Consider the following 57,513-nt stretch of genomic DNA (forward strand, 5'->3'; position numbering starts at 1 on the left):
GCGACGCCCTCGGGGAGCCCGGCCTCGACGAGCAGGTCGATGAGCGCGATCGTCGTCATCGGGGTGATCTCGCTCGGCTTGATGACGAAGGTGTTGCCGGCGGCGAGGGCGGGGGCGATCTTCCAGCTGGCCTGGAGCAGCGGGTAGTTCCAGGGCGTGATCATCGCGCAGACACCGATCGGCTCGTGCACGACGACGCTGTGGACGTCGGCCGAGCCGGCGTCCACGACCCGGCCGGGGGCCTCTCCGGCGACCAGGTCGGCGAAGTAGCGGAAGGCGTCGGCGACGCAGTCGATGTCGACGCGGCCCTCCTCGACGGTCTTGCCCGCGTCCTGGGCCTCCAGCCGGCCGAGCTGCTCGCGGTCCCGCACGAGGAGATCGGCGACGCGGCGCAGCAGCGCGGCCCGCTCGGGGACGGGCGTGTGCGGCCACGGCCCCTCGTCGAAGGCGCGCCGGGCGGCGGCGATCGCCAGGTCGGTGTCCTTCTCGTCGCCCTCCGCGACCACGGCGAAGGGCAGGGCGTCCGCGGGGTCGAGGATCTCGCGGGTGGCCCCGGAGGTGGCCGCCCGCCACTCTCCTCCCGCATGGATGGTTTCGCGTGCCTGAAGTTCGGTACTTTCCGCCATGATCGCTCTTCGCCTTCCAATCCTGATCAGCGCCCCTGTGTCACATTCGTGTCACTAAGAGACCGAGTTCGCCTGCCCGACTCCCTCGGATGCATGCGCGTCGATGGCCGAAAGTGCGCTGTGTCACGGGAGATGTGGACAAACAGGAACAAAAGGTGCGGAGAGTCGGCTCGCCGGCCCGTACAAAGCCCGCAGGCCCCGCACCGGACAACCGGTGCGGGGCCTGCGTACGGAATTCCGAGCGGCTCGGGTCAGATGAGGCCGAGGCCGCGGACCGCCTCGCGCTCCTCCTCGAGCTCCTTGACGGAGGCGTCGATCCGGGCGCGGGAGAACTCGTTGATCTCCAGGCCCTGGACGATCTCGTACGAGCCGTCCTTGGTGGTGACCGGGAAGGAGGAGATGAGGCCCTCCGGGACGCCGTAGGAACCGTCCGACGGGATGCCCATGGAGACCCAGTCGCCGTCGGCGGTGCCGTTGACCCAGCTGTGGACGTGGTCGATGGCGGCGTTGGCGGCGGACGCGGCCGACGAGGCGCCACGGGCCTCGATGATGGCGGCGCCGCGCTTGGCGACGGTCGGGATGAAGTCCTCGGCCAGCCACTTCTCGTCGTTCACGACCTCGGCGGCGTTCTTGCCGGCGATGGTGGCGTGGAAGATGTCGGGGTACTGGGTGGCGGAGTGGTTGCCCCAGATCGTCAGGCGCTTGATGTCGGCGACCGTCGAGCCCGTCTTCTTCGCGAGCTGGGTCAGCGCGCGGTTGTGGTCGAGGCGGGTCATCGCGGTGAAGCGCTCGGCCGGTACGTCCGGCGCGGCGGCCTGGGCGATGAGGGCGTTGGTGTTGGCCGGGTTGCCGACGACCAGGACCTTGATGTCGTCCGCGGCGTGGGCGTTGATGGCCTGGCCCTGCGGCTTGAAGATGCCGCCGTTGGCCTCCAGCAGGTCGCCGCGCTCCATGCCCTTGGTGCGGGGGCGGGCGCCGACGAGCAGCGCGACGTTGGCGCCGTCGAAGGCGACATTCGGGTCGTCCGAGATGTCGATGCCCGCCAGGAGCGGGAACGCGCAGTCGTCCAGCTCCATGGCCGTGCCCTCGGCCGCCTTCAGCGCCGGCGTGATCTCCAGGAGGCGCAGCTTCACCGGCACGTCCGCGCCGAGCAGCTGACCGGAGGCGATGCGGAAGAGCAGGGCGTAACCGATCTGGCCGGCCGCGCCGGTGACGGTGACGTTCACGGGAGTGCGGGTCATGGCGTTCTCCGTATGACAGCTGGCGGTGGGGCGGTCCCTGCCCCGGACGTTTGATCGATCTCTTGGCGTCAAGAGATCCGATCAGCGGTCAGGCTATCGCGCATCCGGGATCTCGTACGTCCGGGTCGGTGTGGCCCGGCCCACAACTCCGGCCCGCCCTCGGGCGCGCACCCGCCCCCACGCGAGAGGCGGCCGCCCGTCCGGGAGAGGAGGACGAAGGCGGCCGCCTGGGGGGATACCGACCATGCCGGACTCCCGTGGGGGTACGGTTCGCGTGCCCCCGATCCGGGCGGGCATTCCTCCCCTTCGGAAATTCCTCACCCGGGCCGGTGGCACCACTGCGCGCCGGGGACGTGTCCTAGTCGGTGCAGCCCTTTCCACCGGCCGTCAGCGTCGCGCAGGCCTTGGCGTCGGCGGCACCCTTCACGGCGACCATCGGGGTGTAGGCGATGGTGTCGCCGGCCGCGGTGATGCTGCCGGTCTGCTTCGCCTTGCCCGCGCTGATCTCGACCTCGTCGCCCTGCGCGGCCTGGGTGATACGCCCCCAGGCCGCCTTGCAGGTCTTGCTGTAGCGGACCTCGACCGTGGCCGTGCCGACGGTCGCCGTCTGCGCGGTGGTCACCAGGTCACCGCTGCACCCCATGGCCTCGGCGTCCTTGCCGGTGCAGCTGTCGCCGCTGCACTTCACCCCGGGCGGCAGCTTGGGGTCGGTGCTGGCGGTCGGCGAGGGCGACTTGGCGCCGCCCTTGGCCTCGTCGTCGCCACCGCCGCCGGTGAGGTAGAACGCGCCGGCGATCACCACCAGCACACCGACGACACCCGCGACGAAGGTCGTGGTCCGCTTCTTGCCCGCCGGGGCGGAGGGAGCGCGGCGGGTCCCGCCGGCACCACCGCCGCCCGGGCCACCGGCCCGGGCCGGGACGGCGTCCCGCGGTTCGCCGTACGAGCCGGCCCCGGCGCCGGGAGTCCGGCCGCCGGGCGATCCTGCGGGGGTTCCGGGACGCGAGCCGGGCCGGGATCCCCGGTCCGCACCGGGTCCGGCGGAACGGCCGCCCGCCGGCGACGGGCCCTGGTAACCGGCCAGTCCCCACGAGTTGACCTCGGGCGCGGCGGTCCGGCCGCTCTCCTCCCGCACGCCCGCGCCGCTGGAGTCCTGGACCTCGGGGGCCGTCGGCTGCGAGGGCACGGTCGGGGCCACGCCGGCCGGCCCCGCGATGCCCGGCGTGACCGTGGTGCCGCCGCTACGGCGGGCGGGCTTGCCGCCTCCGGCCGAGGCCGCTCTGCCCTCGCCCGCCGAGGCCGCCTTGCCACCGGCCGAGGGGTCGGTGAAGTCCTGCCCGCCGAACTCCCCGAGCGCGGCGCGCGCCTGGGAGATCCGTATGGCCTCCATCGTCATGTCGTGCCGCATCTCCGAGCGGCTCCAGGCGCGCTCGGCGAGCTCCCACATGGTGGTCAGGTGCACCGGATTGGTGCCGGTGACCTCGGCCAGGGCCACGATCGCGCCCTTCGGCGCGAGCAGCCGGCCGTTCAGGTAACGCTCCCACGACGTCTTGCTGTAACCCGTGCGGTCCGCCACCGAGGCGATGCTCAGACCGCTGCGGTCCACGAGCCTGCGCAGCTGACTGGTGAACTCCCTGATCTGCGGATCGAGCTCATCCGGCAAGGCCTTCCAACGAGGCATTGCTCCCCCACCTTCCCCCCGTACGTGCTGATATTTCTCGCGCTGTTCGCCCCGCGCGTGGCGGCCTCGGCCGAGTCCCCGTTCTGGATACCCACAGGGATGCGCCCAGTCAGGATCTCAGTTCCCTGACGGGGGGCGCACAGGAGCATGGTGACCGCGCGCGGTACACCCTGGACCGTCCTGATTGTCCCTGCCAACCCCCGCGTCGCACCACTTTGTGCGGTATCGGAAGCGAGACGTACCGGAACTGTCACTTCCGTGCCACAGCGCTCTGACAGCCGTTGAACAGGCCGTTCGCCGTGCAGGAGGGTGGTGCGTGACGGCGGCCCGTCCTTCCTCGGGGGAGAGGACGGGCCGCCGTCCCGTCACTCGTTGGTGACCGTGAAGTGCAGGGTGTCCTTCAGGAACGGGATCTGCAGCCAGGGTTCCGGCTGTGCCATCAGCGCCAGCATGACGATCACGGTGCCCAGCACGCCGTACGTGACGATGTCCGTGAACCGGGAGCGGACGGCGAGCATGCCGACGTCCGGCAGCAGCCAGCGCAGCGCGCCGCCGCCCAGCAGGGCGGCACCGATCAGCAGCGTCCCGATCCGGAACTGGCCGAACGCCGTGACCAGCAGTCCGAGCCCGGCCAGACCCAGCACGGCGAGCACGGGCCACTGCCGCGCCGGCGCGGGAGCGTCCCGGGGCGCGGCCCGGCCGCCGCCCTCGGGCCGCGCGGTGTCCTTGGTGAACAGCGGGAAGCGCCGGGTGACCCGACGCGGCCGCCCTTCGGCGTCGGGCGCGCTGATGGGGTCCCGGACGGTGATGTCCTCCGGCGCCTCGTGCCCGCCCGGGGCCTCGTGCCCGCCCGGCGCCGGGGCCTCGTGCCCGCTCGGGGTCCGGTGATCAGCCGACACTGCGCTCCGCCGCCTCGACCACGTTCACGAGCAGCTGGGCGCGGGTCATCGGGCCGACTCCGCCGGGGTTCGGGGAAATGAAGCCGGCGACCTCGGCGACGCCGGGGTGGACGTCGCCCACGATCTTGCCCTCGGCGCTGCGCGAGACGCCCACGTCGAGGACGGCCGCGCCGGGCTTCACGTCCTCGGCGCGGATCAGGTGGGCGGAACCGGCCGCGGCGACGATGATGTCCGCGCGCTTGAGGTGCGCCGACAGGTCGCGGGTGCCGGTGTGGCACTGGGTCACGGTGGCGTTCTCGCTGCGGCGGGTGAGCAGCAGCGGCATCGGCCGGCCGATGGTCACACCGCGCCCGACGACCACGACCTCGGCGCCCTTGATCTCCACGCCGTAGCGGCGCAGCAGCGTCAGCACGCCGTTCGGGGTGCAGGGCAGCGGGGCGGGCTCGTTGAGGACGAGGCGGCCCAGGTTCATCGGGTGCAGCCCGTCCGCGTCCTTGTCCGGGTCCATCAGTTCCAGGATGCGGTTCTCGTCGATGCCCTTGGGAAGCGGCAGTTGCACGATGTAGCCGGTGCAGGCCGGGTCCTCGTTCAGCTCGCGGACGGCCGCCTCGATCTCCTCCTGGGTCGCCGTGGCGGGCAGTTCGCGCTGGATGGAGGCGATGCCCACCTGCGCGCAGTCGCGGTGCTTGCCGGCGACGTACTTCTGGCTGCCGGGGTCGTCCCCGACCAGGATCGTGCCGAGGCCGGGCGTGACGCCCTTCTCCTTCAGCGCCGCCACGCGGGCGGTCAGATCGGACTTGATCGCGGCTGCGGTGGCCTTGCCATCGAGAATCTGGGCGGTCATGGCCCCATCCTCGCGGATGACCCCGCCGCGGTTCCAATCCGCCCGCAATCCGGGCACCGCGGGGTCCGTCCTCCCGTATCCGCCCATGATCAGCGATGTTGCACTTGCACAACACATCGGGAATGCGGCTGGACAAGCCGGTCAGTGGTGAAGAACGATGACCCGACAAGTGCCGCGGGCAGCTCAACGGGGGGACGGTCGCAATACTGAAGATTTTCCTCCGTGCGGATGTCGCGCGCGTCCCCGCACTCGGACCAACGGAGGAAAGTCCCCCATGAGCTACGGCGACCCGAACAACCCCTACGGCGCTCCCCAGGGGCAGCAGCCGCAGCAGCAGCCGGGCTACGGCTACCCGCAGAACCAGGGTCAGGCTCCCGGCTACGGCTACCCGCAGGCCCCTCCGGTCTCCCCCTACGGCGGCCCCGCCGCGCCGACCACGATGCCCGGCTCGGTGGGCGCGGCCCGCGTGATGATGTGGGTCATCGTCGGTCTCCAGGTCGTCGGCATCGCCATCTTCGCCTTCGCCGCCGCGGCCCTCAACGCCGCGAAGGACGACGAGTCCCTCAAGGACAACACCGCCTTCCAGGACCTGGTCGGTGACTCGACCGGCGTGATCTGGGGCTACGTGGTGTTCGGCCTGGCCTGGCTGGTGTTCGCCGCCGTCCTGGCGACGAAGTTCAAGAACGGCGGCAACGGCGCCCGGATCACCATCCTGGTCTTCGCCATCATCACGGCGGTCCTCGGCATCTACCCGTTCGTCATCGTGGGCCTGGTGCACACGGTCCTCGCCATCCTGGTGGCCGTCTTCGTCGGCAACGCCAACGGCAAGGCCTGGTTCAACCGGCCCCGCTACTGAACGGACCGGTCCACCGGACCAGTTCACGCCATTCACTTCCAAGGGCCGTGTCTCACCCGTACGAGGGGGGCACGGCCCTGGTGCGTCGCCCTAACCTGACGGTGGTAGCTGTTCAGGCACGGGGAGAGCACCTTGTTCAGCATCATCGTGGTACCTCCGCCGACCACGGAGGACGAGCGAAACCGCACCCCCATCAGAAGCACGCGCGGCGCCATCCGGATGCCGGGCACCCTCCGCCCGCCCGGGGCGACCCGGTGACCGAGGCCTACGCCGTCCCCGTGCCCAAGGGCTACCGGGTCGGCGACTGGGAGGTGCGCGAGCCCATCGCGACGGGCGCCTTCGGCAGTGTGTACGCGGCCCGGCGCGTCGGTGCCGGCACCGGACTGCCGCCCACGGCCGCGCTGAAGTTCCTGCCCACCGGGACGGCCACGCCCCGCCGGCTGGCCCACCTGCGCGAACTGATCGAGCGGGAGGTCGAGATGTACCGGCGGCTGAGACATCCGCGGCTGGTGCGGATGTACCAGACGCTGACGGTCGACGACCCGGGCCGTCCGGAACTGGACGGGGCGACCGTCCTCGTCCTGGAGAAGGCCGCGGGCTCCCTGTCGGCCCTGCTCGCCGCCACGCCCCGCCCCGCGGCCGGCCCGGCACTGCTCGCGCAGATCGCCGAGGGCCTCGCCCAGCTGCACGACGCCGGCTGGGTGCACGGCGACCTGAAGCCGGCCAACGTGCTGCTGATGGCCGACGGTTCGGTCCGTCTGGCCGACTTCAACCTGGCCGCCGAGCTGGAGGGGACCCACGCCTACACGCCGGCCTTCTCCACCCCCGACTACACCCCGCCGGAACTGCTGTGGACCGAGATCGGCGAACGCGGCCGCCGCATCCGCCCCTCCGCCGACATCTGGGCCTTCGGCGTCCTCGCCCACCTCGTGCTCACCGACGCCTTCCCGCTGCCCGGCGCCACCCCGACAGCCCGTCGTGACGCGGCGGCGGCCTATGCCCGCGGCGTCGACCAGCTGCGCCTGTCGCCGGAGCTGCCGGACGGCTGGCGGGAGATCGTGGGGGCCTGTCTGACGCGGACGCACCAGCAGCGCATCGGCGGAGCCGCGCTGCTGCGCCGTGTGACGGCGGCGGGCCAGGGCCGGCGCGCCTTCCGCCTGCCCCCGCTGCGTTCCGCCCGCCACCGCTCGCGCCGCGGGACCCTCGCGGCCGTCCTGGCCGCGGCCGCCGCGGCCCTGGCCGCCCTGCTGGCCTACGGCATCGGCGCCTCGGCCGGCGGCGGCGCCGGCGGCGGTCCCGGCGCGACGGCGAACGTCTCGGCCGCCGCGTACGGCGCCTCCGAGCTACGCACCGACCGGGGCGTGCCGCCCGCCTACCGCCTGCTGATCGTCGAGACGGCGCACGACTGCGACCAGGAGGAGGTCAGCCCGGTCCTGATCGCCGCCATGCTGAAGGTGGAGAGCGACTTCGACCCGGACCTCTCCGACCCCGCGAACGACGAGTACGGCATCGCCCGCTGGACCCCGCGCGTCCTGCGCTGGTGGATGAACGAGGACGGCACCCCCGGTGAGACGGTCCCCGAGCCTCCCTTCCCGCCGGCCGAGTCCATCCCCGCAATGGGCCGCTACCTGTGCTGGATCGCCCCGCGCCTGCACGCAGACCTGCCGGGCGACCGGCGCGTCCTCGTCGCCGCCGCGTACCGCAGGTCGTACCGCACGGTGAACAAGGCGGGCGGCGTGCCCCCGGACGTCCGCGCCTACGCCGACCGCGTCGCGCACTTCTTGCAGGAGTACGAGCCCGAGGGCCGGAACTGACCCCTGCGCAAGGGCTGTCGGGGGGCCGTCGTAAATGGCCGGTCCGACCGGACGGGACATGCGAACATGCTCTCGATTCCCATCAGTTGGAGAGAGGTTCACGCATGCGACTCACCCGAGGTGCCCTGCTCGTCGCCGCCGGCGCCCTCGCCCCCGCCCTCCTGTTCACCGCCCCGGCCTTCGCCACGGGCGCGGCTCCCGGGACCACCACTGTGGTGGCGGCGGTCCCGTCGGACGGCACGCCGGTGGACGAGATGTCCCTGGACGAGCTCCGGTTCGCCATCGTCCGCATCCTGGCCGACCCGGACTCGGGCCGCCGCGTCACCCGCGAGGCCAACGCGGCGCTCGACGGCACCGTGGAGGACATGCGGAAGTTCCTGAAGACCGGTTACCGCCTCGCCCAGGCCGAGGACGACCGCGTCGCCATCGTCCGCATCATCGGCGACCCCGACTCCGGCCGAGGCGTCAAGCGCGAAGCCACCAAGGCCCTCGACACCAACACCCCCGAAGCCCTGCGCGCCTTCCTCGAGACCGGCTACCGCCTCGCCCAGGCCGAGGACGACCGCGTCGCCGTCGCCCGCATCCTGGCCGACCCGACCATCAGCGCGGCGCTGCGCGCGGCCGCCGAGGACGTCATCGACGGCACGCCGGAGGAACTGCGGTACTTCCTGGAGACCGGGCGGTACGAGGTCGACGCCTGACACGGCCGGAGCGGGCCGGCGGGGTTGCGCCGGCCCGCTCCGTCACCGGTCTCAGTGGAAGAAGTGCCGCGTGCCGGTGAAGTACATCGTGACGCCGGCCTTCTGCGCGGCCTCGACGACCAGCTCGTCGCGGACGGAACCGCCGGGCTGGACCACGGCCTTCACCCCGGCCGCGGTGAGGATCTCCAGGCCGTCAGGGAAGGGGAAGAACGCGTCGGACGCGGCGTAGGAGCCCGCCGCGCGCTCGGCACCCGCCCGCTCGACGGCCAGCTTGGCGGAGTCGACTCGGTTGACCTGCCCCATGCCGACACCGACCGAGGCACCGTCCTTGGCGAGCAGGATCGCGTTGGACTTCACCGCGCGGCAGGCCTTCCACGCGAAGGCCAGCTCGGCCAGCTCGTCGGCGCTCAGCGCGTCACCGGTCGCCAGCGTCCAGTTGGCCGGGTCGTCGCCGTCGGCCTGGAGGCGGTCGGTCACCTGGAGCAGCGCGCCGCCGTCGATGGGCTTGACCTCGACGGGGGCTGCGGGCCCGTCGGCGCAGCGCAGCACGCGGATGTTCTTCTTCTTGGTGAGGGCCTCCAGCGCGCCGTCCTCGTAGTCCGGCGCGACGATGACCTCGGTGAAGATCTCCGCGACCTGCTCCGCCATCTCCTTGCTGACCGGGCGGTTGACCGCGATCACACCGCCGAACGCCGACAGCGGGTCACAGGCGTGCGCCTTGCGGTGCGCCTCGGCGACGTCCGCGCCGACGGCGATGCCGCAGGGGTTGGCGTGCTTGATGATCGCGACGGCCGGCTCGGCGTGGTCGTACGCGGCACGGCGGGCGGCGTCCGTGTCCGTGTAGTTGTTGTACGACATCTCCTTGCCGTGCAGCTGCTCGGCCTGGGCGAGGCCGCCCGTGCCCGAGACGTACAGCGCGGCCGGCTGGTGCGGGTTCTCGCCGTAGCGCAGGGTGTGCTCGCGCTCCCAGGTGGCACCGAGGAAGTCGGGGAACTGCGACTCGTCGACGGGCGCGTAGGAGGAGGCGAACCAGGAGGCGACGGCGACGTCGTAGGCGGCCGTGTGCTGGAAGGCCTCGGCGGCGAGCCGCTTGCGGGTGGCGAGGTCGAAGCCGCCGCCCTGGACGGCCTTGAGCACGTCGGCGTACCGGGCCGGGCTGGTGACGACCGCGACCGAGGGGTGGTTCTTGGCGGCAGCGCGGACCATCGAGGGACCGCCGATGTCGATCTGCTCGACGCACTCGTCGGGCGAGGCACCGGAGGCGACGGTCTCGCGGAACGGGTAGAGGTTGACGACGACGAGGTCGAACGGCTCGACACCCAGCTCGGCGAGCTGCTCACGGTGGCTGTCCAGGCGCAGGTCGGCGAGGATGCCCGCGTGCACGCGCGGGTGCAGCGTCTTCACGCGGCCGTCCAGGCACTCGGGGAAGCCGGTGAGCTCCTCGACCTTGGTGACGGGGACGCCGGCAGCGGCGATCTTCGCGGCGGTGGAGCCGGTGGAGACGAGCTCGACCCCGGCCTCGTGGAGCCCGCGCGCCAGCTCTTCCAGACCGGTCTTGTCGTAGACGCTGACGAGCGCCCGGCGAAGGGGCCGCTTGTTGCTCTCGGCGGTCACTGGATAACTACCTTTCGTCCCTCAATGCGATAGCCGTTGCGGGCGAGGCGCCCCACGACCTCGACGAGCAGCCTTCGCTCGACTTCCTTGATGCGCTCGTGCAGAGCGCCTTCGTCGTCCTCGTCCCGGATCTCCACCACGCCCTGCGCGATGATCGGCCCGGTGTCGACGCCGTCGTCGACGAAGTGGACGGTGCAGCCGGTGACCTTGGCGCCGTACGCGAGCGCGTCCCGCACGCCGTGGGCTCCCGGGAAACTGGGCAGCAGCGCGGGGTGCGTGTTGACGAACCGCCCCCCGAACCGCGCGAGGAACTCCTTGCCGACGATCTTCATGAACCCGGCGGAGACGACGAGGTCGGGCTCGTGCGCCGCGACGGCCTCGGCGAGGGCGGCGTCCCACTCCTCGCGGCTGCCGTGGTCCTTGACCTTGCACACGAAGGCCGGCAGCCCGGCCCGCTCGGCGCGCGCCAGCCCCTCGATGCCCGCGCGGTCCGCGCCGACGGCCACGACCTCGGCCCCGTAGGCCTGCGCACCGACGGCGGCGATCTCGTCGAGGAGCGCCTGCAGATTGGTGCCGGATCCGGAGACCAGCACGACGAGGCGCTTGGCGCGCGGGGCCACGGGCTTGGCGGCCACGGTGGGGGCCTTTCTCGGGGGAGCGTCTGTCCACGGCGGCCGGCACCCGACGTTTGTACATTCATACGAATGCTTTGCGTCCCCGGATACGGGGAAGCCTACGAACCGGCCGACCGTCAGCAACGATACCGGCACACCGGGCGGCCCCCACGGGACGGGGGCAGAGCCGGAAGGTAGCGTCTGGACGGAGCCGGTTCGGGAACGACGTCCGGACGTGGTGCGTTCAGGAGGTGACGGACCCGGGTCCGACGCCGTTCCGTTCTGTCCACTCATTCCTCCTCACCAACGGGAAGACGCTCACCTGATGCCGGACCGCAGCCTGCGACTCCTCACGTTCCCCCAGCTGTCGCCGCAGGGAGGGGAGCGCGGCGCCGTGCTGCTGCGGGAGCGCCCCAGCTCACCGCCGGACGCGCCGTCGGGCGGCGACGGCGGGCAGGGGCGGGGCCGCGGGTCCCAGGAGGACAACCCCTTCGCCCCGCCGCCCGAGGGCACACCGGACCGGCCCTGGCAGCCGCGGCGGCCGTCGGGGGACGACTCCCAGGACTCCCCCGGCTCCCAGGGCTCCTCCCAGGGCGGTGACGGGTCCCGCTCGCCCTGGGGCAGCCAGTGGAGCGACCGGCAGCCCGGCCGCTCCTCCGGCGGCTTCGGCGATCGCCCCCGCAGCGGGCCCGAGGGCCAGGGCGGCCCCCAGGGCGGCGGCCCGAACGCGCGCTGGGACCCTACGGATCCCGCGCAGCGCCGGGCGCGCTACGCCCTGCTGTCGGGCATGTGGGCCTTCTTCTTCGCCCTCTTCAGCTGGCCGTACGTGGCTCTGCTGCTCGGCGCGCTCGCCCTGTACTGGGCCATCAGTTCCCTGCGCGCGGGGCCCCGCAGGCCGGCCCCGGCCTCCCCCGCCCCCGAGCAGCAGAGCGGCGGCCGCCCGCAGACGACGGCGGCGGTGAGCGGTCTGGTCACGGCGTCGCTGGCGATCGCCCTGGTCGCCGCGTCCTTCACGGCACAGATGGTCTACCGCGACTACTACACGTGCACCAACGACGCCCTCACGAACGAGGCGAAGCAGTCCTGCACGGAGCTGCTGCCGGAGGAGCTCCGCGGGCTGCTGGGGACGGACGGCTGACGCTTCAGGGCGTTTCCGGCGGGCGGGACCGGCCGGGCGGGGCCGGGGTGTCGTACGGCTCGGGGGCCGGGGTGTCGTACGGCTGGGGTGCCCTGGTGTCGTACGGCTGGGCTGCCCTGGTGTCGTACGGCTCGGGCTCCGGGCCGGACGGCAGGAAGTCGTAGAGGCCGAAGTCCGTCTCGCGGTCCTGGTCGCGCGGGTCCGAGGGCCGGTGGGGCGACGGCGTCCCGTCGGCCGGTGAGCCGTCGCGCGCGGTGTCCCGGCCGCCGTCCGCCTCCCAGGCGTCGCCGGGATCTCCGAGGCCCCAGACCCCCCGGTCGGCCTCGTCCCGCTCCCGCCGTCCGGCGCCCCGGGTGCCCTCGGCGGCTCCGGTCACCCCGGCCATCCCGGCGGCGCCGGTGCGCGTGAGCCGAGCACGGTCGTGCTCCCGGGCCCGCCGTTGCCCCCGGGTGCCGTCGGCCGCCGTCTCCTGCTGTTTGCCGTTCTTCGGCTCCTCCGCCCGGGGCGAGCGGCACCGCCAGGCCCGTACCCCCACCGCCGTCGGGATCGCCAGCAGCCCCAGCCAGGCCAGCGTCGCGGCGGCGACCTGCCACCACACCGGGCCGAAGCGGGCCAGCACGGCGGAACCGATGGGGCCGCCCGACAGCGCGGCCAGTCCCGCGAGCGCGGCCGCGCAGAGCAGCGAGGCCAGTGCGGCGGCCCGGGCGGTGCGGCCCGCCGACCAGACCGCGGGCCGCGTACCGCCGCCCGGTTGCGTGCCGCCGCGCTCCGCCGATGCCGCACCCTTGGCCACCGTCCAGCCGACGACCAGCGCGGCCACCACCGGTACCGCCCCGGCCGCCCAGTGCACCGGCGCCCCTTCCCCCGCCTCCGGCACCGCCGCCAGCAGCGGAAACGGCGGCAGGTACGGAGCCGGCGCCGAGGCGAGCGGGCCGACCGTGTGACCGGCGCCGAGGGCGAAGCCCGGGCCGAGGGCGTAGGCGGCGCCCCACACCGCCGCGTTCGGCAGCAGGGCCGCGCACAGCAGGAGTACGGCGAACCGCCCCGACCACCCCTCGGTCAGCCGGAGCAACGACGCCTGGGTCGCCGCTCCATGGCCCGCCATCGACGCCACCACCAGCAGCGCACCGCCCCCGAGGAGCACCGCGGCCCCGGCCGCCGCGGCCCGGACCGCGACACCACGTCGCCCGTCCGGGCCGAGCACCAGCGGGCGTACTCCCGTCGGCAGCAGGCCCAGCAGGCGCCGCAACGGCCTGCCCGGACGGCCGTACGCCGACCACACGCCCGCCCCCGCCGCCACGACGGCGACCAGCGGGACGCCCACTCCCGTCGACACCCACGACGGCCGCAGCACACCGCCCGCGGCGTACAGGGCGGCGGGCCCGGCGACGGCGAGGTAGCCGAGGACGACGCCCGTCCAGGCGATGTGCGGGGAGACCAGGGGCGGGCTCGCGAGCGCCTCGGTGTCCTCCTCGTCGAAGTCGTCGTCCTCGTCTCCTCCCCCGCCGTCCGTGGCGTCCCGTGCCGCCCGGTGCAGCAGCCACAGCGGCAGCGCGAGAAGCAGCAGGGGCGGCAGGCCGAGGGGGGCAGGGGCGCCGGAGAGCGTGTCGGTGCGGACCAGCTCGGCGCCGTGCGCCAGCAGCCACAGCGCCGCCGCCACGTGCATGGCGCCGCCGGGCCCGCTGTCCGGGTAGGGCGAGCTGATCCACAGCAGCATCACGAGCACGGCGAACGACGCCAGTCCGAGGCCCGCCGCGAGCGCGCCCCCCAGAAGGCCACCGACCAGGCCGGGCGAACGGTCGCGCATCCGGGTGTGCAGGGGCGTCGGCGAACGTCGGCGAGCGGTCATCTCGATCACGACCGCCATGCTCCCAACGACACGCCCTTTACCGGCGTAACAGGCGAACCTTCGCTGTGTCGCTAAAAATACGTTTATGTTCTTTCCCGGACGGAGGCGCGCCCTGTGACGCAGAGCCCTGCCATCCCGCTCCCTCCGCCCAAGGAGCGCCGACGCCTGCGTGAGGCCGCCTCGCTGACGCGGGCTCAGCTGGCCTCCCGGGTGGGCGTCACCAGCGAGACGGTGCGCGGGTGGGAGACCGGCCGCTCCACACCGCGCGGCCGCAAGGGGGAGAAGTACGCGAAGCTGCTCGGCTCACTCGGCGACGAGGCGGGAGTGACGCCTGATCAGGACGGCGCCGCCGACTCCGACGACCCTGAACCGGCGCCCGGGGCGGTCCTCTCGCGCCGAGCCGCGCGCGCCCGGCGCAAGACCGTCCCCGACCGGAAACGACCCGTCGCGAAGGACCGGGGCCGCGGCCCCGTCACCGTCCCCGACCGGGGCCGCGCCCCCGCCCCGCACGGGCACCGCGTCATCCTCACCGAACGCCCGCGGACGACACCCCCGCGCCGGCCGGACGATGCCATCACCGCCCTGACCCCCGATCAGGCCTTCGACGCGCTGTACGCCTTCTGCGCCCCCGCCCTCGTCCGGCAGACCTATCTGCTGACCGGCCGCCGCGAACTGGCCCGGGAGTCGGTGGAGCGGGCCTTCCAGATCGCCTGGCAGCGCTGGCCCGAGGTGGCCCGGGACCGCGACCCGGCGGGCTGGGTGCGCGCGATGGCCTACGAGTGCGCGCTCTCCCCGTGGCAACGGTTCCGGCCGCGCTTCCGGCACCCCGAGCCGCCGCCGCCCGACGCGTTCGACCGCGCGCTGATGGACACTCTGCTGAAGCTCCCGCCGCCCTACCGCCGCACCCTGGTGCTCTACGACGGGGTCGGGCTCGGTCTGCCCGAGACGGCGGCGGAGACGGAGGCGAGCACCCGCGCGGCCGTGAACCGGCTGGCGCACGCGCGCGAGGCGGTCGCCGAGCGGCTACCGGAGCTGGCGGACCCGGAGACACTGCACTGGCGGCTGGTCGAACTGGCCTCCGTCGAGCGGCTGCGGGCCGCCAAACCGTCGGTCGTGCGCAGGGGCGGGGAACGCCGGGCCCGCTTCTGGACCCGGGCCGCCATCGCCTTCACGGTCGCCCTGATCGGCACGACGGCCCTCACCGTGCGCACGGCCCCGACGCACTACGAGCCGCCGGTCCCCGAGGGGGAGACGGTGCAGGGCGTACCGCCGCGGATGGCGCCCGGGCCGCTGTCGGAGTCGGAGCGGGAGCTGCGGGCGAAGCTGCGCAAGGAGGAGCAGCGAGGGCCGGACCGGCTGCTGCCCCAGCCGTGGTGACGCCGCCGGCCTCCGGGGAGGGGTTGCGGATGCAGGTGGTGGGGGTGGGCGGTGCAGATGGACGGTGCAGTTGGGCGGAGACGGCGATGGGCGGAGACGGCGATGGGCCCGCCCCCGTGCAGGGAGCGGGCCCATCGGTGAGCCGTGCGGCGATGCTCAGCCGGCGAGGATGGCGCGGGCCAGCTTGGCCGTCTCGGTCGGCGTCTTGCCGACCTTGACGCCGGCGGCCTCCAGGGCCTCCTTCTTCGCGGCGGCCGTGCCGGAGGAGCCGGAGACGATGGCGCCGGCGTGGCCCATGGTCTTGCCCTCGGGCGCGGTGAAGCCCGCGACGTAGCCGACGACCGGCTTCTTCACGTTCTCCTTGATGAAGGCCGCGGCCCGCTCCTCGGCGTCGCCGCCGATCTCACCGATCATGACGATCAGGTCGGTGTCGGGGTCGGCCTCGAACGCGGCGAGGGCGTCGATGTGGGTCGTCCCGATGACCGGGTCGCCACCGATGCCGACGGCGGAAGAGAAGCCGATGTCCCGCAGCTCGTACATCATCTGGTACGTCAGCGTGCCGGACTTCGACACCAGGCCGATGCGGCCCGGCTTGGTGATGTCGCCCGGGATGATGCCGGCGTTGGACTGGCCCGGGGTGATGAGACCGGGGCAGTTCGGGCCGATGATGCGGGTCTTGTTGCCCTTGGACACGGCGTAGGCGTAGAACGCGGCCGAGTCGTGGACGGCGATGCCCTCGGTGATGACGACCGCGAGCGGGATCTCGGCGTCGATGGCCTCGACGACGGCGGCCTTGGCGAAGGCCGGCGGGACGAAGAGGACGGACACGTCGGCGCCCGTCTTCTCGATCGCCTCGGCGACCGTGCCGAAAACCGGGATGTCGTTGCCGTCGATGTCGACGGACGTGCCCGCCTTGCGGGGGTTCACGCCACCGACGATGTTCGTGCCGTCGGCCAGCATGAGCTTGGTGTGCTTCATGCCCGTGGCACCGGTCATGCCCTGGACGATGACCTTGCTGTCCTTGTTGAGGAAGATAGCCATGGCTGTTTAGTCCCTCGTCCCTTACTTCGCAGCCGCGAGCTCGGCGGCCTTGTCGGCCGCTCCGTCCATGGTGTCCACGCGCTGAACCAGCGGGTGGTTGGCGTCGGAGAGGATCTTGCGCCCGAGCTCCGCGTTGTTGCCGTCCAGACGGACGACCAGGGGCTTGGTGACCTCCTCGCCCTTGTCCTTGAGCAGCTGCAGCGCCTGGACGATGCCGTTGGCGACCTCGTCACAGGCGGTGATGCCACCGAAGACGTTGACGAAGACGGACTTGACGTCCGGGTCGCCGAGGATGATCTCCAGGCCGTTCGCCATGACGGCGGCGGAGGCGCCACCGCCGATGTCGAGGAAGTTGGCCGGCTTCACGCCGCCGTGCGCCTCACCGGCGTACGCGACGACGTCCAGGGTGCTCATGACGAGACCCGCGCCGTTGCCGATGATGCCGACCTCGCCGTCGAGCTTGACGTAGTTGAGGTTCTTCTCCTTGGCGGCGGCCTCGAGCGGGTTGGCCGCGGCCTTGTCCTGGAGGGCCTCGTGCTCCGGCTGGCGGAACTCGGCGTTCTCGTCCAGGGAGACCTTGCCGTCCAGGGCGATGACCTCACCGGAGGCGACCTTGGCCAGCGGGTTGACCTCGACCAGGAGGGCGTCCTCCTTGATGAAGGTGTCCCACAGCTTGACCAGGACGTTCACGACCTTGTCGGCGACCTCGGCCGGGAACTTGGCCGCCGCGACGATCTCGCGGGCCTTGGCCTCGGTGACACCCTCGTTGGCGTCGATCGGCGTCTTGGCGACGGCCTCCGGGCGGGTGGCCGCCACCTCCTCGATCTCCATGCCGCCCTCGACGGAGGCGATGGAGAGGAAGGTGCGGTTGGCACGGTCCAGGAGGAAGGAGACGTAGTACTCCTCCACGATCTCCGGGGCCGTCTCGGCGATCATCACCTTGTGGACCGTGTGGCCCTTGATGTCCATGCCGAGGATGTTGGTCGCGTGCTCGACCGCCTCGTCGGGGGTGGCGGCGAGCTTGACGCCGCCGGCCTTGCCACGGCCGCCGACCTTCACCTGGGCCTTGACGACGGACTTGCCACCGAGGCGCTCGGTGGCTGCGCGGGCCGCCTCAGGCGTGTCGATGACTTCACCGGCCAGCACCGGTACATCGTGCTTGGCGAAGAGGTCCCTCGCCTGGTACTCGAACAGGTCCACGCGCTTCCGTCCCTATCAGTGATCTCGCGGTTCGTTGTCTGCGTGGGCGTGCCGCGAGGGCAACGTGACGTCCGCTGTCTGTCACAAGGGAGGCGCACACGGTGTCCGAGCGCGCGGCATGTCCGTCTCGCAGGTTATCGCTGCTTCCGGGGGGCCTCTAAATCGAGGGTCACACCTGAGCGGTGATACCTGTCACATGATGCCGCCCTCTCTGGCACGGCGTGCCGGGTGTGAGGAGCTGGTGATGGGCCTCACCGGGATGGGGTTGACCCGGTGAGGCCCGCCGGACACCCGGGAGGGAGCACGAAGGCCCTGTTCAGGGCCCGGCTCCCCGGGGCGCCTGGCCGGGTGGCCCCCACCCCAATGGGGGCCGCCCGGCCCATCCACGAGGTTGCGGCCTCGGACCACCGACGGCTTTCGGCCGTCCGGGCGTGACGCCTCGTGAAGCACTGGGAGCGGGAGGGGTGCCGTGGGGCACCCCGGGCGGGGTCGGCCGGCCGGAGGAGCGCTCCCCCACGAGGCGGGCCTGTGGCGGGGAGACCTCGACGGCCGTCCGTGCTAGCCGGGGAAGAGGGGGATGTCCCGGTGACCGCACCCGGCACCGGCCGGGGAGGCGCCGGCCCCGCCACCGGACCCGAGCGCGAGCGGCGCCCAGGGGCTCGGGGGGACGGCGTGAGCCTCGCCGTGACGCGACGAGCCGCTGTCGGCCAAGGACCGGTTGCCGAGCACGCCGTCGGGACGACCACCTGGCGAGTGACCGGCGGCCGGGGTCCGTCCCGCGTGCGGCGAGGATCCCGGGTGGCCGGTGTGGCTCCGGCGATGGGGACGGCTGAGGTGATCTGAGTGACCCAAGGGCTGGGCGGGTCTGAGGTGGGAGGCGTGGACGCCGTGGGGCTTCGGGCCTGCGGGGGCGGCGTGGGACTCGTGGCCGGCGACCGGGGTGTCCGGTTTCCCGGCCTGTCGCGAGGGGGCGGCGCCGTCCGCGGGCACGGTCCCCGAGTCCTGCACGGATGCCCCGCCCGTTTGAGGGTCGGCCGTGGCAGGGGTGGGTGGGGCGGGCGGAGCGGGTGCTCCCGGGAGCTCAACGTCGGGGTCGCCGGGGGGTGGGGGCAGGTCGGGCAGGTCCGACAGCCCCGGCAGCCCCGGCAGGCCCGGCAGCGCGGGTGAGTCGGGCAGGGTGGGCAGCGCCGGTGCGTCCCGCAGCGCCGGTACGTCCCGCAGCGCCGGTACGTCCCGCAGCGCCGGTACGTCCCGCAGCGCCGGTGCGTCCGGCAGCACCGGCGATCCGTTTGAGCCCGGGTGATCTGAAACCGCCGGGAGGCCCCGCACCGGTTGGTGCGACACCGGCCCGGGCCACGACGATGACGGCGACAGCGACGCCTCCACCTGCACGTCTACCGGCCCCTGGCGCCCAACTCCCCCCGCCTCACCGGCTCGCCCCTCCGACCGCACCCCCACACCGTTCACACCGTTCTCCGCATGGGCCTGCTCCCCCCACACCAGTCCGATGACCAGCAACCCGCCCAACAGCAGGGCCACTTGGAGCGCACGCCGCCCGGCCGCCGTGCGCAGTGTGCGCAACGCGGCTCCGGGCAAGGCTGCTGACCAGCTCAAGAGGGGAGGCTTCCTCCCGTGCGACGGAAGCGGTACCGCCCGGCCGGCACCCCGCACGGCCGAGCAGGGGCCGATCCTCGCACGGGAGTGCGGAGGTTGCGCAAGCCCTTGCTAACCGATGGGCCGTCATGTCCCTTTTGCTGCTCCAAGCCGGACGACGACCCATCGACATATCGCCATCTGCCCCCTCACGCGGGGTACTTCACGCAGCGCCTGTCACGCCGCATCCGGTATCGGCAACGGCCGCTTCTCGATGGCCGCCGCCATCACCTCCGGAAACAGATCGGGCGTGCAGGCGAACGCCGGCGCCCCCAACGCCGCCAGCGCGGCCGCGTGCTCCCGGTCGTACGCCGGTGCCCCTTCGTCCGAGAGCGCCAGCAGCGTCACGAACTGCACGCCGGCGGCCTTCATCGCGGACACCCGCTTGAGCATCTCGTTGCGGATGCCGCCTTCGTAGAGGTCGCTGATCAGCACGACCACCGTCTCCGCGGGCCGGGTGATCTGCGACTGGCAGTACGCGAGCGCCCGGTTGATGTCCGTGCCCCCGCCCAGCTGCGTGCCGAACAGCACGTCGACCGGGTCGTCCAGCTGGTCCGTGAGGTCGACGACCGCCGTGTCGAAGACGACGAGTCGCGTGGAGATCGTCCGCATCGAGGCGAGCACCGCCCCGAACACCGATGCGTACACAACCGATGCCGCCATGGATCCCGACTGGTCGATACAGAGGATGACCTCCTTCTTGGTGGACTGGGCAGCCCGCCCGAACCCGATGAGCCGCTCCGGCACGATCGTTCGGTACTCGGGCAGGTAGTGCTTGAGGTTGGCCGCGATGGTGCGGTTCCAGTCGATGTCGTGGTGGCGGGGCCGGCTGATCCGGGCGCTGCGGTCGAGGGCGCCGGTGAGGGTGGCCCGGGTGCGCGTGGCGAGCCGCTTCTCCAGGTCTTCGACGACCTTGCGCACGACGGCCCGGGCCGTCTCCTTCGTCGTCTCCGGCATCGCCTTGTTGAGCGACAGCAGTGTGCCGACGAGGTGCACGTCGGCCTCGACCGCCTCCAGCATCTCCGGCTCCAGCAGCAGCGTGGCGAGACCGAGCCGGTCGATGGCGTCGCGCTGCATGACCTGCACGACGGAGGAGGGGAAGTACGTCCGGATGTCCCCGAGCCAGCGCGCCACGGACGGTGCCGATGCCCCGAGCCCCGCCGCACGCTCCCGGCCCCCCTGTGACCTGCCGTCCTTCCTGCCGTAGAGCGCGGTGAGCGCTCCGTCCATCGCCGCGTCCCGCCCCGACAGCTTGCAGCCGGTGCCGTCCGCCGCGTCGCCCCCGAGGACGAGCCGCCAGCGCCGCAGCCGCTCCTCCGCCGGGTCCGTCGTCCCGGACGTCATGCCCGCCCTCCCTTACGCGGCCGTTCCCACAGCGGGATCACCGGCACGGTCGTCGAAGGCCGCCTTTCCGCCCGGAACCCGCCCGTCACGGTGGCTCCCGTCTCCGGTGCCGTCGTCCGCTCCCTCAGTGCCTCGGTCGTCATCCCGTCACCCCCGCCAGGTTGTTGTCTTCGGTGTTGTCGTCCATGTCGTCCAGTCCGAGCAGCAGCCGCACGACCGGCAGCACCGCGTCCGCGCGCTCGGTGTCGAAGTCGGCCGCGAAGCCGGGCGTTGCGGTACCGGCGGCTGTCGCGCCGCCCCCGGTTCCCGGTCCGCGCCTGACCAGTTCGCCGAGGGTCCGGCGCACTCCGGGCTCGTACACCGAGAACGTCCGCCGCAGCAGGGGCAGTACGTCCGTGAAGGCCTCGGCCGGCACCCCGGTCAGCCACGCGTCGACCAGTCCGAGCAGCCGCTCGTCGTGCACCAGGAGCATTCCGCCCCCGGAACCGCCTCCGACGAAGCCCTCGATCCACGCGGCCGCGTCCGCCGGCGGTGTGCCCGGTGACAGGACGCGTCCCATCAGCAGTGCCGCCTCGTCCTGGGCCAGTTGCCCGTCGTCGAGCAGCAGCCGGACGGCCCGCCCCCGGATGACGCCCGGCACGGTGTCCCGCCCGGACAGCACCCGCAGTACGGACTGCCAACGGCCTCTCAACCGGCCGTGTCCGGCCGCGGGGGCGTCGCCCAGCAGGGCCACGGCCCCGTGCACCGCGTCCAGGTGGCCCCGCATTTCCTCGGCGGCGTCCGCGCCGAGCGCGGCGCAGGCCGGGGGAAGACCGACGAAGACCCGCTCGGCCAGTCCCGCGGCGACCTCCGCCAGGGCTGCGGTGTCCGTGCCGCGCACGTCTCCGTAGCGCAGGGAGCGGACCAGGGCCGGGAGCGCCTGGGCGAGATGGCCGACGTCCGTGTCGAGGGCCGCCCGGTCGGCGAGGACCCGCATCACAGTGGGGAGGGCGTTGGGCAGTTCGGCCAGCAGGCAGCGCTCGGCGAGCCCGGTGACACCGGCCAGGCCCTCCGCGCCGACGGCGTCCGCCTCGGCCTTGGCGGTCGCGGCGGACAGGACGGTCGTCCCCCACACGCCGGCCTCGGCGACCCGCACGGACAGTTCGGGCTCCCAGCGCAGCCGCCAGGTCTCCCGGAAGGTGCCGGTGCTGCCTCGCGATGCGGCCGGTTCGCCCCACGCGATGCCGAGCAGTCGCAGCCGGTGCAGCAGCCTGCTGCGGGCGGCGTCGTTCTCCTTGCGCAGGTCGAGCTCCAGCTCCCGCTCCAGCGCCTCGGGCTTCAGCCGCAGCCGGCGTTGCAGCCGGGTGAGGTCCCGCTGCAACGGCACGGCCGGTGCCGACGGCGGCACCTCCCCCAGCTCGTCCCCCACGACCAGCCGGTCCCGGATGAGCGCCAGGGGTACGTCCGAGCCCTCGCACATCACCGCCCGCACGGCGTCGGTCGTCTCGCTCAGGCCGGGCAGCGGACGGCCGCGCATCGCGGCGAGCGTCTCGGCCAGCCGCACCGCCTCGATGACGTGCGCGGAGGAGACGATCCGGTCCTCGGCGCGCAGCAGCCCCGCCACCTTGGTCAGCCACCGCTCCACCGGCCGGTCCGGGGCGCTGAACAGGTGCCCGTACCAGCCGGGTGAGTCGATGCCCGCTCCGTACCCGCTGGTCCGGGCGAGCCGGCGGTGCGTCCACGGCACCCAGGTCATGTCCGTCCTGACCTTGGGCAGCCCCTTCAGCAGCGCCCTGTCGGCGGCGACGGTGGTCTTCTGCCGCAGTGCGGGCACGTGCCAGGCGCCGCATACCACCGCCACACCGTCATCGAACTCCCGCTGCGCGGCCCGCACCTGGAGCCGCATGTACGCCTCGCGCACCAGGTCCCGGTCGTGGCCCCCGCTGCCGTAGGTCTCCCGCAGCGCGCCCATGGCCTGCTCCAGCGCGGTGAACGGCGCGAGCGCGTCGCCCTCCCCCGCGCCCCGGTGCTCCACGACGTCCTCCCACCACCGCTCCGGGTCGTCGTAGCCGGCGGCGTCGGCGAGCACGCCGAGCGGATCGATCCGGAGCTCGGCGGGGCCGGGACCGGTGTCCCCGTCCGGCGCCGTCTCGGCCGGTGGCGGACGTTCGCCCTCTGTTGCCGCCTCGTCGTCCTGCCTCCCCCAGGCCAGCGTGTGCGTGGCCGGCAGGTCGATGAAGCGGGCCGGGACATGGTGCTCCAGGGCCCAGCGGAGGGCGATCCACTCCGGGGAGAACTCGGCCAGCGGCCAGAACGCCGAGTGGCCGGGCTCGTCCACGGCGTGGGCGAGCAGAGCGACCGGCGGCCGCATCTCCTCGTCTGCGGCGAGCGGGATCAGGGCGTCGGCCTCGGGCGGCCCCTCGATCAGCACGACCCGCGGCCGGACCTCCTCCAGCGCCGCGCGCACCGCCCGCGCCGACCCCGGTCCGTGATGCCGCACCCCGAGCAGCACCGGCCCCGTCCCGGCGGCCCGGCCCGCGGCCTGTTCCACACCGGTCACTTCATCCCCCTCCCGTCCCGCACGTCCCCGCCCGATGCCGCGGGCGACCGCCGTCCCCCGTCACCCGGAGCCACCGCCCCGCGTTCCTCACACGCTCACCTCGCGGCAGGCCCGGTAGAAGTCCTTCCAGCCGTCACGCTCGCGGACCACCGTCTCCAGGTACTCCTGCCAGATGACCCGGTCCGCCGCCGGGTCGCGGACCACCGCGCCGAGGATGCCCGCGGCGACGTCGCCCGGCCGCAGCACGCCGTCGCCGAAGTGGGCCGCCAGGGCCAGCCCGTTGGTGACGACGGAGATCGCCTCGGCCGTGGACAGGGTGCCGCTGGGCGACTTGAGCTTCGTCCGTCCGTCGGCGGTGACCCCCTCGCGCAGCTCGCGGAAGACGGTGACGACCCGGCGGATCTCGTCGAGCCCGTCGGGTGTGGCCGGCAGGTCGAGGGAGGGGCCGATCTGGTCGACGCGCCGCGAGACGATGTCGACCTCGGCCTCGGGGCTCTCCGGCAGCGGCAGCACGACCGTGTTGAAGCGGCGGCGCAGGGCGCTGGACAGGTCGTTGACGCCGCGGTCGCGGTCGTTGGCCGTGGCGATCAGGTTGAATCCGCGGACCGCCTGCACCTCCTGGCCCAGCTCCGGTATCGGCAGCGTCTTCTCCGACAGGATCGTGATGAGCGTGTCCTGCACGTCGGCCGGGATGCGCGTCAGTTCCTCGACGCGGGCCGTCATGCCGTCGGCCATGGCCCGCATGACGGGGCTGGGCACGAGGGCGTCGCGGCTCGGGCCGTGGGCGAGCAGCTGCGCGTAGTTCCAGCCGTAGCGGATGGCCTCCTCCGGGGTGCCGGCGGTGCCCTGCACCAGCAGCGTGGAGTCGCCGCTGACCGCCGCGGCGAGGTGCTCGGACACCCAGGTCTTCGCCGTGCCCGGCACGCCGAGCAGGAGCAGGGCGCGGTCGGTGGCGAGCGTGGTGACGGCGACCTCGACGAGGCGGCGCGGGCCGACGTACTTGGGACTGATCACCGTGCCGTCCGGCAGGGTGCCGCCGAGCAGGTAGGTCGCGACGGCCCAGGGCGACAGCTTCCAGCGGGCCGGGCGCGGCCGGTCGTCCTGGGCGGCCAGCGCGGCGAGTTCATGGGCGAAGGCGTCCTCGGCGTGCGGTCGCAACGCCTGGGTCGGTCCCGTCTCCCCCGCTTCGACGGACGTCGGCTCCACGGACACGGTCATGGCAAAGTCCCCCTCCAGCTCGGCCGGTTCGGATCTGTCGCCAACGTTGCACCACACCACTGACAATGCGTTCCGACCTGCGGAAATGCCCGGCCGGGTCCGCCGGCGGACCCGATTGTCAGTGGGGGGATCTACCTTCGGTGGCATGACTCAGCAGGGGGTGCGCTGGACCGCGGACCAGGTGCTGGCACTGGCGCCTGACGCCGCATCACGCAAAGCGGGAAGCAAACTCGGCGCGGCGGGGCCGTGGTCCGAGGCGGGGAGTTCCGACGAGGGGACGGTGTGGGGGCTGTGCAAGGGCAGCGGGAGCAAGCCGTATCAGACGGTCGTGGACATCGCGGACGCCGCGGGTCCCGCGTACAAGTGCAGTTGTCCGAGCCGCAAGTTCCCGTGCAAGCACGCGCTGGGGCTGCTGCTGCTCTGGGCCGCCGACGAGGCGGCGGTGCCGCCGGGGCAGGCGCCCGAGTGGGCCGCACAGTGGGCGGCGGGGCGGCGCGAGCGCGCGGAGGCGAAGAAGGCCGGTGCCGGCTCCGGCGCGCCGTCCGGGTCCGCTGATCCCGAGGCGGCGCGCCGGCGGGCGGAGCGCCGGGCCGAGCGGGTCTCGGCGGGCGCGGTGGAGCTGGAGCAGCGCCTGGTCGACCTGCTGCGCGGCGGTCTGGCGACCGCTGAGCAGGCGGGGTACGGCCTCTGGGAGGAGACGGCGGCCCGCATGGTCGACGCCCAGGCGCAGGGACTGGCGGGGCGGGTGCGGGAGTTGGGGGCGATCCCGTCGACCGGCCCGGGCTGGCCGGTGCGGCTGCTGGAGGAGTGCGCGCTGCTGCACCTCCTGGGGCGGGGCTGGCAGCGCCGTGACCGGCTCCCTGCCGGTCTCGCCGCCACGGTCCGCTCCCGCATCGGCCTCCCGTCCTCCCCGGACGGCCCGCCGCTGCGCGACCGCTGGCTGGTCCTCGCCCAGTACGACACGACGGACCCGCGCCTGACGACCCGCCGGATCTGGCTGCACGGCGCCGTCTCGCACCGCACCGTGCTGCTCCTCTCCTACGGCGCGGCCGGCCGCGCCCCGGAGCTGGCGCTGCCGGTGGGCCTGAGTCTGGAGGCCGAGGTGTCCGCGTACCCGGGCGCCGGGCAACCGCGGGTGGCCCTGGGCGAGCAGTTCTCCGCGCCCGCGCCCGCGGCGACCCGTCCGCCGGGGGTGACCACGGCCCAGGCTGCGGCCCGTTACGGCGACGCCCTGCGCGAGGACCCGTGGCTGGAGTCCGTCCCGGTGACGCTGGACCGGGTCGTTCCCACGCCGGACGGCGACTCCTGGCAGCTGGCGGACGCCGACGGGGACGCGGCGTTGCCGCTCACTCCCGCCGCGCGCTCCCGGCCGGGGCTGTGGCGGCTCGTCGCCGTGTCGGGCGGGGCCCCGGTCAGGGTCTTCGGCGAGTGCGGCCACCAGGGCTTCACGCCGCTGACGGCCTGGCCCGAGGGCCCGGGCGACGCGGTCGCGCTGTGCTGAACCGGCGGCAGCGGCCCCGCCCGCGGCCCGTCGGCCGGCCCCACCCATCCCACGGGTCCACGCATTTTTCACGCATCACGGGACAACCGGTAAGGGCGAGCCTTCAACTACCGGGCGCCCCGCGGCGGAAAGGAAGCTCATGACCAGGACCTCCGCTCCTGTGGACGCGCCCGGCGCGGACGCCTGGGAGGGGCTCGTCACCACCGCGCTGCTGGGCACCGACCGGCGCACCCCGCCGGGCGCCGCGCCGGGCCCGGACGCACCCCTGGCCCTGCTGGACGCGGCGGCCGTGGAGACCGTACGGCGCCGGGCCGGTCTGCGCCCGGCGCGGGCGGCCGAGCGTCCGCAGGCGGCTCCGGAGGACGTCCGTCCGGCGCTGCCGCCTGCGGCCGCCCGCCGGCTCGCCATGCTGCTGGCCGACCGCCCGGGCCCGTCCGGCGGCGGGCGGCGGGGTGCCGCGCCGGATCTGACGGAGCTGCTGCCACAGTGGCTCGCGTTGGCGAACGCCCGTGGTTTCGCACCGCCTCCACAGGTGCTTCCTGCGTTGCTGGACGCGGCGCGGGGGCGGACCGACCTGCGTCCGGCCGCACTGGGGTTCGCGGGGCCGCGAGCCCTGTGGCTGGCCCGGCTGAACCCCGACTGGCGGTTCGCCCTGCGCGCGGCCCCGGGTGGCGGAGCGGCGCTGCCGCACCTTCAGGACGACGACGGGGTCCGCCGGTTGTGGCAGGAGGGCCTGTTCGCCGAACGCGTCGCTCTGCTGTCCGCGCTGCGTTCTCGCACCCCGGCCGCCGCACGCGACCTGCTCGCGTCGACGTGGGGGACGGAACGGGCCGAGGACCGGCTGATGTTCCTGGACTCGCTGCGCGAGGGCCTCGGCCCGGACGACGAGGGGTTTCTGGAGCATGCCCTGGCCGATCGCAGCCGCAATGTCCGGGCGACGGCCGCGGAACTGCTGTCGGCCCTGCCCGGTTCGGCGCTCGCCGCTCGGATGGCGGTCAGGGCGGAGGCGTGCGTCGCCATCGACCACACGCGGTCCGCCCGGCCCTCAGGGACCGGGGGCGGCATACCCGGGGGGGCCACGCAGACCACTGTGACGATCGCCGTCGAGGCGCCGCACGAGTGCGATCCGGGCATGGAGCGCGACGGCGTCGTGGCGAAGGCCCCAGCAGGGCGCGGCGAACGGTCCTGGTGGCTCGGTCAGCTGGTGGAGGCCGCACCGCTGGGCACGTGGTCGCGTCGGCTCGGCGGGCGCACGCCCCGGGACATCGTGGCGCTGCCGGTGGCGGACGGCTGGCAGGGCGAGCTGCACGCGGCGTGGTGCCGGGCGGCGGTGCGCCAGCGGGACGCCGCGTGGTCACGCGCACTGCTCGGCGATCCGTCGGCGCCGGAGGCGGGCGGTCCGGGGGCGGTGTCCCTCGCCGAACGCGCCAAGCTGCTCGGCACGCTGGGCGCCGCCGAACGGGCCGAGTGGGTGGCCGGCTTCATCGCCGCGCACGGCCTGTCCGAGGCTTTCCAGCTGCTCGGCGTGTGCGCGGTGCCGTGGGCGGCGCCGCTCGGGCGGGCCGTGGTGGACGCGCTCAACATCGCTCGGGACGCGGGGAGCTATCCATGGAGTTTCAGCGGGGTCATGGGCTTGGCGGAGCGCTGCCTCGACCCGTCCGAGGCCTCCCGGCTCGACGCGCTGCTGGCCGTACCCGACGAGCCGGAGAACGCGTCGCCGGGAGCCGGGGGCTACTGGGCGGAGGCCTTCCAGCGCCTGGTGACGACCCTGCGGCTGCGTGCGGCGATGGCCGAGGAGCTGGGAGCGGCCTGACCCCCACCCGCGCGTCCGGGGGCGGGTGCCCTGTGGCGAACGGCTGCCGCCGGGTGTGCCGACGGCCGGGGCGGCCGCCGGAGTCGGTCACGGCCGGCGGCCCGGCGAATCAGCCTCACCGACCCGAGGGCGCACCGGCTCCGGCCGGGGCAAGGCCCTTGGGCCGGTCCGCCGGAGGGCTACGCCTCCGCGGGCTGGCGGGCGTTCGTACGGACCCAGTCCACGATCGAGGCCGTCGTCGCGCCAGGCGTGAAGATCTCCGCGACGCCCTTCTCCTTCAGCAAGGGGATGTCCGCCTCGGGGATGATCCCGCCGCCGAAGACGAGGATGTCCTCCGCGTCCCGCTCCCGGAGCAGATCGATCACGGCGGCGAAGAGCGTGTTGTGCGCTCCGGAGAGGATGGACAGCCCGATCGCGTCGGCGTCCTCCTGGATCGCCGTGTCGACGATCTGCTCGGGGGTCTGGTGGAGCCCGGTGTAGATGACTTCCATACCGGCGTCGCGCAGGGCACGCGCGATCACCTTGGCCCCGCGATCGTGGCCGTCGAGCCCCGGCTTGGCCACCACCACGCGGATCGGACCGGCTGCCACACCCATCACTGCCTCCATGAAGCGACTACATCCATCCGTACCGACAAGTACCGCACACATCGGGCAAGCCGTACACGCCGCACCGCACGGACACCCCGCCCCGAACCGGCCGGGCAAGTGAACGAACGTTATCTCCAGCATCCCGCAACCGGCAGTTTCGCGGTGGATAGCGAGGGGGAAATCACACGATGGGACAAGCGCAAGGGGAGCCGCACCGAGGCAGCCGTACGACCGCACCGTCCACCAAGGACCGCGGCAGCACGGCTCCTCGGCGAAAGCAGCAGGGCAAGCACCGCACGCACAGCACGCAGGGCAGACACGGCGCACCAGCGGGGAGCCTCGTCACCCCACCGATCGGGGACCTCCGTCGCACCACCGGCGTCACACACGCCACACGCCGCGCTCTGCCCCCGCGGCTCACGCGGCTCACGCCGCTCTCGCGGTCATCGCCGGCCGTCTTCGCAGCTGCTTTCCACGAGGGCACACGGGGGGCGGAGGCGTCCTCCCGCGTGCCGACAGGAGGTCGGCCATGAAGGTCACCAGGGCGGCTCTGCCCTTTCTTCCGTTCTGCGAGCGCCTGCTGCCGGGCAGACTGGCGGGACTCTCCCTGGCCCTCCTGAAGGCCACCGCTCTGGAGATCGCGATCCTGGCCGGGCACCTCCTCCTCTACCCGTCCGGCATCACCCAGGAGCGCCGGGCCCCCGTCCCGGCACTGCCGGCGGACGGCGCCGCCCAACTGCCCACGGAGGCCAAGCCGCCGGTCCTGCTGCTGCACGGATTCATCGACAACCGCTCGGTCTTCGTCCTGCTGCGCCGCAGCCTCGCCCAGCACGGCAGGCAGCAGATCGAGTCGCTCAACTACTCGCCGCTGACCTGTGACATACGGGCCGCGGCCGAACGGCTCGGCCGGCATATCGAGGAGCTCTGCGAGCGCACGGGGGCCGACCGGGTCGACGTCGTCGGGCACAGCCTCGGCGGACTGATAGCGCGTTACTACGTGCAGCGGCTCGGCGGCGACACGCGCGTACGGACCCTGGTCACGCTCGGCACGCCGCATTCGGGAACCCGAGTGGCGCCCTTCGCCGACGCGCACCCCATCGTGCGCCAGATGCGCCCCGGCTCACCGGTGCTCGAGGAGCTCGCTTCGCCCGCCCCTGACTGCCGTACGCACTTCGTCAGCTTCTGGAGCGATCTGGACCACGTGATGGACCCACTGGAGACGGCCTGCATCGACCATCCCGACCTGACGGTGCAGAACGTGCGCGTGACCGGCATCGGCCATCTCGCTCTGCCCGTGCACCCCGCCGTCGCCAACGGCATACGACAGGTTCTGGACACGGCACACGCGGGTGAACCGTCCGCCGGACACACCGGCGGTCTGACGGTCGCCTGAGAATCGTCATACAGCGATCACTCAGCACCGAAACACCGATCAACCTCGAACAAACTTCGAACACAGAGCCAAACCCGTGCCCGCCGTCCGCCAAAACACGGCCGAATGCCCGTTTCCTGCGCGCGCGAAACCTGCCGAAGATTGTCGTGCCCGCGTACCGCCGGGTACAGTCGCCGCACTGCTCTGGCAGCCCCTGTTGTCGAGGCGAAAGAGAAGTTGGTGAACGACCGTCACCCGTCGGGGACCATGACCCCGGCTCCGGCTTCCGACGCCGCCTCCGCGCACTACGCGTCGTACGGCACCCAGGAAGCCCAGTACGGCGACTTCACCACGTACGGCGACTACGCCGCCACCGGATTTGATCCCACCGGCACCAACGGCGCCGGTTTCGACGCCACCGGGCACGCCACCGCGAGCTTCGCGACCGACCCCCTCTTCGGCGACATGCCGGACAGCGGCCAGGACACGGGCAGCTACGACACCGGCCACTGGCCCACCGGCACGCACGAGAACGGGCACTACGACGCCTACGCGGCCCAGCACCACGCCGCCTACGACACCGGTGTCTACGACACGACCTCCTGGACGGCCGAGCAGCAGCTGATGTCGGCCATCCCGTCCCAGGCCCCCTCCCCGGACGCCACCGGACAGTGGGAGTCCGGCGCCTGGCTCCAGCCGGACCAGTCCGGCAACCCCGCCGACCACACCCAGCAGTGGGAGTGGGGCACACAGACCTTCGACACGGGCGCCTACGACGCCACGCAGTGGAACTCCGACGGCACCCCCGCCCCGGAACCCGACGCGTACGAGCACCCCGCCGAAACCTTCGACCAGCACGAGACCGCGACGTTCGAGCAGGTCGACTACGACGCACCGGCCGAAGCCGGCTTCCACGACGCCGCCGTGGAGGGCGATGAGCCGGCCGCCACCGGTGAACTGCCCGTCGTCACCCCGCTCCTGGACGGCCAGGAGGACGTCACCCCCGCCCCGTCGGGGCGTGCGGCCTCGCGCGCCGCTTCTCGTTCCCGCCGCCGCACACCGCCCAAGCGCTCGGCGCTGATGACCATCGCGGTGCCCTCGGCCTGCGTGATGGGGGTCGCCGGGATCGCCGCCGCCTCCGTCGGCGGTCTCACCGACGACAGTGCCGCGGAGGCGCAGACGACCGCGGCGGACGCGCAGCCGGTCAAGCCGGCCGCCGCCAACAACCAGCTGGACACCCAGCTGCAGAGTCTCTCCGCCGGTGCCGACGACTTCGCCGACCGGGCCAGCCGTACGCAGGAGCGCATCGACCTCAAGGCCCAGCAGGCGGCCGAGAAGAAGCGCGCGGCGGAGGAAGCGGCCCGCAAGGAGCGGCTGCGCCCCAAGTTCGCCCTGCCGGTCGCGCGGCACGGACTCAGCGCCTACTACGGCCAGTCCGGCATCAACTGGATGTCCCTGCACACCGGCATCGACTTCCCGGTCTCGTACGGCACGACCGTGATGGCCGCGACCGACGGCACCGTGCGCACCCAGTGGAACAGCGCGTACGGCAACATGATGATCGTGACCGCCAAGGACGGCACGGAGACGTGGTATTGCCACCTCTCCACCTACACGGTCCCCTCGGGTACGACCGTGAAGGCGGGCGATCCGATCGCCCGCTCGGGCAACTCCGGCAACTCCACCGGCCCTCACCTGCACTTCGAGGTGCGCCCGGCCGGCGGTTCGGCGATCGACCCGCTCCCGTGGCTGCGCAGCCACGGCATCGACCCGGCGTAACGTCCCGCCTGCCCCGCCGGTCCGGCCGGCGGGGCTCGGGCTCACCTCACACCGCTACAGCTTCTCCACCGGCGCGTACCGCAGCAGCAGCCGCTTCGGCTTGGTGTCCCCGAAGTCGATCGTCGCCTCGGCGTTGCCGCCCGTGCCCTTGACCGCGACGACGGTCCCGAGCCCGAACTGGTCGTGTGTGACGCGGTCTCCGACCGCCAGGGACACCACGGGCTTCTCCGAGGTGCGCCGCGTGGCGAATCCGGAGGCGCCCGACGCCGACGAGCGCGAGCGGGACGACGACAGCGAGGCCGCCACCGCCGAGACCGGTCCGGAGGACGCGGGCGCGGTCGCTCCCGTCCGCTTCCACTCCACGTGGGTCGGCGGGATCTCCTCCAGGAAGCGGGAGGGCGGGTTGTACGAGGGCTGGCCCCAGGCGCTGCGCAGCGTGGACCGCGTCAGGTACAGCCGCTCCCGCGCGCGCGTGATGCCGACGTAGGCCAGGCGCCGCTCCTCCTCCAGCTCCTTGGTCTGCCCGAGGGCGCGCATGTGCGGGAAGACGCCGTCCTCCATGCCGGTCAGGAAGACGACCGGGAACTCCAGGCCCTTGGCGGTGTGCAGGGTCATCAGCGTGATGACGCCGTCGCCGTCCTCCTGGTCGGGGATCTGGTCGGAGTCGGCGACCAGCGCGACCTGCTCCAGGAAGTCCGACAGCGTGGTCTGCTCGTCCTCGCCGCGCTCCTGCTCGAACTCCATGGCGACGGCGGCCAGTTCCTGGAGGTTCTCGATCCGGGTCTCGTCCTGCGGGTCGGTGGAGGCCTGGAGTTCGGCGAGGTATCCGGTGCGCTCCAGTACGGCTTCCAGAACCGTGGCCGGTCCGGCGCCGGACTCGACGACGGTGCGGAGGTCCTCCATCAGCGTGTTGAACCGCTTGACGGCGTTGGTGGAGCGCGCGGCCATGCCGTACGCCTCGTCGACGCGCTTGAGCGCCTGCGGAAAGCTGATCTTCTCCCGCTGGGACAGGGCGTCGATCATCGCCTCGGCACGGTCGCCGATGCCCCGCTTGGGGACGTTGAGGATCCGGCGCAGCGGTACCGAGTCCTCGGGGTTGGCGAGCACGCGCAGGTAGGCCAGGACGTCCCGGACCTCCTTGCGCTCGTAGAAGCGGACGCCGCCGACGACCTTGTAGGGCAGGCCGACGCGGATGAAGACCTCTTCGAAGACACGGGACTGGGCGTTGGTGCGGTAGAAGACGGCGACGTCGCCGGCCTTGGCCTCGCCGGCGTCCGTAAGACGGTCTATCTCGTCGGCGACGAACTGCGCCTCGTCGTGCTCGGTGTCGGCGACGTAGCCGGTGATCCGGGCGCCGGAGCCGGCGTTGGTCCACAGGTTCTTGGGGCGGCGGGACTCGTTGCGCTCGATGACCGCATTGGCGGCGCTGAGGATCGTCTGCGTGGAGCGGTAGTTCTGCTCCAGCAGGATCGTCGTGGCGTCCGGGTAGTCCTCCTCGAACTGGAGGATGTTGCGGATCGTCGCGCCGCGGAAGGCGTAGATCGACTGGTCGGCGTCGCCCACCACGCACAGCTCGGCGGGCGGGATCTCGGCCTCTGGCGGCACGTCGACGGGGTGCTCCGAGGTGCCGACCAGCTCGCGGACCAGGGCGTACTGCGCGTGGTTGGTGTCCTGGTACTCGTCCACCAGGACGTGCCGGAAGCGGCGGCGGTAGTGCTCGGCGACGTCCGGGAAGGCGCGCAGGAGATTGACCGTCGTCATGATCAGGTCGTCGAAGTCGAGGGCGTTCGCCTCGCGCAGCCGCGACTGGTACATGGCGTAGGCCTGGGCGAGGGTCTTCTCGAAGCCGTCGGTGGCCTGGGCGGCGAAGTCCTCCTCGTCGATCAGCTCGTTCTTCAGGTTGCTGATCTTGGCGCTGAAGGACTTGGGCGGGAACCGCTTGGGGTCGAGGTCCAGGTCGCGGCAGACCAGGGCCATCAGGCGCTTGGAGTCGGCGGCGTCGTAGATCGAGAAGCTCGATGTGAAGCCGAGCTTCTTGCTCTCGCGACGGAGGATGCGCACGCACGCGCTGTGAAACGTCATGACCCACATGGCGTTGGCGCGCGGGCCGACGAGCTGCTCGACGCGTTCCTTCATCTCGCCCGCGGCCTTGTTGGTGAAGGTGATCGCGAGGATCTGGCCCGGGTGCACACCGCGCTCGGCGAGCAGGTGGGCGATGCGGTGCGTGAGCACGCGGGTCTTGCCGGAGCCGGCGCCGGCCACGATGAGCAGCGGGGAGCCGGAGTGGACGACGGCGGCGCGCTGGTTGTCGTTCAGCCCCTCCAGGAGCGCGGCGGTGTCCACGACCGGGCGGGGTGCGCCGTCCCGGTAGTAGGCGTCCCGGTCCGGGGGCGCGTCGAACTTCCCGCCGAACAGATCGTCCGGGATCGGCTCCGGAACGTGATCGTCCTCGGGCGGCGGCGGAGGCTGGTCCGCGGGGTCCCGCTGGGCCTGGAGGTTCGCCAGGAAGCTGTCGTCAAAGAGGCTGCTCATCGCTCTCCGAGTCTAGGGCGCCCCACTGACAGCCCGCCGCCGCCCTGAGAACATCGCCGGGCGCCCGGGCCCCTCGCCGGCCGGCCGGCGGCGCATTGTCGCCCTCCATGACCGCATGATCACGGCCTGCTACGCCCCCCGCAATCATGGACGAAGTACGACCAAACTCTGCCGATCGTTCACTCTCGGCGACGTTCATGACCGAGGTCACGAAAATGTATCGGGCATATCACCCATCAACCTTCACAGGGGCCACACGAGTTGGCTACCGTGCGACCAGGCCGCATGACCCCCACCGGCGAACGTCGCCGGGCCGCGCGGCCTCCGCCGAGTCCGGCACGCCGCAGCGGCAGCCGGAGCCGGGGACCCAACCGTGAACCTGGGGTGAATCGGCCCGACTCCCTGTGCGGAGCAGGCCGTAGGGCAAACCTTCCGAACCACCCGCCCGAACCCGACAGCTAACTCGGTAGGCGGAACGTGGAAGGAGTCGCCTCCCTTGGCGTCGCACCGCAAGTCGCGTCCTACGGGTACGCGCGTGGCAGGCATACGGACCCCCGCCCTCGCAACGGCGGCCCTCACCTCCGTGGCCCTGCTGTCCCAGTCGGCCCATGCCGCCCCCGAGGCCGACGACAAACCCAGCCTGGAAGAAGTCGAGAAGAAGGTCGGCGACCTCTACCGCCAGGCGGGGTCGGCGACCGAGAAGTACAACGCGGCCAAGGAGAAGACGGCGAAGCAGCGCAAACGCGCCGACGCCCTCATCGACGACGTCGCCAAGCGCACCCAGAAGCTCAACGAGGCGCGCGAGGAGCTGGGGTCCTTCGCCTCCGCCCAGTACCGCACCGGCGCCGCCGCCCCGGACACGGCGACGTTCCTGCTCGCGGACACCCCGCAGGACTACTTCGACCAGACCCAGCTGATGGACCGGATGACGGGCCGTCAGAAGGTCGCGGTCGACGACTACATCGCGCAGCAGTCCGAGACGATGGAGAAGCGCCAGGAGGCCACCGAGAGCCTGGAGGCGCTCACCGAGTCGCAGGGCGATCTGAAGACCGCCAAGGCGACCGTCCAGCGCAAGCTCGCCGACGCACGCGAGCTGATGTCGAGGCTGACCGCCGAGGAGAAGGCCCGGCTCGCGGCGATCGAGAAGCAGAAGCAGGAGGAGGCCGCCCGCAAGGCCGACGAGCTGGCCCGGCAGCAGGCCGCGCAGCGGCAGGCGCAGGAGGAGGCCGCTCAGCAGCAGGACAGCGGGTCCTCGTCCTCGGGTACGGCGGGTTCCGGCTCGTCCACCTCGACGGCCCCGGCCGACTCCTCGTACGCGACCAAGGCCGACAAGGCGCTCGCCTTCGCCCGCGCCCAGATCGGCAAGCCGTACGTGTGGGGCGCCGTCGGCCCCGGCTCCTACGACTGCTCCGGCCTCACCCAGGCCGCCTGGAAGGCAGCGGGCGTCGACCTGCCGCGCACGACCTACGACCAGGTGAACGCCGGCACCACGGTCCCGCTCTCCCAGGCCCAGCCCGGTGACCTGGTCTTCTTCTACGACGACGTCACACACGTCGGGATCTACATCGGCAACGGCATGATGATCCACGCGCCGAAGCCCGGCACGTACGTGCGTGAGGAGTCGATCTACTACGACGGCGAGTCGGCCATCCACAGCGTGGTGCGGCCGGCCTGAGAGGTCTCGTCATGCTTTTTGAGGGGCACGCGCGCGTGCCCCTCTCGTAACGGGCGCGGCGCTCTCTAGCATCGGCGCTATGTCCGGTCCCTCCCCGTTTGCCACCTGGTGGTCGACGTACGCGCTGGCGACCGGCATCGTGTCGGTCGGTCTCGACTCGGCGGGGTACGAGGTCCTCTCCCGCATCGCCCTCGCCCTGGCCTGCGCGGCCTGGCTGGTGGCGGCCGCGGGCCTCGCCCAGCGGGCACGCGGCGAGTGGCGGGCGGAGACGCCGGCCGCGCTCACGGCCGTGGCGGCGACCGCCGTCCTCGGCACCGGGTTCTCCGCGGCCGGCCAGCAGCCCCTCGCCGAGGCGCTGCTGGCGCTCGCGATGCTGCTCTGGGCGGTGCTGCTCACCGCGGAGGCCGGGGGGCGGCGCGGCACGGTGTTCCTGCGCTGCGTGGCCACCCAGGGGCTCGCGGTGCTCGGCGCCACGCTCGCCGCGGCCGATACGTCGGCCTGGCTCGCCCACGCGGCCCTGGTGCTGTTCTGGCTGGGCCTCGCGCTCTACGGCTTCGCCCTCTTCCGCTTCCAGCCCCGGCAGGTGGAGGAGGGGCGCGGGGACCACTGGCTCGCGGCCGGCGCCCTCGCCGTCTCCGCACTGGCCGGGGCGAGACTCCTCAGCGCCGACAGCGCGCGCCTGTACCTGTGGAACGAGGAGAACGCCGACGTCCTGCGCACGACGGCCGTCACGCTGCTCGTGCTCGCGCTGATCGCCTGCGTCGCCCTGCTCCTCGCCGAGCTCTTCTGGCCCCGCCACCACTACGACGTGCGGCGCTGGGCGACCGTGTTCGCCGCCGTGGTGACGGCCGCGGCCACCCTGGCCGTCGCCGCCGCCCTGGACGTCCCCTGGCTCGACGCCGCCGGAGAGGTGCTGCTGTGGATCGCGGTCGCCGCGTGGCTCGGGTGCACCGCCTGGGCGGTCACCTCGGCCCGGGCCGGCGCCCGGCGCTCCCGGGTCAGGTCCAGAGGACGGCGATGAAGATGTTCGCCGTCGTCAGCAGACCGACCAGGCCGAAGAGGCCCTTGTCCACCTTCTCGTCGTCCCGCTTCACATAGACCAGGCCGAGGATCACGATCAGCAGAGCCAGCTTCACGCCGATCTTGATGTTGTTCACGGACTGGTCGTCGGCCTGGTTGAGGCCGACCAGGATCACACCGGTGACCAGCATCGTGAGCGCGCCGTGCAGCATCGCGGGGGTGTAGCGGGCGGTACCCTCGCCCATCGCCTTCATCTGGGTGAGGAAACCGCCCAGGAGCGAGGCGATGCCGATGATGTGGAGGCCGACGAAGAGGTGGATGAGTACGTCCATGAGGCCGGAGCCTAATCAGGGCCCCGAGACCGCCCGACACCGACCCAGGGTGCATATATGCGCCCCATAGCACCCGATCACGGTCACTCGCTCATGATTCGACGCTTCGGTCATCACGCTGAGTGAAGTAGGCGGCGTCGAGGTGGGACCACGGTCGCATACGGTCACCGCCGGTCCTCTCAAGACACTTCCGCACACCTGCCACCGGCCCGTCACGGCGGCGTTTAGCGTCCTCCACCAGGTGCCCGGCTCCCCACCGCCGCCCGGGCCAGGGGCGGCAGTCGGACACCACCGCCGAAAAGGTCCGGCGGCGATCCGCTCCCCCTGTGCGGGCCGTCGCCGGACGCGCAGGCCGCCCGTCCGCTCCCCCCGGCGGCCGCACGCACCCGTCGGCGGTCGAGGAAAGGACGTGGCCTCCAGGTGGCAGCGCACCGCAAGCCCCGACAGCGCTCGATGGGTGGCGGCAAAGCCCGTACGGCCGCCACGATCGCCCTGGCGGGCGCGGCGACGGCGACGGGTCTCGACGGAACCGGACACGCCGAACCACAGCTCACCCCCGGCCAGGTCAAGACCAAGGTGGACAAGCTGTACCAGGAGGCGGAGGTCGCCACCGAGAAGTACAACGGCGCGAAGGAGAAGGCCGAAGCGGCCGGGCAGCGGCTGAGGAGCCTCCAGGACCAGGCGGCGCGCAAGGAGGAGCGGCTCAACTCCGCCCGTGACGCCCTGGGTTCGGTGGCCGCCGCGCAGTACCGCGCCGGCGGTCTCGATCCCGTGGTGCAGCTCGCCCTCTCCGACGATCCCGACCGGTACCTGGAGAACGCCGAGTTCGTCGAGCGGGCCGGCAGCCGGCAGAACGCCGTCGTCGCGGGGGTGCGCAAGCAGCTCCGGGAGATCGAGCAGCTGCGCGGGGCCGCCCACATCGAGCTGACGTCGTTGAAGTCACGCCGGGCGGAGCTGAAGCAGCACAAGGAGACGATCACCGGCAAGCTCGGCACGGCACGGCGGCTGCTCTCGCGGCTCGGCCCGCAGGAACGTTCCCTGCCGGGCGGATCGCAGGAACGCGCCTCCCGCTCAGCGGGCCCTCGGGACACCCTCGCGACCCCGGGTTCCGCCTCGTCCCAGGCGCCCAACTCCCGGACGGCCGCCGCCGTCTCCTACGCCTACCAGAAGCTCGGCAGCCCCTACGTCTGGGGCGCCACCGGCCCGAACGCCTTCGACTGCTCGGGCCTCGTCCAGGCCGCGTACCGCGCCGCGGGCGTCTCCCTGCCCCGCACGACGTACTCCCAGATCGCCGCGGGCCGCCGCGTCTCCCGCTCCGAACTCCTCCCCGGCGACCTCGTGTTCTTCTACGCCGGCATCAGCCATGTCGGCATCTACGTGGGCAACGGCCGCATGATCCACGCCCCGAACCCCTCGGCGCCGGTACGCGTCACCCCGCTCGACGAGATGCCCTACGCGGGGGCGACGCGGGTGGTGTGAGCGCCGCCGTCAGACGAGCCGGCGAGCCGTCGCCCAGCGCGTCAGCTCGTGCCGGTTGGAGAGCTGGAGCTTGCGCAGGACCGCCGAGACATGCGATTCGACGGTCTTCACGGAGATGTACAGCTGCTTGGCGATCTCCTTGTACGCGTAGCCCCGGGCGATGAGCCGCAGCACCTCGCGCTCGCGCTGGGTCAGGCGGTCCAGGTCCTCGTCGACCGGCGGTGCGTCCGTGGAGGCGAAGGCGTCCAGGACGAACCCGGCCAGCCGGGGCGAGAAGACGGCGTCGCCCTCCTGGACACGGAAGATGGAGTTCACGAGGTCCGTGCCGGTGATCGTCTTGGTGACGTACCCGCGGGCGCCGCCGCGGATCACGCCGATCACGTCCTCCGCGGCGTCCGACACGGACAGCGCCAGGAAGCGCACCGGCTGTTCGGCGTCGCCCATCAACGGGGCACAGCGGCGCAGCACTTCGACGCCGCCGCCGCCCGGCAGGTGCACGTCGAGGAGGACCACCTCGGGCCGGGTCGCGGTGATCACCGTGACCGCCTGGTCGACATCCGCGGCCTCGCCGACGACCTCGACACCGGTCTGCTCGGTCTGCCCGATCTCGGCCTGGACCCCCGTACGGAACATGCGGTGGTCGTCCACGAGGACCACGCGCACGTGACGCCCCGGTCCGCCGGCCGCCTCCGCCGGTCCCGCCGTACCGTTCGCCTCGGTCGGGTCGCTCATGACGTCTTCTCCGCCCTCTCCATCTCCAGCTCGACCTCCGTGCCGCCGTCCGGCACCGCGCGCAGCCGCGCCGTACCGCCGTTGCGCTCCATGCGGCCGATGATCGATTCTCTGACACCCATCCGGTCGGCGGGTATCGAGTCGAGGTCGAAGCCGGGGCCGCGGTCCCGGACGGACACGAAGACCGTCTTCCCCTCGACCTCGGCGAAGACCTGTACGGCGCCGCCCTCGCCACCGTACTTGGCGGCGTTCACCATTGCTTCCCGCGCGGCCTGCATCTGGGCGGCGATCCTCTCGTCGAGCGGGCAGTCGCCGACGACCACGACCTCGATGGGCACGCCGTGCTTGTCCTCCACCTCGGCCGCGTTGTGCCGCACGGCGTCGCCGAGGGTGGTTGGTCCGTCGGCCTCGTCCTTGCCGGTGCCCTCGGGTTTGTAGAGCCAGGTGCGCAGGTCGCGCTCCTGGGCACGGGCCAGGCGGCGGACCTCGTTCGCGTTCTCCGCGTTGCGCTGGATCAGTGTGAGCGTGTGCAGCACCGAGTCGTGCACATGGGCGGCGACCTCCGCGCGCTCCTGGGCCCGGATGCGCATCAGGCGCTCCTCGGAGAGGTCCTGCGTCATGCGGACCAGATACGGCCCGGCGAGGAGCGTTATGCCGACGAGGACCGCGAGGGCCGCCTGGAGGACGGAGCCGAGGTGGGCGGCGGAACCCTGGAGGACGAAGATGCCGGAGACGCCGGCCGTCACCAGCAGCACGCCGCCCACCGAGCGCAGCAGCGTGACGGTGCGCCGGCGGCGGCCGACCTCGACCCAGCGGGCCCGCCGGGCGTTGTCCGCCTGCCGCCAGACCAGGGCGACGCCCGCGCCGACGAGCACCGTCGGCCAGAGGTACGCCCTCGCTCCCCCGCTGAGGTTCACATTGCCCACGAAGACCATGGCCACCACGACCATGAGGAGCAGGGCCACGATCTGGCCCTTGTCGGGCCTGCGCGCGACGCGTCTGCGGCGGCCGTCGGGCGCGGTCTCCGCGGCCGGCGGCGACGGCGGCTTCTGCGCCTCGACCCCGCCGACGCCGAGCGGGACGAAGAACCAGAACGCGGCGTACAGCAGCGCACCGAGGCCGTCGGCCATGAACAGGCCGACGAAGACGAGCCGTACCCAGATCACGGGCAGCCCGAGGTGCCCGGCGAGGCCCCGCGCCGCGCCCCCGAGCCAGCGTCCGTCACTGCTGCGGTAGAGCTTGCGCGGCGGCCGCGGTTCGGCGAGTGGCGCTGCTGCGGCTTCCGACATGCCATTGATGGTCACACGTGCGGGAGGCCGGAGCATCAGGGTCGGCCCCTGAGGCTCCCCTGATCTCCGCGGGCCGCTCCTCGAACGCTTCCCGAGCCGCCTCTCAGGGCCGATATCAGGGTCCGGCCAGGGTCGTTCCGACTCCCGCCGGGGCGTCGCGCCCGTCACCATGGACCCATGACCGATCACGAGCACGCCGCGACGGGTCCGGGACCCGGCTCCGGCCCGCGCCCCGCCCCGGGCGCCGGGCCGCAGGATGCCGCGCCCGCCGCGGGTCCCGCGCCCGGGCGCGCGGGCGCGGGAGAGCAGGGAGGAGCACCCGGCCCGGCCGCCCCCGCCGAAGACGGTGTCCCACCGGGCCCGCCCCACGCGTTCCGCCGCGACCGCCGCCACAAGACCCTGGCCGGCGTCTGCGCGGGGCTCGGGCGGCAGTGCGACATGGACCCGGTGATCTTCCGCATCACCCTCGCCGTGCTCTCCGCCACCGGCGGCATCGGCCTGCTCTTCTACGGCTTCGCCTGGCTCTTCGTCCCGTACGACGACGAGGAGAAGAACGAGGTCCGCAAACTGCTCACCGGCCGGGTCGACGGGCAGGCCCTCGCGGCCGTGCTGTTCGCGCTGGTGGGCTGCGGGGTGTTCCTGACGATGCTGAACAACGGCGGGGTCCTGACCTTCGCCGTCGTCCTCTCCCTCCTCCTCGCGGGCGCCGGCTACTGGTCGCGTCACCGCGGCGCCCCCAGCCCCGATCCCCTGGCCGCACAGGCCGTCGCCGACGCCCCGCCGGAACCCCAGGCGCCGCCGGTGTTCCTCACCACCCCGTCCTGGTGGCGCGACCCGATCGTCAAGGACGGCACCCACATCGGCGGCACGGGCTACCTCTGGGGCCCCCGCGACCCCCATGACCTCGATGTCGCCGCGGCCCTCAACATCAGCCTGGGTACGCGGCCGGGTGCCCGCCAGGACATACCCGCCCCGCGCCCCCGGCCGCCCCAGCCGCGCGGGCCGCGCTCGATCGGCGGCTCGGTCTTCCTGCTGGCCCTGCTCGCGGGAGCCCTGGGCACCAGCCGCACGTGGGACGGCCACCCGCTCGGCACCAGCCTGCAGACGGGCCTGTCCTGTGCACTCGTCGTCCTGGGCCTGGGCATAGCCGTCAGCGCCTTCCTGGGCAGGACCGGCGCCGGCTCGGTCTTCCTGGCGATCATCACGGCCGGCCTGCTCGCCGGCGCGGCGGCCCTGCCCAAGGACATCGACACCCACTGGTCGCGCACCACCTGGCAGCCCGCAGCGGTGGCGGACGTACGGCCGCGGTACGACCTGGGCACCGGCGTCGGCACCCTGGATCTGAGCAAGCTGGACGTGTCGGGGAAGCAGACGGTCACGACCCGGGCGGAGGTCGGCTTGGGCCGGATCAAGGTGCTCGTCCCCGAGGACGTGACCGTGCGGCTGAACGTCGAGGTGGGCATAGGCGACCTCCAGCTGCCGGGCGACGACCCGAAGGACGTGGACGTGCAGCCGGACCAGCACCAGGAGATCACCCTCTCCCCCGCCGGAGGCGTCGAGAAGTCCGGCACCATCGACCTGGACCTCCAGGTCGGCATGGGCCAGGCGGAGGTGACCCGTGCTGCGTCATGAGTTCCAGCCCGGAAAGCTGATCGCCGGCCTCGTCCTCGTACTGGCGGGCATCCTCTACGCCGGTGACGCGGGCAGCGCCTGGCAGATCCCGTGGTTCGTGGTGATCCCCCTCGTCACGGGCGGGCTGTGCCTGGCCGGCTTGGTGGCGTTGCTGACGGGGCGCGTGCGGCGCCGCCGCCAGGGGGGCCGTACGGGCGCGGACCTGGCGTGACGGTGCCCGGCCCGCTACTGGTAGCCGCCGCTGCGCTGCCGTCGCCGTGACCGCAGCGCGGCGTCGAGGGACAGCAGGGGCGCGCCCGCGAGGATCAGAGGGGTCCAGGCCATGAGGTAGGCGAGGTCGTTGCCGTAGTAGTACGGGTCGGAGGCCCAGCTCACGGTCAGCCACAGGCTCAGGGAGATCAGGGCGCCGCCGAGTGCGGCCAGACGGGCCAGGAGGCCGAGCAGGGTTCCGATGCCGACGGCCAGTTCGCCGAAGGCGATGGCGTAGCCGAAACCGACGGGGTTCTTCAGGGAGAGGTCGACCAGGGCGGGGATGGCGGAGGAGTCGCGGACGGCACGCATCATGTCGCCGATCGAGCCGGCACCGGAGTCCTTCATGAAGGCGCTGTCGGTGAGCTTGTCCAGGCCGGCGTAGATGAAGGTGACGCCGAGGAAGACGCGCAGGGGCAGCAGGGCGTAGCGGGTGGCGTTGTCCCGCCAGCCTCCCCCGTCGCCGAAGTGGGGGGAGTGCGTGTCCGTTCGCATACCGTGAGTCATCGCTGCTAGCCGCCTCTCGCCGGTGCCGAGACCCCTCGACAGACAATACGTACGACAAACGAAGCGCGCTCAATCCTGTGTCACCGGCTTGTTTCGTCGGGCCGGGCGGTGCGGGGCGCCCGAGGGGCCCGTCGCTCACTCCGTCACGTCGACCGCGTACCGGTTGGTCTCCATCCCGGCCGCCGTGACGACCTGCACCTCCACCCTTCCCGGTTCGACATCCGCCGGCACCGGCACTGTGAGCAGGGTGTCCGTGGGGTTGCGGAACCCTCCGGGAACCGGGATCAGCGGCACATGGACGTGCACCGCGCCCACGCGCACGACCATCCGGGCCAGCCGGTCGGCCCCCTGCGCTCCCGGTGGCACGAACCCGGCACCCCGGATCTCGATGTCGTCCCCCGTGCGGATCGGCCCGTCCAGGTCGCCCGCCTCCCGGGCCCGGACCACGGAGAGGATGACCGGCCGGCCGCCCTCCGCGTACTTGCCGGCGAGATAGGTCGCCGCCGACACGAGCACCACCACGGCCAGCCCCCAGGGCAGGTCGGGCAGCTGCTCCGGCCGCCTGGCCAGCCGGACCGCGGCGAAGACCAGGGCGACCCCGCTGACCACGACGTACTGGATGTCGGCGAAGGTGCCCCGGCCGGCGTCGTCGGTCAGCAGGTCGGCGGCCCGGGGCCGGTCGGCACGCACCTTCTGCAGCCGTTGCCCCAGCACCCGCAGCCCGACCACCCGCCGCACGAGCACGGCGATCCCGCACAGCACGGCCAGTACGGTCACGATCCCGGCGCCCCGGGCGAGGTCCAGCCCGGAGATCAGCGCGTCCCGTTCCCGGTGCCGGGAGGCGGCGGCCAGCCGCCCCGCGAGGACGAGCACCGCGTAGGCCACGAAGAGCACCCATGCCGCGGCGACCGTGCGGGAGGTGGACAGCCGGTTGTCCTCCCCGATCACGGGCGCCAGCACGCCGCCCTTCGCCCGGTGGAACCACGACGCGGCGGTCAGCGACGAGGCCAGCACCAGGGCCGCGGCCAGCCCGGCCGTACGCGCAGCCGTCCAGCCCGCGCCGACCGCCGTGAGGGCCTGCCCGAGCAGCAACAGCACCACGGCGGCCCACACGACACCCGCCGTGCGCCGCCACAGACCTGTCAGCCAGGCCTGCCCCTCGGCCCGCCCCCGCTCGGCGACGTGCTCGGCGGACTGCGCCAGTTCCTCGGAGACCCACTGGCGGGAGGCCGACGCGGAGTGGGCCACTGCGGCCGGCAGCCCCTGCCCGGCAGCGAACTCGTCACGCCGGCGCAGGAACGCGGCGACGGCCCGCCGGTGCCCCTCGCGCGCACCGTGCGGACAGTCCCCGCAGGCGCACCCGCCCCCGTGAGCGCCTCCCGGGCCGTCCGGCTGACCACCGGGGTAACCGCCGGTGTATCCCCCGGCATAGGCATCCGCACGCGCACGTGCGTACCCGCCCGCGTCCGCGCCGCCCTGTCCCGCCTCCCGCACCGCCACGCCCGACGACCGCCTTCCCGCGACCCATCCACCGCCGGCCTTCCGGACCCCGGAACGCCGCTGTGCAACTCCCGTGCGACGACAGCGAATTGTGCCCTACACCACCCGGCTCACGTCCGCCCGGACTGGCCAACACGGGTGAAGTCCGGCGTGCCGTGTTGACCCGGCTGGGAGAATTCCCCTATGGCCGAGATCATCCAGCGTGACGGGACCTGGGCCTTCGACGGCGACACGCTCCGGATCACGCCCGGCCTGCACCGCTCCGTGCCGCTGCTCCGGCGCACGTACGGGGAGATCACCGTGCCGCTCGCGGCGGTCTCCGGCGTCGTCCTGGAAGCCGCACGCGGGCACGGGCGGCTGCGGTTACGGCTGCGTGACGGCGCGGACCCCCTGCTCCAGGCGACCGGCGGGCGGCTGCCCGGCGCGGCCGACCCCTACCGGCTGACGGTGGACGCCGACCGGACGGGGGCGGCCGAGTACGTCGCCGAGGAGATCCGCCGCGCGCTGCTCCTCGACCGGGTCCCGCAGGGGCCGACGGAGGCCTATCTGCTGCCCGGCCCGCCGGTTCCGGTGTCCGTGCGCACCTCGGACGGGACGGTCTCCTTCGACGGCACGCGGATACGGATCGACTGGGCCGACACCTCCGAACGGGTCAAACGCGCCACCGGCCCGCGGATCATCACCATGGGCGACCTCGTGCGGGTCGAGTGGTTGCCGAACACCCGCCACGAGGACGGTTCGCTGCGCTTCGTGACCCGCGAGACGGTGCTCTCGAAGCTTCCGCCGGACAAGGACCCGTACGCCCTGGACCTGTGGGGCAGCACCCGCCGGGACCTGCTCACCGCGCTCGTCGCGGCGGCCGTCACCGCCCGGCTGCCGCACCCGTCCACGCACACCGCCACCGCCACCGCCACCGCCACCGGTGAACTCCCCGCCTGCGCCGTCCCCGTGCCGCCGCCCGTCTCCGACCACCACGACGTCCTCCTGCGGCGGCTGCGCGAGCTGGGCCGGCTCCACCGCGACGGCGTCCTCACGGACGAGGAGTTCGCCAGGACGAAGGCGGTGGTGCTGCGCGACTTCTGACGGCCGGCCCGGCTGCTCCGGCGTCAGCCCAGCAGACCCGGCTCGCTCCGGCTGACGTCCTCCCACATCGGCTGGTAGTTGATCCACGCCACCAGGTCGCCGCCCAGCTGCTCCCGCGTCGCCACCGCCATCCGGTGATCGATGCGGACCGGTCGCCCGGCTGCCTGGGCCGTCAGCTGGACCTGGCAGGAGCGCTCCATCGACACGAACCACCAGGCCGCCGCGTCCACCGAGTCGCCGACGGTCAGCAGCCCGTGGTTGCGCAGCACGAGCGCCTTGCGGGAGCCGAGCACCTCGGCGATGCGCCGCCCCTCCTCGGCGTCGACGGAGACGCCGGTGTACGTGTCGTAGAGGGCGTGGTCCTCGTAGAAGGCGCAGCTCTCCTGGGTGATCGGCTCCAGCAGCTCGCCGAGGGCCGCGAGCGCCCGGCCGTGCACCGAGTGGCAGTGGGCGACGGCGACCACGTCCGGCCGGGCCGCGTGGACCTGGGCGTGCACGGTGAAGGCCGCCTGGTTGACGTGGTAGCCGCCCTCGACGACCTGGCCGTCCTGGTTGGCCAGCACGAGGTCGCTCACGGTGACGTGCCGGAAGGGCATCCCGAACGGGTTGACCCAGAAGCAGTCGGTGAATTCCGGGTCGCGGGCGGTGATGTGCCCGGAGACGCCGTCCTCGTAGCCGAGCCGCCCGAAGATCCTCAGGGCGCCCGCGAGCCGTTCCTTGCGGTGCCTGCGCTCGTCCTCGACCGACTCGTGCATCGGCGGCATGGCGAACCGCAGCCGGTCGGTGGGCAGGGGCAGGGGCGGCGTGGGCCCGTGCATAGGTCCTCCAGCACTGGTTCTGCGTACGGGCGGAAGTTACCGTCCGTGAGGCCGGGAAGAACAGGAGCGATTCGTGAAGATGCCACGAGCGCCCCTGTGAGCACCCTGTGCCCATCCGAGTGCCCCCGGGCTCCCCCACCCCACGAATAGCCGACAGAAGATGTCGGATCTCGGCGGGACACTCTTCCCATGACAGCGAACTGGGCTGCTTTCGCCACCGCCGAACCGGATCTGGCCGACACCGTCGAGAAGCGCTTCGGCGCCTACACCCACCACATCCTCGCCACCCTCCGTAAGGACGGTTCGCCCCGCACCAGCGGCCTGGAGGTGCGGTTCCTGAACGGCGAGCTGTGGCTCGGCATGATGCCGGACTCGCTCAAGGCCCTCGACCTGCGCCGTGACCCGCGCTTCGCACTCCAGGCGAACCCCGGGGAGGGCACGGGCATGGGCGGCGGCGATGTCCGGATCAGCGGCCGGGCGATCGAGGTCGACGACGTGGAGACCAAGGCCGCGTACGTCGAAGAGGTGGAGCCGCCGGAGCAGTTCCACCTCTTCCGCACCGAGCTGACGGAGGTCGTACGGACCTACATCGAGGACGACACGTATCTCGTCGTCCAGGCCTGGACACCCGGCGCGCCCCTGCGCACGATCAAGCGCACCTAGGCAGGGGTCACTCCCACTCGATGGTGCCCGGGGGCTTCGAGGTCACGTCGAGGACGACGCGGTTGACGTCGCGCACCTCGTTGGTGATCCGGGTCGAAATCTTCGCCAGGACCTCGTACGGCAGGCGCGACCAGTCGGCCGTCATGGCGTCCTCGGACGAGACGGGGCGCAGGACGATGGGGTGGCCGTACGTCCGGCCGTCGCCCTGGACGCCGACGCTGCGGACGTCCGCGAGGAGGACCACCGGGCACTGCCAGATGTCCCGGTCGAGACCGGCCGCCGTCAGCTCCTCGCGGGCGATGGCGTCGGCCTCACGCAGCAGATCCAGGCGCTCCTTGGTGACCTCGCCGACGATGCGGATGCCGAGGCCGGGGCCGGGGAACGGCTGGCGCTGGACGATCTCCTCCGGCAGGCCGAGCTCCTGGCCGACCATGCGGACCTCGTCCTTGAAGAGCTTGCGCAGCGGCTCGATCAGCTGGAACTCGAGGTCCTCCGGCAGACCGCCGACGTTGTGGTGGGACTTGATGTTGGCGGTGCCGGTGCCGCCGCCGGACTCGACCACGTCCGGGTAGAGCGTGCCCTGGACGAGGAATTCCACGGCCGGGCCCTCGTCGGCGATGATCTCGGCCTGGGCCTGCTCGAAGACCCGGATGAACTCGCGGCCGATGATCTTCCGCTTCTCCTCGGGGTCGGAGACCCCGGCCAGCGCCTTGAGGAACCGCTCCTCGGCGTCCACGACCTTCAGCTGCACGCCGGTCGCGGCCACGAAGTCCTTCTCGACCTGCTCGGTCTCGCCCTTGCGCATCAGGCCGTGGTCGACGTACACGCAGGTCAGCTGGGAGCCGATGGCCTTCTGGACGAGGGCAGCGGCGACCGCGGAGTCCACGCCGCCGGACAGGCCGCAGATGGCGCGCTTGTCGCCGACCTGCTCGCGGATGGCGGCGACCTGCTCCTCGATGACGTTGCCCGTCGTCCAGGACGGGGTCAGACCCGCGCCCCGGTAGAGGAAGTGCTCCAGCACCTGCTGCCCGTGCGTGGAGTGCATCACCTCGGGGTGGTACTGGACGCCGTACAGCTTCTTCTCGTCGTTCTCGAAGGCGGCGACCGGGACGACGTCCGTGGAGGCCGTGACGGAGAAGCCCTCGGGGGCGGCGGAGCAGGCGTCGCCGTGCGACATCCAGACGGGCTGCTCGGCGGGGGTGCCCTCGAAGAGGGTGGAGGACACCTTGGAGACGTGCAGGTCGGTGCGGCCGTACTCGCGGGCGCCGGTGTTGTCGACGGTGCCGCCGAGGGTGCTCGCCATCAGCTGGAAGCCGTAGCACATACCGAAGACGGGGACGCCGGCCTCGAAGATCTCGCGGTCGAGGCTGGGCGCGCCCTCCGCGTAGACCGACGAGGGGCCGCCGGAGAGGATGATCGCCGCGGGGTTCTTGGCGAGCATCTCCCGGACCGGCATGGTGCTCGGCACGATCTCGCTGTAGACCCGCGCCTCGCGGACACGACGGGCGATGAGCTGGGCGTACTGCGCGCCGAAGTCGACGACCAGGACGGTGTCGGCGGCGTTGGCAGCAGGAGTCGCTGATGACACGGGGTGCCTTCCGGCGGTGGGGCGGGGGTCTTGTGCACCCGATTCTACCGGGGGGCCGCCGGGCTCCTTCCGTGTGCCGGGAGGGAGCCCCGTCTCAGGATGCGAACCGGCTTGGACGGCTCCGGGGCCCGGTGCATACTTGCCCCATGCTCAAGCACCAGACGTTCGTCTTTACCTATGGCATCCGGCCCGCCGGACGCCATGGTCGTGCTGCTTGAGCAACTGACAAGCGACTTCCCAGGCGCCCCGGGCCGACAAGGCCCGGGGCGCCTGTCGTCGTCCGGGCCGTGCCGCCCCGGGGCAGCCCCTGACCACCAGGAGCCCCTTATGACCGCCATCGACGTGACCGGCGCCCGCACTGCCGAGGCCGCCGACGTGATCACCGGAGCGCGCGAGCGGATCGACGCGCTCGACGACCGGATCATCGGCCTGATCCAGGAACGGGTGGCCGTCTCGGCCGTCATCCAGGATGCGCGGATCGCCTCCGGCGGGCGGCGCGTGAACCTGTCCCGCGAGATGGACGTGCTCGGCCACTACCGGCAGGCGCTGGGCAAGCCGGGCACCGCGCTCGCGATGACCCTGCTGGAGCTGTGCCGCGGCAAGATCTGAACCCGCATGCGCAGGACACCCGTGCGGCCCCTCCTCACCCGTACGGCGCGTGACCGTCCCGCAGCCGACTCGTTGGTCCCGGTGTCCGTGCCAGCCAGGCGCGGGCCCGAAAGAACCACGCGTGGCTCACTGGGGCGATGAGACGCACGGATCGTGCCGTGCGTCGTGGGACCTCGCTCCAGGGAAGTGACCGGACGGCAGGGGACAGCAGCCCGGTCACCCAAGAGAACGGTCGGCCCCGGGGACGCCCGGGGCCGACCGCGGACCTTGCATAAATGCACAAGTCTGGGTCAAACGGTTGCGGGCGCCGCGTTCATCCAGCACGATGCCTACACGGTCCAAGTCCCCTCGCGGACCCCCTCATTGCCCCACTGCCAGAGGTACAGACCAGCGGCGCAACCCCCCGGCGCCGCTTCCAGGCACCGGCGCTGCCCTGACGTCGGTGCTGACGAGAAGAAGGGCCCTGCGGCTCCACCCCGCGGGGCCCTTCGCTCTGCGTCGGCATCGCCGGCGGAGCGTCAGGTGCGGGTCACCGTCCCGCAGTCGCCGCCGTCGCCGCGTTCGAGCTCCCTGCTCCGGTCGTACGGGTCCGTCGCCGGCCCGCTCGGGTCCGGGCCCGCGGACCTGCTCGACGAGAACTCCGGGTGCAGGTAGCCGTCGTTGACGAAGCAGGAGGAGTTGCCTATCTCCTGGTCGTAGTTCATCAGGAGCAGGCGGCCGGGGGTGACCTCGTAGCGGCCGGGGTCGGCGAGTTCGACGTCGAGGACGCGGCGCACGATGGTGCGGGCGACCTCGGTGGGGCCGTCCGCCCGGACGACGGGGTAGACGAAAGTGTAGTCGGCGCGCACGGCCACACCCCCCTGCGTGCCCTTCTTGAACGTCATGCGTCCCCGGCTCTTGATCACGTCACCGGCCGGCCGCACCTCGTCGGGGTCGAAGCGGCTGAACAGCGTCACCGGGTCGTGCTTCTCACTCGGGGAGCGCAGGCCGGTGTCGAGATCGTCGAGGAGCTCGGGCTGCTTGGGGTCGAGCACGGAGAGCGCGGCCGTCGGGCGTGCCCCGCGTACGGTCTTCGGGTCGAGGTTGGCGCCCACCAGCAGCTTCTTCGTCAGGCGCAGCGCCTCTTCCACCCGGTCCTCGGAGACCGCGCCGACGGCCTTCGCCTCGGGCAGGACGATGCCGGCCTCGCCGTCCGCCCAGCGCTCGGCAGGGGAGCCGGCGAAGGGCCGGTCCAGGGTGGGGGTTTCGGGGTCCGACGCACCGGGAGCGGCGGTGGGAGCCGCCGTCTCGTCGGGCAGCGGTGAGGCCTCCGCGGCCCCGGACTCCCCGGTGCGGAAGGGGTCGCCGGGCAGCAGCGACGGCTTGAGGGCCACCAGCGCCACGGCGGCGGCGAGGGGGACGCCGATGAAGGCCCACAGTCTGCGGCGTCGGGCGGCCCGCCCGTTCATCTCCTGCCAAGCGGGGCCGGTGCGCCATCCGGGCGGCAGCTCGCCCCGGGCGTCCTGTTCACGCAGCCGCTCGGTCACCATGCGCGCTCGTGCCGAGGGCTCCTTCGGGGCGGAGGAACGGATGTCCCGCTCGGTGTCGCGGGTGAACTGCTCCCAGACGTCGTCGGGGATCTCCGAGGCCGACGGTTGGTCGTCGGACGGCTTTTCAGACACGAAGCCAAGATCTAAGCGCGCGGAGAGCGCCTTCACAAGCCTTCACCGGAAGGTCGCCGATGTGACTCAGCCCACATAAGAATTCTGTGAATGCCAGCACAACCATTCACAGGTTTCACGGATCAAACCTGCCGAACCAAGGGCCACTCCCGCGCCCCACACGCGGAGGCCTCCCCCAACGTTCGTGCCGCATCCCGCGGTACGCCGGACTTTCCGAGGTCTTCATGAAGCTTCGCCGCGCCATGGCAGCAGCGGCCGCTACGGCGGTCATAGCCCCGGTGGCACTGCTCGCGGCACCGGCCGCGTACGCGACCGACGAGACGACCCCGACTCCGAGCGCGTCGGTGAGCGAGTCCGCTCCCGAGACGTCGCCCTCGCCGTCGGTGACCGAGTCCACCCCCGCCGAGACGACGCCGACGCCGAGCGCCTCCGTGAGCGAGTCCGCTCCCGAGACGTCCAGCTCGCCGAGCGCGTCCGCGAGCGAGTCCTCCCCGGCGCCCAGCGCGTCCGAGCCCGAGGAGTCGGAGTCCCCCGACCCCGAGCCCTCGATCTGCGAGGACACCAAGGTCGACGTGAGCATCTCCGGCCTGCCCGGCAAGATCGCGGCGGGCAGCGGCTGGCACAAGTTCTCGCTGAACGTGCTGAACAACTCCGACTCCACGCTGAACGACCTCGACTTCTTCGCCGGGGCCTCCCCCGACAAGAACGGCGAGGAGCTGTTCTCCAGCAAGCAGGTCCAGCTCCAGGCCTGGGACCCCCAGGACAAGATCTGGGTCGACCTGAACGAGGGCGGCTACGCGGTCGGTTACGTCGGCTACACCGACGAGCTGAAGCCCGAGTACGAGGTCAACATCCCGCTGCGTCTCAACGTCAGCAAGTCCGCCCCGGTCGGCGCCGGCTTCTCGCTCGGCGCGACGATCTACGGCGACAACGACGCCGAGTGCACCGGCTTCGGTGACGTGTCGTACAAGTTCCAGATCGTCTCCTCCGGTACGGACACCGGCGGCACCAAGCCGCAGGAAGGCGGCAAGGCTCCCGTCACCGACGAGAAGCCGAGCGGCAACACGCCGGAGGTCACCGGCAGCCTCGCCGAGACCGGCTCCAGCTCCGCCCTGCCGATGATCAGCCTGGTCGGCGGTGCCGCGGTCGTCGCCGGTGCCGGCGCGATCTTCGTCGTCCGTCGCCGCAAGGCCGGCGCGCAGGCGTAAGCCAGAGCGGCCGGCACAGGCCGCAGCACCAAGCAGAAGAGGGACCTGCGCTCGGAGGGGGGCGCAGGTCCCTCTTCTGTGTTGCCGGGGCGCTCAGTTCTTCGGCGGTACGGCCGGCATGCCGAGGAACGGCAGCCGCAGCGCGCCGAACGCCTCCGCCGGAACCGCCGGGGACTTGGGCTCGACGGGCTGGAGACGCTCGTAGGTGCCCTGCTGCGGGCGCGGGTCCTCCTCGCCCTTGTTGGGCCAGTAGGACATCGCCCTCTCGGCCTGGGCGGTGATGGTGAGCGAGGGGTTGACGCCCAGGTTGGCGGAGACCGCGGCGCCGTCGACGACGGAGATGCCGGGGTGGCCGTAGAGGCGGTGGTACGGGTCGATCACGCCGGACTCGCGGGAGTCGCCGATGGGGCAGCCGCCCAGGAAGTGGGCCGTGAGCGGGGTGCCCATCAGTTCGCCCACGTTGGAGCCCGCGAAGCCGTTGATCTCGGCGGCGAGGGCCGAGGCGCTCTCCGTCGCGGCCTTGATCTGCTTGGGGTTGGGGGCGCCGTGGCCCTGCCGGGCGGTGAGCAGGCCGCGGCCGACACCCGACGGTTTCACGTACGTCGTCAGGGAGTTGTCCAGCGACTGCATCACCAGGCCGATGATGGTCCGCTCCGACCAGCGGCGGTTCGACAGGGAGCGCAGCACCAGCAGCGGGTGCTTCGCGGCGTTGGCGAGGAAGCCCAGGACCCGCGAGGCACCCGAGTTCGTCCCGGCGTAGGGGACCTGGAGGATGGACAGGCCGCCCATCGAGTTGGATCCCTTGCCGTAGCGGACCGGCTCGATGTGGGTGTTCGCGTCCGGGTGGATGGAGGACGTGATGGCCACGCCCCGCGTGAAGTCGGCCTTGGGCGCGCCGTGTGCCTTGCGGTAGCGCCGGTCGTCGGTCTGGGCGCCGACCAGGGCCTCGGAGTTGGTGCGGGTCAGCTCGCCCAGCCGGTCGGAGAGGTGCGGCAGCTGACCGCCCGCCTTCATGCGGTGCAGCAGGGTCTGCGTGCCGTAGGTGCCGGCGGCGAGGACGACCCGGCGGGCCGTGAAGGTGCGGCCCTTCTTCTTGCCGCGGTCGTCGGTGGGCAGGGTGGCGACGGCGTAGCCGCCGCGCGAGTCGTCGGTGAGCGACACGACCGTCGTCATGGGGTGGACGACCGCGCCGGCCTTCTCGGCAAGGTGCAGGTAGTTCTCGTTGAGGGTGTTCTTCGCGCCGTGGCGGCAGCCGGTCATGCACTCGCCGCACTCCGCGCAGGCCCTGCGGGACGGGCCCGCACCGCCGAAGTACGGGTCGGGCACCTCCTGTCCGGGCCTTGCCTGCACCGTGCCGTCGGCGTCCTCTCCGTCGCCGAAGAACACACCGACCGGGGCCATGTGGAAGGAGTCGCCGCAGCCCATCCGCTCAGCGGCGGCCTTCAGATGGACGTCCGAGGGCGTCATGGTCGGGTTGAGCCGTACGCCCAGCATGCGGCGGGCCTGGTCGTAGTACGGCTTCAGCTCCTCCTGCCAGTCGGTGATGTCACGCCACTGGGGGTCCTCGAAGAACGGCTTCGGCGGGACGTAGAGGGTGTTGGCGTAGTTGAGGGAACCGCCGCCGACGCCCGCGCCCGCCAGGACCATGACGTTGCCCAGGAGGTGGATGCGCTGGATGCCGTACATGCCGAGCTTCGGGGCCCAGAGGTAGTTCTTGAGGTCCCAGGAGTTCTTGGGGAGCGTCTCGCGGGTGAAGCGCCGGCCGGCCTCCAGGACGCCTACGCGGTAGCCCTTCTCGGTGAGGCGCAGGGCGGTCACCGAGCCGCCGAATCCGGAACCCACGACGATGACGTCGTAGTCGTAAGCGTCCTGAGGCACGTGCCGTCTCCCCTTCGAGTGTGCAGTGCGGGTGGTGCGGGTGGCTTACCGGAACCTGAACGCCTTCATCAGGCGGAGGCTGCGGCTCATGAACTGGGCGTACTTCTCGTCGTCCATGCCCAGCGAGGGGGCCATGGGGAGCACGCGCTGGTGGGCGACCGTCTGGGCCTCGGTGTACTTGAGGATGCCCTCGGAGCCGTGGCGGCGGCCGAGGCCCGAGTCCTTCATGCCGCCCATCGGGGACTGGACGCTGCCGTAGGCGGGGGCGTAGCCCTCGTTGATGTTGACCGTGCCGGTGCGCAGGCGGGCGGCGACCTCCTGGCCGCGGCGGCCGTTCTTCGTCCAGACCGAGGAATTGAGGCCGTACGCCGTGGCGTTGGCGCGCTCGATGACCTCGTCCTCGTCGGTGAAGCGATAGACCGACACGACCGGGCCGAAGGTCTCCTCCCCGCAGACGGACATGTCCGTGGCGACGCCGTCGAGGATCGTGGGCTCGAAGAAGTACGGGCCGATGTCCGGGCGCGCCACACCGCCCGCGACGACCTTCGCGCCCTTGGCGACGGCCTCCTCGACGTGCCGCGTGACCGTTTCGAGCTGGCGTTCCCCGACCAGGGACCCCATGTCGGCGCCGTACGCCAGGGACGTGCCGAGGCGCATGGCCTTCGTCCGGGCGGCGAAGCGCTCCAGGAAGGCGTCCGCGATCGACTCGTGGACGAAGAGCCGCTCGATCGAGATGCAGAGCTGGCCGGCGGAGGAGAAGCAGGCGCGGACCGCTCCGGCCGCGGCCTTCTCGATGTCGGCGTCCTCCAGCACCAGCATGGCGTTCTTGCCGCCGAGTTCGAGGGAGACGCCGACCAGCCGCGCGGCGGCCCCCTGGGCGACCTCGCGGCCGGTGCGGGTGGAACCGGTGAAGGAGACGTAGTCGGCGTGCCGGACGACCTCCGGGCCGACGACCGGGCCGTCGCCGAGCACGACCTGGAAGACGTCGGCGGGCAGCCCGGCCTCGATGAGCAGGTCACGGGCCCACAGGGCGGTCAGGCACGTCTCCGTGTCCGGCTTCATGACGACGGCGTTGCCCGCGACGAAGGCCGGGAGCGCGTCGCCGACCGACAGCTCCAGGGGGTAGTTCCAGGGGGCGATCTGGCCCACGACCCCGCGCGGGTGGCGCAGTTCGGTGACCTTCGTGAGGGTCGGCATGGCGCCGGCGTGCCGCTTGGGCCGCAGATAGGAGGGGGCCTTGCGACCGTAGTGCCGGGCGGCGACCGCGACGGCCTGGACCTCCTCGTGGGCGTGCAGCCGGGCCTTGCCGGTCTCCAGCTGGATGAGGTCGAGCACCTCGGCCTGGCGCTCCAGCACCAGGTCGTGGAAGCGCAGCAGGACGGCGGCGCGCTGCCGTACGGGGGTCTGCGCCCACACGGCCTGGGCGGCGCGGGCCAGTTCGAAGGCCTCCGCCACGTCCTCGGGCGTCGCCTCGGGGAGGTCCGCCAGCTTCTCGCCGGTGAACGGCGTGTGGTTGGCGGTCCGGCCGGAGCCGGCCACACCCTTGGTGAGCTGGGCGACCAGCTCCGGCGTCACCACGTCCGCGGCGGTGCGGGCGCCCTCCGGGGCGGGGGCGAGGGGGTTCGTGCCGGTCTGTGCCGTGCCGGTCTCTGCCGTCTTCTCGGCGGCCTGCGCGTCCGTCATGAGGCGCAGGGTATGCCGGGACGGAGGCTTTGGGTACCCGTCGGTAATACGGCTTCACCGAGTGCACACACGACGCCAGTGACTGCTGGCAACAAACGCGCTGATCAGGACGTTGGGGCTGACCGGCGGGTGTGATTCAGCCTTTTACGATCCCGAGCCGCTCCCGGGCCCCCTCGAACACCGAGGTGCCCTCTTCCTCTTCCGGTGTGCCCCTGGGCATGTCGACGCGCAGTTCGTACATGCGGTCGTCATCGGTGCGGATGACCAGCCGCATGAGCCGCCGGGCAATCTCACCCCGGCGGTACGCGGTGTCGGCGAGGGCGGCTTCGTGGCCCTGGACGCCGGTGCGGATGTACCGGGTCTCTCCCCCGGTCTCCCGCGTCTTGACGGCCTGGTCCGCCGGGGAGGCCGGGGCCCGGTCCCAGAAGAGGAGACGGACCTGGATCGTGCCGGTCCGCCCGTCGCCGTAGAGCACCGTGCGAGGCCGGCCGGCCGCGCCGCCGGTCCGGTCGAGCAGGCGGTAGTGGCGCGGCAGGTGCAGAACGGCAGCCATGTCCGGCTCGGGGTGCGGGCTCCAGACGTCGGCGGCCTGCCCGGCGCTCTCCGCGCTGCTGGTCTCGGCGAGCTGCGTGACGGCCCCCATGCCGCCGGCGAGCAGCGCCGAGAGGAGGGCGAGGGGGCCGGGGCGGAGGAGGCTCGGGCGTTTGGCGGGCAGGGGGTCGTGCTGCGTGTCCTGGATGGGTGGGGCCGCGGAGGCGGGGGCGGGCACGGGTGGGGTGGCGGAGGCGGGCTGGACGGCCGGCACGGTTGTGGACACGGCGGCGGGCACCGGGTCGGGCCGGGCTGCGGTCTCGTCGTCCGCCTTCCGTATGTGCTCGGCCGTCCGCGCCACCACCTCGGCCGGTGCGGGCCCGGCCACCGCCTCCAGTTCCTTCGCGACCTCCTCGGCATCCGGCCGCTGTTCGGGGTCCGGCACCAGCAGCCGTGCGATCAGCGGCCCCAGGGGTCCGGCCCGAGTCGGTTCGGGTGCCTCGGCGGCGAGGATCGCTGCGACCGTGGCCTCCGGTGTGGCCCGCAGGAACGGGGACGCGCCCTCGACGGCCGCGTACAACAGGGCACCCAGGGACCACAGGTCGGAGGCGGGCCCGGCGATGCGGCCGGACATCCGCTCGGGGGCGACGTAGTCCGGCGGGCCGGCGGCGGCCTTACCGCTCGCGGTGAGCAGCTCCTCGCTCTGCACATGGGCGATGCCGAAGTCGGTGACGACGACCCGCCGGTGCGGGCCGAGCAGCACATGGGCGGGCTTCACGTCCCGGTGCACGATGCCGACCGCGTGCGCGGCGCGCAGGGCACCGAGCACGGCGAGTCCGATCCGGGCGGCTTCGGGCACGTCGACCGGGCCGCGCCCGAGTCTGTCGTGGAGGGACTCGCCGGGCACCAGCTCCATGACGATCCACGGCAGTCCGTCGAGCGCCTCGGCCGCGTCGAGTTCGTCGGGCCCCACGGGGCCCAGCTGTTCGTCGTGCTGCTCCGCCTCGACGACCACGTCGTGGATGGTGACGGCGGCGGGATGGTCGACGCGGGCGGCGGCCCGGGCCTCGCGGTGCAGCCGGTGGGCCGCCCGCCGGTGGCTTCCGTCCTGCGGATCGCCCGGCAACCGCGGCTGTCTGACGGCGACTTCACGCTGCGCACGTTCGTCGAGGGCCCGCCAGACGGTGCCCGTGCCGCCGGAGCCGATGCGCTCGACCAGCCGGTAGCGCCCACCGACCAGCCGGCCCTGGGCGTCGTCCGTCCCGCCCCCGTCGTTGCTCATGCACCATCAGTACCCCGCGGGGCGCGTCCTTGTCGACGCGGGTCGTTCCGATGCGAGTTGGAGGGGCGGAATCAGGTCTTGCCGATGTCCAGATTCGCGATCGCCGCGCTCGCCACCTCGCGCCCGCGGGCGGTGAAGTCGCTCTTGTCCGGGTAGCTGACGGTGAGCTTGTACATGTCGCCGCCGGGGGTCCGGTAGTAGAAGATCTGGCATTCCCGGGGACGTGGGTTCTCGCTGTCGTCGGTCGTGAAAGGGACG

The 57,513-nt window shown here is 72.6% G+C and carries 46 protein-coding genes and 1 riboswitch (2 of these 47 cut by a window edge); of the genes, 18 read left to right on the plus strand and 28 right to left on the minus strand.

What is annotated here, in order from left to right; translation table 11 throughout:
- From OO68_RS26205 to OO68_RS26225, 5 genes are all read right to left on the minus strand, one after another.
- Positions 1–626, minus strand: partial view of an aldehyde dehydrogenase family protein gene (locus OO68_RS26205; protein WP_033311479.1) — the start only. Its footprint begins 895 nt before the window's first position; the window shows 626 of its 1,521 coding nt (coding positions 1–626); the start codon lies at positions 624–626; its stop codon lies off the left edge, out of view.
- A 251-nt stretch (positions 627–877) separates the two neighbouring features.
- Positions 878–1,867: a malate dehydrogenase gene (locus tag OO68_RS26210; protein ID WP_033311481.1), complete on the minus strand. Its 990-nt coding sequence runs from the start codon at positions 1,865–1,867 to the stop codon at positions 878–880.
- Between the two features lie 358 nt (positions 1,868–2,225).
- Positions 2,226–3,548, minus strand: coding sequence for a helix-turn-helix domain-containing protein (locus OO68_RS26215; protein WP_033311483.1), 1,323 nt, complete (start codon positions 3,546–3,548; stop codon positions 2,226–2,228).
- A 365-nt stretch (positions 3,549–3,913) separates the two neighbouring features.
- The gene (locus OO68_RS26220; protein ID WP_078625457.1) at positions 3,914–4,447 is read right to left on the minus strand and encodes a DUF3017 domain-containing protein; all 534 of its coding nucleotides are present in this window, start codon (positions 4,445–4,447) and stop codon (positions 3,914–3,916) included.
- Positions 4,437–5,291, minus strand: coding sequence for a bifunctional methylenetetrahydrofolate dehydrogenase/methenyltetrahydrofolate cyclohydrolase (locus OO68_RS26225; RefSeq protein WP_033311484.1), 855 nt, complete (start codon positions 5,289–5,291; stop codon positions 4,437–4,439). Before OO68_RS26225 ends, OO68_RS26220 begins: the two co-directional genes overlap by 11 nt.
- A 274-nt stretch (positions 5,292–5,565) precedes the next feature.
- On the opposite strand from OO68_RS26225, the gene OO68_RS26230 reads away from it, so the two are divergent.
- From OO68_RS26230 to OO68_RS26240, 3 genes are all read left to right on the plus strand, one after another.
- The gene (locus OO68_RS26230) at positions 5,566–6,147 is read left to right on the plus strand and encodes a hypothetical protein (RefSeq protein ID WP_033311485.1); all 582 of its coding nucleotides are present in this window, start codon (positions 5,566–5,568) and stop codon (positions 6,145–6,147) included.
- Positions 6,148–6,401: 254 nt separating this feature from the next.
- The gene (locus OO68_RS26235) at positions 6,402–7,961 is read left to right on the plus strand and encodes a protein kinase domain-containing protein (RefSeq protein WP_033311486.1); all 1,560 of its coding nucleotides are present in this window, start codon (positions 6,402–6,404) and stop codon (positions 7,959–7,961) included.
- Between the two features lie 104 nt (positions 7,962–8,065).
- A complete protein-coding gene (locus tag OO68_RS26240; RefSeq protein ID WP_033311487.1) occupies positions 8,066–8,662 on the plus strand; it encodes an ALF repeat-containing protein in 597 nt (198 codons plus the stop codon).
- A 51-nt stretch (positions 8,663–8,713) separates the two neighbouring features.
- Here OO68_RS26240 and purH read toward each other — a convergent pair whose 3' ends face one another.
- The gene (gene purH, locus OO68_RS26245; protein WP_033311488.1) at positions 8,714–10,276 is read right to left on the minus strand and encodes a bifunctional phosphoribosylaminoimidazolecarboxamide formyltransferase/IMP cyclohydrolase; all 1,563 of its coding nucleotides are present in this window, start codon (positions 10,274–10,276) and stop codon (positions 8,714–8,716) included.
- A complete protein-coding gene (purN, locus tag OO68_RS26250; protein WP_033311489.1) occupies positions 10,273–10,911 on the minus strand; it encodes a phosphoribosylglycinamide formyltransferase in 639 nt (212 codons plus the stop codon). The genes purH and purN overlap by 4 nt, the downstream gene beginning before the upstream one ends.
- A gap of 304 nt (positions 10,912–11,215) precedes the next feature.
- Between purN and OO68_RS45635 the strand changes: the two genes are divergently transcribed.
- Complete coding sequence (locus OO68_RS45635; RefSeq protein WP_033311490.1) at positions 11,216–12,028, plus strand: hypothetical protein; 813 nt, start codon at positions 11,216–11,218, stop codon at positions 12,026–12,028.
- Positions 12,029–12,032: 4 nt separating this feature from the next.
- Here the strand turns inward: OO68_RS45635 and OO68_RS44395 are convergent, their stop codons facing one another.
- Entirely contained in the window at positions 12,033–13,895 is a 1,863-nt protein-coding gene (locus OO68_RS44395) for a cell division protein PerM (protein WP_106974416.1), read from the minus strand.
- Positions 13,896–13,991: 96 nt separating this feature from the next.
- Between OO68_RS44395 and OO68_RS26265 the strand changes: the two genes are divergently transcribed.
- A complete protein-coding gene (locus tag OO68_RS26265) occupies positions 13,992–15,254 on the plus strand; it encodes a helix-turn-helix domain-containing protein (protein WP_033311491.1) in 1,263 nt (420 codons plus the stop codon).
- A gap of 156 nt (positions 15,255–15,410) precedes the next feature.
- On the opposite strand, the gene sucD is transcribed toward OO68_RS26265, so the two are convergent.
- The 6 genes from sucD to OO68_RS26290 form a co-directional block, all read right to left on the minus strand.
- Positions 15,411–16,295 (minus strand): succinate--CoA ligase subunit alpha, encoded by an 885-nt coding sequence (gene sucD, locus OO68_RS26270; protein WP_033311493.1) that lies wholly within the window; start codon positions 16,293–16,295, stop codon positions 15,411–15,413.
- A gap of 21 nt (positions 16,296–16,316) precedes the next feature.
- Positions 16,317–17,495 (minus strand): ADP-forming succinate--CoA ligase subunit beta, encoded by a 1,179-nt coding sequence (sucC, locus tag OO68_RS26275; protein WP_033311494.1) that lies wholly within the window; start codon positions 17,493–17,495, stop codon positions 16,317–16,319.
- 558 nt (positions 17,496–18,053) lie between these two features.
- Positions 18,054–18,773, minus strand: a complete 720-nt coding sequence (locus OO68_RS46335) for a hypothetical protein (protein WP_157852753.1) — start codon at positions 18,771–18,773, stop codon at positions 18,054–18,056.
- Between the two features lie 552 nt (positions 18,774–19,325).
- A complete protein-coding gene (locus OO68_RS26280) occupies positions 19,326–20,492 on the minus strand; it encodes a VWA domain-containing protein (RefSeq protein ID WP_033311497.1) in 1,167 nt (388 codons plus the stop codon).
- Between the two features lie 139 nt (positions 20,493–20,631).
- Positions 20,632–23,031 carry a DUF5682 family protein gene (locus tag OO68_RS26285; RefSeq protein ID WP_033311499.1) on the minus strand — a complete coding sequence of 800 codons (2,400 nt, stop codon included), beginning with the start codon at positions 23,029–23,031 and terminating at the stop codon, positions 20,632–20,634.
- 87 nt (positions 23,032–23,118) lie between these two features.
- On the minus strand, positions 23,119–24,249 hold the full coding sequence (locus OO68_RS26290) for an ATP-binding protein (RefSeq protein ID WP_033311501.1): 1,131 nt from the start codon (positions 24,247–24,249) through the stop codon (positions 23,119–23,121).
- A 145-nt stretch (positions 24,250–24,394) separates the two neighbouring features.
- Here OO68_RS26290 and OO68_RS26295 point away from each other — a divergent pair, with 145 nt between their 5' ends.
- Both OO68_RS26295 and OO68_RS26300 read left to right on the plus strand, forming a co-directional pair.
- On the plus strand, positions 24,395–25,750 hold the full coding sequence (locus OO68_RS26295; RefSeq protein WP_033311502.1) for an SWIM zinc finger family protein: 1,356 nt from the start codon (positions 24,395–24,397) through the stop codon (positions 25,748–25,750).
- Positions 25,751–25,889: 139 nt separating this feature from the next.
- Positions 25,890–27,563, plus strand: coding sequence for a DUF5691 domain-containing protein (locus OO68_RS26300; protein ID WP_033311504.1), 1,674 nt, complete (start codon positions 25,890–25,892; stop codon positions 27,561–27,563).
- A gap of 179 nt (positions 27,564–27,742) precedes the next feature.
- Here the strand turns inward: OO68_RS26300 and icmB are convergent, their stop codons facing one another.
- On the minus strand, positions 27,743–28,159 hold the full coding sequence (gene icmB / locus OO68_RS26305) for a coenzyme B12-dependent isobutyryl CoA mutase small subunit (RefSeq protein WP_033311505.1): 417 nt from the start codon (positions 28,157–28,159) through the stop codon (positions 27,743–27,745).
- A 523-nt stretch (positions 28,160–28,682) separates the two neighbouring features.
- Here icmB and OO68_RS26310 point away from each other — a divergent pair.
- Both OO68_RS26310 and OO68_RS26315 read left to right on the plus strand, forming a co-directional pair.
- On the plus strand, positions 28,683–29,546 hold the full coding sequence (locus OO68_RS26310; protein ID WP_033311507.1) for a lipase family alpha/beta hydrolase: 864 nt from the start codon (positions 28,683–28,685) through the stop codon (positions 29,544–29,546).
- Positions 29,547–29,651: 105 nt separating this feature from the next.
- Complete coding sequence (locus OO68_RS26315) at positions 29,652–31,304, plus strand: M23 family metallopeptidase (protein ID WP_078625459.1); 1,653 nt, start codon at positions 29,652–29,654, stop codon at positions 31,302–31,304.
- A gap of 54 nt (positions 31,305–31,358) precedes the next feature.
- Here OO68_RS26315 and pcrA read toward each other — a convergent pair whose 3' ends face one another.
- On the minus strand, positions 31,359–33,836 hold the full coding sequence (pcrA, locus tag OO68_RS26320) for a DNA helicase PcrA (RefSeq protein ID WP_033311509.1): 2,478 nt from the start codon (positions 33,834–33,836) through the stop codon (positions 31,359–31,361).
- Between the two features lie 329 nt (positions 33,837–34,165).
- A riboswitch (cyclic di-AMP (ydaO/yuaA leader) is annotated at positions 34,166–34,324 on the plus strand.
- A gap of 8 nt (positions 34,325–34,332) precedes the next feature.
- Here pcrA and OO68_RS26325 point away from each other — a divergent pair.
- Together OO68_RS26325 and OO68_RS26330 are read left to right on the plus strand one after the other, a co-directional pair.
- Positions 34,333–35,511, plus strand: coding sequence for a C40 family peptidase (locus tag OO68_RS26325; RefSeq protein ID WP_033311510.1), 1,179 nt, complete (start codon positions 34,333–34,335; stop codon positions 35,509–35,511).
- 79 nt (positions 35,512–35,590) lie between these two features.
- On the plus strand, positions 35,591–36,532 hold the full coding sequence (locus OO68_RS26330; protein ID WP_033311511.1) for an SLAC1 family transporter: 942 nt from the start codon (positions 35,591–35,593) through the stop codon (positions 36,530–36,532).
- Here the strand turns inward: OO68_RS26330 and OO68_RS26335 are convergent.
- Positions 36,510–36,863, minus strand: coding sequence for a hypothetical protein (locus OO68_RS26335; RefSeq protein ID WP_033311513.1), 354 nt, complete (start codon positions 36,861–36,863; stop codon positions 36,510–36,512). The genes OO68_RS26330 and OO68_RS26335 overlap by 23 nt on opposite strands.
- Before the next feature lie 420 nt (positions 36,864–37,283).
- Here OO68_RS26335 and OO68_RS26340 point away from each other — a divergent pair, with 420 nt between their 5' ends.
- Positions 37,284–38,342 (plus strand): C40 family peptidase, encoded by a 1,059-nt coding sequence (locus tag OO68_RS26340; RefSeq protein WP_033311514.1) that lies wholly within the window; start codon positions 37,284–37,286, stop codon positions 38,340–38,342.
- A 9-nt stretch (positions 38,343–38,351) separates the two neighbouring features.
- On the opposite strand, the gene OO68_RS26345 is transcribed toward OO68_RS26340, so the two are convergent.
- Together OO68_RS26345 and OO68_RS26350 are read right to left on the minus strand one after the other, a co-directional pair.
- On the minus strand, positions 38,352–39,074 hold the full coding sequence (locus OO68_RS26345) for a LuxR C-terminal-related transcriptional regulator (protein WP_033311515.1): 723 nt from the start codon (positions 39,072–39,074) through the stop codon (positions 38,352–38,354).
- Positions 39,071–40,363, minus strand: coding sequence for an ATP-binding protein (locus tag OO68_RS26350; protein WP_033311654.1), 1,293 nt, complete (start codon positions 40,361–40,363; stop codon positions 39,071–39,073). Before OO68_RS26350 ends, OO68_RS26345 begins: the two co-directional genes overlap by 4 nt.
- A gap of 177 nt (positions 40,364–40,540) precedes the next feature.
- On the opposite strand from OO68_RS26350, the gene OO68_RS26355 reads away from it, so the two are divergent.
- Positions 40,541–41,995, plus strand: coding sequence for a PspC domain-containing protein (locus tag OO68_RS26355; protein WP_033311516.1), 1,455 nt, complete (start codon positions 40,541–40,543; stop codon positions 41,993–41,995).
- Positions 41,982–42,206 (plus strand): hypothetical protein, encoded by a 225-nt coding sequence (locus OO68_RS26360; RefSeq protein ID WP_033311518.1) that lies wholly within the window; start codon positions 41,982–41,984, stop codon positions 42,204–42,206. The genes OO68_RS26355 and OO68_RS26360 overlap by 14 nt, the downstream gene beginning before the upstream one ends.
- Before the next feature lie 14 nt (positions 42,207–42,220).
- Here the strand turns inward: OO68_RS26360 and OO68_RS26365 are convergent, their stop codons facing one another.
- Positions 42,221–42,751 carry a DoxX family membrane protein gene (locus OO68_RS26365; RefSeq protein ID WP_033311520.1) on the minus strand — a complete coding sequence of 177 codons (531 nt, stop codon included), beginning with the start codon at positions 42,749–42,751 and terminating at the stop codon, positions 42,221–42,223.
- Between the two features lie 135 nt (positions 42,752–42,886).
- Positions 42,887–44,251, minus strand: a complete 1,365-nt coding sequence (locus OO68_RS26370; RefSeq protein ID WP_078625460.1) for a hypothetical protein — start codon at positions 44,249–44,251, stop codon at positions 42,887–42,889.
- A gap of 183 nt (positions 44,252–44,434) precedes the next feature.
- Here OO68_RS26370 and OO68_RS26375 point away from each other — a divergent pair, with 183 nt between their 5' ends.
- Positions 44,435–45,334, plus strand: a complete 900-nt coding sequence (locus OO68_RS26375) for a DUF4429 domain-containing protein (protein ID WP_033311522.1) — start codon at positions 44,435–44,437, stop codon at positions 45,332–45,334.
- A 23-nt stretch (positions 45,335–45,357) separates the two neighbouring features.
- Here the strand turns inward: OO68_RS26375 and OO68_RS26380 are convergent, their stop codons facing one another.
- Positions 45,358–46,152, minus strand: a complete 795-nt coding sequence (locus tag OO68_RS26380) for a class II aldolase/adducin family protein (protein WP_033311523.1) — start codon at positions 46,150–46,152, stop codon at positions 45,358–45,360.
- 189 nt (positions 46,153–46,341) lie between these two features.
- On the opposite strand from OO68_RS26380, the gene OO68_RS26385 reads away from it, so the two are divergent.
- The gene (locus tag OO68_RS26385) at positions 46,342–46,815 is read left to right on the plus strand and encodes a pyridoxamine 5'-phosphate oxidase family protein (RefSeq protein ID WP_033311525.1); all 474 of its coding nucleotides are present in this window, start codon (positions 46,342–46,344) and stop codon (positions 46,813–46,815) included.
- Positions 46,816–46,822: 7 nt separating this feature from the next.
- Here OO68_RS26385 and guaA read toward each other — a convergent pair whose 3' ends face one another.
- Positions 46,823–48,403: a glutamine-hydrolyzing GMP synthase gene (gene guaA / locus OO68_RS26390; RefSeq protein WP_033311527.1), complete on the minus strand. Its 1,581-nt coding sequence runs from the start codon at positions 48,401–48,403 to the stop codon at positions 46,823–46,825.
- Positions 48,404–48,604: 201 nt separating this feature from the next.
- Between guaA and OO68_RS26395 the strand changes: the two genes are divergently transcribed.
- Positions 48,605–49,012 carry a chorismate mutase gene (locus OO68_RS26395; RefSeq protein ID WP_439332897.1) on the plus strand — a complete coding sequence of 136 codons (408 nt, stop codon included), beginning with the start codon at positions 48,605–48,607 and terminating at the stop codon, positions 49,010–49,012.
- Between the two features lie 518 nt (positions 49,013–49,530).
- Here the strand turns inward: OO68_RS26395 and OO68_RS26400 are convergent.
- The gene (locus OO68_RS26400; RefSeq protein ID WP_033311530.1) at positions 49,531–50,673 is read right to left on the minus strand and encodes a hypothetical protein; all 1,143 of its coding nucleotides are present in this window, start codon (positions 50,671–50,673) and stop codon (positions 49,531–49,533) included.
- Between the two features lie 224 nt (positions 50,674–50,897).
- On the opposite strand from OO68_RS26400, the gene OO68_RS26405 reads away from it, so the two are divergent.
- The gene (locus OO68_RS26405) at positions 50,898–51,881 is read left to right on the plus strand and encodes an LAETG motif-containing sortase-dependent surface protein (RefSeq protein ID WP_033311532.1); all 984 of its coding nucleotides are present in this window, start codon (positions 50,898–50,900) and stop codon (positions 51,879–51,881) included.
- A 93-nt stretch (positions 51,882–51,974) separates the two neighbouring features.
- Here the strand turns inward: OO68_RS26405 and OO68_RS26410 are convergent, their stop codons facing one another.
- The 4 genes from OO68_RS26410 to OO68_RS26425 form a co-directional block, all read right to left on the minus strand.
- Positions 51,975–53,759 (minus strand): GMC family oxidoreductase N-terminal domain-containing protein, encoded by a 1,785-nt coding sequence (locus OO68_RS26410; RefSeq protein ID WP_033311534.1) that lies wholly within the window; start codon positions 53,757–53,759, stop codon positions 51,975–51,977.
- Positions 53,760–53,804: 45 nt separating this feature from the next.
- Entirely contained in the window at positions 53,805–55,442 is a 1,638-nt protein-coding gene (locus OO68_RS26415; protein WP_033311535.1) for a succinic semialdehyde dehydrogenase, read from the minus strand.
- Between the two features lie 136 nt (positions 55,443–55,578).
- Complete coding sequence (locus OO68_RS26420) at positions 55,579–57,255, minus strand: serine/threonine-protein kinase (protein ID WP_033311536.1); 1,677 nt, start codon at positions 57,253–57,255, stop codon at positions 55,579–55,581.
- Between the two features lie 71 nt (positions 57,256–57,326).
- Positions 57,327–57,513, minus strand: partial view of a serine/threonine-protein kinase gene (locus OO68_RS26425; protein WP_033311537.1) — the 3' portion only. It continues 1,460 nt past the right edge of the window; the window shows 187 of its 1,647 coding nt (coding positions 1,461–1,647); the start codon falls outside the window, past its right edge — the gene reads right to left on this strand; the stop codon is at positions 57,327–57,329.

It is taken from the genome of Streptomyces iakyrus, from assembly GCF_000717055.1.
GTDB lineage: Bacteria > Actinomycetota > Actinomycetes > Streptomycetales > Streptomycetaceae > Streptomyces > Streptomyces iakyrus.

What these genes read in the sequence shown, in the direction of transcription:
- OO68_RS44395 (WP_106974416.1), bottom strand. Translation starts at nt 13,895, where the DNA reads ATGGCGGTCGTGATCGAGATGACCGCTCGCCGACGTTCGCCGACGCCC.
- OO68_RS26405 (WP_033311532.1), top strand. Translation starts at nt 50,898, where the DNA reads ATGAAGCTTCGCCGCGCCATGGCAGCAGCGGCCGCTACGGCGGTCATA.
- OO68_RS26290 (WP_033311501.1), bottom strand. Translation starts at nt 24,249, where the DNA reads ATGACCGTGTCCGTGGAGCCGACGTCCGTCGAAGCGGGGGAGACGGGA.
- OO68_RS26375 (WP_033311522.1), top strand. Translation starts at nt 44,435, where the DNA reads ATGGCCGAGATCATCCAGCGTGACGGGACCTGGGCCTTCGACGGCGAC.
- OO68_RS26295 (WP_033311502.1), top strand. Translation starts at nt 24,395, where the DNA reads ATGACTCAGCAGGGGGTGCGCTGGACCGCGGACCAGGTGCTGGCACTG.
- OO68_RS26310 (WP_033311507.1), top strand. Translation starts at nt 28,683, where the DNA reads ATGAAGGTCACCAGGGCGGCTCTGCCCTTTCTTCCGTTCTGCGAGCGC.
- icmB (WP_033311505.1), bottom strand. Translation starts at nt 28,159, where the DNA reads ATGGGTGTGGCAGCCGGTCCGATCCGCGTGGTGGTGGCCAAGCCGGGG.
- OO68_RS26215 (WP_033311483.1), bottom strand. Translation starts at nt 3,548, where the DNA reads ATGCCTCGTTGGAAGGCCTTGCCGGATGAGCTCGATCCGCAGATCAGG.
- sucD (WP_033311493.1), bottom strand. Translation starts at nt 16,295, where the DNA reads ATGGCTATCTTCCTCAACAAGGACAGCAAGGTCATCGTCCAGGGCATG.
- OO68_RS26330 (WP_033311511.1), top strand. Translation starts at nt 35,591, where the DNA reads ATGTCCGGTCCCTCCCCGTTTGCCACCTGGTGGTCGACGTACGCGCTG.
- OO68_RS26380 (WP_033311523.1), bottom strand. Translation starts at nt 46,152, where the DNA reads ATGCACGGGCCCACGCCGCCCCTGCCCCTGCCCACCGACCGGCTGCGG.
- OO68_RS26210 (WP_033311481.1), bottom strand. Translation starts at nt 1,867, where the DNA reads ATGACCCGCACTCCCGTGAACGTCACCGTCACCGGCGCGGCCGGCCAG.
- OO68_RS26225 (WP_033311484.1), bottom strand. Translation starts at nt 5,291, where the DNA reads ATGACCGCCCAGATTCTCGATGGCAAGGCCACCGCAGCCGCGATCAAG.
- OO68_RS45635 (WP_033311490.1), top strand. Translation starts at nt 11,216, where the DNA reads ATGCCGGACCGCAGCCTGCGACTCCTCACGTTCCCCCAGCTGTCGCCG.
- OO68_RS26300 (WP_033311504.1), top strand. Translation starts at nt 25,890, where the DNA reads ATGACCAGGACCTCCGCTCCTGTGGACGCGCCCGGCGCGGACGCCTGG.
- OO68_RS26395 (WP_439332897.1), top strand. Translation starts at nt 48,605, where the DNA reads ATGGTCGTGCTGCTTGAGCAACTGACAAGCGACTTCCCAGGCGCCCCG.
- OO68_RS26355 (WP_033311516.1), top strand. Translation starts at nt 40,541, where the DNA reads ATGACCGATCACGAGCACGCCGCGACGGGTCCGGGACCCGGCTCCGGC.
- OO68_RS26420 (WP_033311536.1), bottom strand. Translation starts at nt 57,255, where the DNA reads ATGAGCAACGACGGGGGCGGGACGGACGACGCCCAGGGCCGGCTGGTC.
- OO68_RS26385 (WP_033311525.1), top strand. Translation starts at nt 46,342, where the DNA reads ATGACAGCGAACTGGGCTGCTTTCGCCACCGCCGAACCGGATCTGGCC.
- OO68_RS26315 (WP_078625459.1), top strand. Translation starts at nt 29,652, where the DNA reads ATGCCCGTTTCCTGCGCGCGCGAAACCTGCCGAAGATTGTCGTGCCCG.
- OO68_RS26240 (WP_033311487.1), top strand. Translation starts at nt 8,066, where the DNA reads ATGCGACTCACCCGAGGTGCCCTGCTCGTCGCCGCCGGCGCCCTCGCC.
- OO68_RS26415 (WP_033311535.1), bottom strand. Translation starts at nt 55,442, where the DNA reads ATGACGGACGCGCAGGCCGCCGAGAAGACGGCAGAGACCGGCACGGCA.
- pcrA (WP_033311509.1), bottom strand. Translation starts at nt 33,836, where the DNA reads ATGAGCAGCCTCTTTGACGACAGCTTCCTGGCGAACCTCCAGGCCCAG.
- OO68_RS26230 (WP_033311485.1), top strand. Translation starts at nt 5,566, where the DNA reads ATGAGCTACGGCGACCCGAACAACCCCTACGGCGCTCCCCAGGGGCAG.
- OO68_RS26345 (WP_033311515.1), bottom strand. Translation starts at nt 39,074, where the DNA reads ATGAGCGACCCGACCGAGGCGAACGGTACGGCGGGACCGGCGGAGGCG.
- OO68_RS26335 (WP_033311513.1), bottom strand. Translation starts at nt 36,863, where the DNA reads ATGGACGTACTCATCCACCTCTTCGTCGGCCTCCACATCATCGGCATC.
- OO68_RS26350 (WP_033311654.1), bottom strand. Translation starts at nt 40,363, where the DNA reads ATGTCGGAAGCCGCAGCAGCGCCACTCGCCGAACCGCGGCCGCCGCGC.
- OO68_RS26280 (WP_033311497.1), bottom strand. Translation starts at nt 20,492, where the DNA reads ATGACGTCCGGGACGACGGACCCGGCGGAGGAGCGGCTGCGGCGCTGG.
- OO68_RS26365 (WP_033311520.1), bottom strand. Translation starts at nt 42,751, where the DNA reads ATGACTCACGGTATGCGAACGGACACGCACTCCCCCCACTTCGGCGAC.